The organism is Lysinibacillus sp. NPDC097214 (assembly GCF_050277945.1).
Taxonomy (GTDB): Bacteria; Bacillota; Bacilli; order Bacillales_A; family Planococcaceae; genus Lysinibacillus; species Lysinibacillus xylanilyticus_B.
Genome location: NZ_JBNNSS010000012.1, coordinates 1 through 57671 on the forward strand (window position 1 = coordinate 1; position 57671 = coordinate 57671).

Annotated in this window: 49 protein-coding genes (1 of these 49 running past the window's edge); 22 read left to right on the forward strand and 27 right to left on the reverse strand. The window is 38.0% G+C overall.

All coding sequences use genetic code 11. The annotated features are described in order from the left end of the window. Window positions 1-549: 549 nt before the first annotated feature. Window positions 550-2739: a DNA topoisomerase III gene (locus ACQKMI_RS21040; RefSeq protein ID WP_427492081.1), complete on the reverse strand. Its 2190-nt coding sequence runs from the start codon at window positions 2737-2739 to the stop codon at window positions 550-552. A gap of 514 nt (window positions 2740-3253) precedes the next feature. Then, window positions 3254-4327 carry a glycosyltransferase gene (locus ACQKMI_RS21045; protein WP_427492083.1) on the reverse strand — a complete coding sequence of 358 codons (1074 nt, stop codon included), beginning with the start codon at window positions 4325-4327 and terminating at the stop codon, window positions 3254-3256. A gap of 264 nt (window positions 4328-4591) precedes the next feature. On the opposite strand from ACQKMI_RS21045, the gene ACQKMI_RS21050 reads away from it, so the two are divergent. Next, complete coding sequence (locus tag ACQKMI_RS21050; protein WP_427492085.1) at window positions 4592-4816, forward strand: hypothetical protein; 225 nt, start codon at window positions 4592-4594, stop codon at window positions 4814-4816. Here the strand turns inward: ACQKMI_RS21050 and ACQKMI_RS21055 are convergent. The 4 genes from ACQKMI_RS21055 to ACQKMI_RS21070 all read right to left on the reverse strand — a co-directional run bounded on the left by ACQKMI_RS21055 (window position 4811) and on the right by ACQKMI_RS21070 (window position 11642). Next, complete coding sequence (locus ACQKMI_RS21055; protein ID WP_427492087.1) at window positions 4811-5569, reverse strand: hypothetical protein; 759 nt, start codon at window positions 5567-5569, stop codon at window positions 4811-4813. The genes ACQKMI_RS21050 and ACQKMI_RS21055 overlap by 6 nt on opposite strands. 1 nt (window position 5570) lies before the next feature. After that, on the reverse strand, window positions 5571-9353 hold the full coding sequence (locus ACQKMI_RS21060; protein ID WP_427492089.1) for a DEAD/DEAH box helicase: 3783 nt from the start codon (window positions 9351-9353) through the stop codon (window positions 5571-5573). Window positions 9354-9474: 121 nt separating this feature from the next. Then, window positions 9475-10029 (reverse strand): NADPH-dependent FMN reductase, encoded by a 555-nt coding sequence (locus tag ACQKMI_RS21065; protein WP_049667893.1) that lies wholly within the window; start codon window positions 10027-10029, stop codon window positions 9475-9477. Between the two features lie 767 nt (window positions 10030-10796). Further along, complete coding sequence (locus tag ACQKMI_RS21070; protein WP_427492091.1) at window positions 10797-11642, reverse strand: NAD(P)H-binding protein; 846 nt, start codon at window positions 11640-11642, stop codon at window positions 10797-10799. A gap of 271 nt (window positions 11643-11913) precedes the next feature. Between ACQKMI_RS21070 and ACQKMI_RS21075 the strand changes: the two genes are divergently transcribed. The 5 genes from ACQKMI_RS21075 (at window position 11914) to ACQKMI_RS21095 (ending at window position 16488) form a co-directional block, all read left to right on the forward strand. Then, window positions 11914-12960 (forward strand): PseG/SpsG family protein, encoded by a 1047-nt coding sequence (locus tag ACQKMI_RS21075; RefSeq protein WP_427492093.1) that lies wholly within the window; start codon window positions 11914-11916, stop codon window positions 12958-12960. 194 nt (window positions 12961-13154) lie between these two features. Next, window positions 13155-13340 (forward strand): SE1832 family protein, encoded by a 186-nt coding sequence (locus ACQKMI_RS21080; protein ID WP_285397488.1) that lies wholly within the window; start codon window positions 13155-13157, stop codon window positions 13338-13340. Window positions 13341-13380: 40 nt separating this feature from the next. Continuing rightward, complete coding sequence (locus ACQKMI_RS21085; protein ID WP_427492095.1) at window positions 13381-14946, forward strand: ABC-F family ATP-binding cassette domain-containing protein; 1566 nt, start codon at window positions 13381-13383, stop codon at window positions 14944-14946. Window positions 14947-15616: 670 nt separating this feature from the next. Next, a complete protein-coding gene (spx, locus tag ACQKMI_RS21090; RefSeq protein ID WP_427492096.1) occupies window positions 15617-16021 on the forward strand; it encodes a transcriptional regulator Spx in 405 nt (134 codons plus the stop codon). 23 nt (window positions 16022-16044) lie between these two features. Next, window positions 16045-16488 (forward strand): MarR family winged helix-turn-helix transcriptional regulator, encoded by a 444-nt coding sequence (locus tag ACQKMI_RS21095; protein ID WP_323650995.1) that lies wholly within the window; start codon window positions 16045-16047, stop codon window positions 16486-16488. A gap of 150 nt (window positions 16489-16638) precedes the next feature. On the opposite strand, the gene ACQKMI_RS21100 is transcribed toward ACQKMI_RS21095, so the two are convergent. Both ACQKMI_RS21100 and ACQKMI_RS21105 read right to left on the reverse strand, forming a co-directional pair. Then, a complete protein-coding gene (locus ACQKMI_RS21100) occupies window positions 16639-18045 on the reverse strand; it encodes an amidohydrolase (RefSeq protein ID WP_427492098.1) in 1407 nt (468 codons plus the stop codon). Continuing rightward, window positions 18042-19277: an MFS transporter gene (locus ACQKMI_RS21105; RefSeq protein ID WP_427492100.1), complete on the reverse strand. Its 1236-nt coding sequence runs from the start codon at window positions 19275-19277 to the stop codon at window positions 18042-18044. The genes ACQKMI_RS21100 and ACQKMI_RS21105 overlap by 4 nt, the downstream gene beginning before the upstream one ends. Window positions 19278-19409: 132 nt before the next feature. Here ACQKMI_RS21105 and ACQKMI_RS21110 point away from each other — a divergent pair, with 132 nt between their 5' ends. Then, the gene (locus ACQKMI_RS21110) at window positions 19410-21353 is read left to right on the forward strand and encodes a helix-turn-helix domain-containing protein (protein WP_427492102.1); all 1944 of its coding nucleotides are present in this window, start codon (window positions 19410-19412) and stop codon (window positions 21351-21353) included. A gap of 141 nt (window positions 21354-21494) precedes the next feature. Here the strand turns inward: ACQKMI_RS21110 and ACQKMI_RS21115 are convergent, their stop codons facing one another. After that, window positions 21495-22043, reverse strand: a complete 549-nt coding sequence (locus tag ACQKMI_RS21115; protein WP_427492104.1) for an RNA polymerase sigma factor — start codon at window positions 22041-22043, stop codon at window positions 21495-21497. Between the two features lie 411 nt (window positions 22044-22454). Here ACQKMI_RS21115 and ACQKMI_RS21120 point away from each other — a divergent pair, with 411 nt between their 5' ends. Next, window positions 22455-23642: a M24 family metallopeptidase gene (locus tag ACQKMI_RS21120; RefSeq protein WP_427492106.1), complete on the forward strand. Its 1188-nt coding sequence runs from the start codon at window positions 22455-22457 to the stop codon at window positions 23640-23642. Between the two features lie 101 nt (window positions 23643-23743). On the opposite strand, the gene ACQKMI_RS21125 is transcribed toward ACQKMI_RS21120, so the two are convergent. Beyond that, window positions 23744-23914, reverse strand: a complete 171-nt coding sequence (locus tag ACQKMI_RS21125; protein WP_427492108.1) for a LuxR C-terminal-related transcriptional regulator — start codon at window positions 23912-23914, stop codon at window positions 23744-23746. A 286-nt stretch (window positions 23915-24200) separates the two neighbouring features. Here ACQKMI_RS21125 and ACQKMI_RS21130 point away from each other — a divergent pair, with 286 nt between their 5' ends. From ACQKMI_RS21130 to ACQKMI_RS21140, 3 genes are all read left to right on the forward strand, one after another. Then, a complete protein-coding gene (locus ACQKMI_RS21130) occupies window positions 24201-25070 on the forward strand; it encodes a DMT family transporter (protein WP_427492110.1) in 870 nt (289 codons plus the stop codon). Window positions 25071-25267: 197 nt separating this feature from the next. Then, window positions 25268-26065, forward strand: coding sequence for a MerR family transcriptional regulator (locus ACQKMI_RS21135; RefSeq protein WP_427492111.1), 798 nt, complete (start codon window positions 25268-25270; stop codon window positions 26063-26065). A gap of 20 nt (window positions 26066-26085) precedes the next feature. Further along, window positions 26086-26730 carry a methyltransferase family protein gene (locus ACQKMI_RS21140; protein WP_427492113.1) on the forward strand — a complete coding sequence of 215 codons (645 nt, stop codon included), beginning with the start codon at window positions 26086-26088 and terminating at the stop codon, window positions 26728-26730. A 199-nt stretch (window positions 26731-26929) separates the two neighbouring features. Here the strand turns inward: ACQKMI_RS21140 and ACQKMI_RS21145 are convergent, their stop codons facing one another. From ACQKMI_RS21145 to ACQKMI_RS21155, 3 genes are all read right to left on the reverse strand, one after another. Continuing rightward, window positions 26930-27475 carry an NADPH-dependent FMN reductase gene (locus ACQKMI_RS21145; RefSeq protein WP_323650982.1) on the reverse strand — a complete coding sequence of 182 codons (546 nt, stop codon included), beginning with the start codon at window positions 27473-27475 and terminating at the stop codon, window positions 26930-26932. A 144-nt stretch (window positions 27476-27619) separates the two neighbouring features. Beyond that, window positions 27620-28477 carry a peptidoglycan DD-metalloendopeptidase family protein gene (locus ACQKMI_RS21150; RefSeq protein WP_427492115.1) on the reverse strand — a complete coding sequence of 286 codons (858 nt, stop codon included), beginning with the start codon at window positions 28475-28477 and terminating at the stop codon, window positions 27620-27622. 264 nt (window positions 28478-28741) lie between these two features. After that, entirely contained in the window at window positions 28742-29188 is a 447-nt protein-coding gene (locus ACQKMI_RS21155) for a MarR family winged helix-turn-helix transcriptional regulator (RefSeq protein ID WP_427492117.1), read from the reverse strand. Between the two features lie 151 nt (window positions 29189-29339). On the opposite strand from ACQKMI_RS21155, the gene ACQKMI_RS21160 reads away from it, so the two are divergent. Both ACQKMI_RS21160 and ACQKMI_RS21165 read left to right on the forward strand, forming a co-directional pair. Further along, window positions 29340-29744: an Ohr family peroxiredoxin gene (locus ACQKMI_RS21160; protein WP_427492119.1), complete on the forward strand. Its 405-nt coding sequence runs from the start codon at window positions 29340-29342 to the stop codon at window positions 29742-29744. Between the two features lie 28 nt (window positions 29745-29772). Beyond that, window positions 29773-30399 (forward strand): nitroreductase family protein, encoded by a 627-nt coding sequence (locus tag ACQKMI_RS21165; protein ID WP_427492121.1) that lies wholly within the window; start codon window positions 29773-29775, stop codon window positions 30397-30399. 154 nt (window positions 30400-30553) lie between these two features. Here the strand turns inward: ACQKMI_RS21165 and ACQKMI_RS21170 are convergent, their stop codons facing one another. Beyond that, window positions 30554-31030, reverse strand: coding sequence for a GNAT family N-acetyltransferase (locus ACQKMI_RS21170; protein ID WP_427492122.1), 477 nt, complete (start codon window positions 31028-31030; stop codon window positions 30554-30556). Between the two features lie 343 nt (window positions 31031-31373). Here ACQKMI_RS21170 and ACQKMI_RS21175 point away from each other — a divergent pair, with 343 nt between their 5' ends. Then, entirely contained in the window at window positions 31374-32756 is a 1383-nt protein-coding gene (locus ACQKMI_RS21175; protein WP_427492124.1) for a dipeptidase, read from the forward strand. Window positions 32757-32802: 46 nt separating this feature from the next. Here ACQKMI_RS21175 and ACQKMI_RS21180 read toward each other — a convergent pair whose 3' ends face one another. Continuing rightward, complete coding sequence (locus ACQKMI_RS21180) at window positions 32803-33375, reverse strand: nitroreductase family protein (RefSeq protein ID WP_427492126.1); 573 nt, start codon at window positions 33373-33375, stop codon at window positions 32803-32805. Window positions 33376-33664: 289 nt separating this feature from the next. Beyond that, complete coding sequence (locus tag ACQKMI_RS21185) at window positions 33665-34159, reverse strand: amidase domain-containing protein (RefSeq protein ID WP_427492128.1); 495 nt, start codon at window positions 34157-34159, stop codon at window positions 33665-33667. Window positions 34160-34342: 183 nt separating this feature from the next. Here ACQKMI_RS21185 and ACQKMI_RS21190 point away from each other — a divergent pair, with 183 nt between their 5' ends. The 6 genes from ACQKMI_RS21190 (at window position 34343) to ACQKMI_RS21215 (ending at window position 36607) form a co-directional block, all read left to right on the forward strand. Beyond that, on the forward strand, window positions 34343-35365 hold the full coding sequence (locus tag ACQKMI_RS21190; protein WP_323650974.1) for a DUF2804 domain-containing protein: 1023 nt from the start codon (window positions 34343-34345) through the stop codon (window positions 35363-35365). Window positions 35366-35480: 115 nt separating this feature from the next. Beyond that, window positions 35481-35900 (forward strand): hypothetical protein, encoded by a 420-nt coding sequence (locus ACQKMI_RS21195; RefSeq protein ID WP_427492130.1) that lies wholly within the window; start codon window positions 35481-35483, stop codon window positions 35898-35900. Continuing rightward, complete coding sequence (locus tag ACQKMI_RS21200) at window positions 35900-36043, forward strand: hypothetical protein (RefSeq protein WP_427492132.1); 144 nt, start codon at window positions 35900-35902, stop codon at window positions 36041-36043. The genes ACQKMI_RS21195 and ACQKMI_RS21200 overlap by 1 nt, the downstream gene beginning before the upstream one ends. Continuing rightward, window positions 36043-36165, forward strand: a complete 123-nt coding sequence (locus ACQKMI_RS21205) for a hypothetical protein (RefSeq protein ID WP_427492134.1) — start codon at window positions 36043-36045, stop codon at window positions 36163-36165. Before ACQKMI_RS21200 ends, ACQKMI_RS21205 begins: the two co-directional genes overlap by 1 nt. Further along, complete coding sequence (locus ACQKMI_RS21210) at window positions 36162-36350, forward strand: hypothetical protein (RefSeq protein ID WP_427492136.1); 189 nt, start codon at window positions 36162-36164, stop codon at window positions 36348-36350. The genes ACQKMI_RS21205 and ACQKMI_RS21210 overlap by 4 nt, the downstream gene beginning before the upstream one ends. Beyond that, the gene (locus ACQKMI_RS21215; RefSeq protein ID WP_427492138.1) at window positions 36347-36607 is read left to right on the forward strand and encodes a hypothetical protein; all 261 of its coding nucleotides are present in this window, start codon (window positions 36347-36349) and stop codon (window positions 36605-36607) included. Before ACQKMI_RS21210 ends, ACQKMI_RS21215 begins: the two co-directional genes overlap by 4 nt. Here the strand turns inward: ACQKMI_RS21215 and ACQKMI_RS21220 are convergent. Next, window positions 36564-37283 carry a glycerophosphodiester phosphodiesterase gene (locus tag ACQKMI_RS21220; protein WP_427492140.1) on the reverse strand — a complete coding sequence of 240 codons (720 nt, stop codon included), beginning with the start codon at window positions 37281-37283 and terminating at the stop codon, window positions 36564-36566. The two genes, ACQKMI_RS21215 and ACQKMI_RS21220, sit on opposite strands and share 44 nt — an antisense overlap. A 213-nt stretch (window positions 37284-37496) precedes the next feature. Between ACQKMI_RS21220 and helD the strand changes: the two genes are divergently transcribed. After that, complete coding sequence (helD, locus tag ACQKMI_RS21225; protein WP_427492142.1) at window positions 37497-39734, forward strand: RNA polymerase recycling motor HelD; 2238 nt, start codon at window positions 37497-37499, stop codon at window positions 39732-39734. A gap of 508 nt (window positions 39735-40242) precedes the next feature. Here helD and ACQKMI_RS21230 read toward each other — a convergent pair. Together ACQKMI_RS21230 and ACQKMI_RS21235 are read right to left on the reverse strand one after the other, a co-directional pair. Continuing rightward, window positions 40243-41217 (reverse strand): leucine-rich repeat domain-containing protein, encoded by a 975-nt coding sequence (locus ACQKMI_RS21230; protein ID WP_427492144.1) that lies wholly within the window; start codon window positions 41215-41217, stop codon window positions 40243-40245. A 562-nt stretch (window positions 41218-41779) separates the two neighbouring features. Continuing rightward, complete coding sequence (locus ACQKMI_RS21235) at window positions 41780-43249, reverse strand: MDR family MFS transporter (RefSeq protein ID WP_427492146.1); 1470 nt, start codon at window positions 43247-43249, stop codon at window positions 41780-41782. A gap of 145 nt (window positions 43250-43394) precedes the next feature. On the opposite strand from ACQKMI_RS21235, the gene ACQKMI_RS21240 reads away from it, so the two are divergent. Continuing rightward, on the forward strand, window positions 43395-43970 hold the full coding sequence (locus ACQKMI_RS21240) for a TetR/AcrR family transcriptional regulator (protein WP_427492148.1): 576 nt from the start codon (window positions 43395-43397) through the stop codon (window positions 43968-43970). Window positions 43971-44172: 202 nt separating this feature from the next. On the opposite strand, the gene ACQKMI_RS21245 is transcribed toward ACQKMI_RS21240, so the two are convergent. From ACQKMI_RS21245 to ACQKMI_RS21280, 8 genes are all read right to left on the reverse strand, one after another. Continuing rightward, window positions 44173-44373, reverse strand: coding sequence for an alpha/beta hydrolase family protein (locus ACQKMI_RS21245; protein WP_427492231.1), 201 nt, complete (start codon window positions 44371-44373; stop codon window positions 44173-44175). Window positions 44374-44626: 253 nt separating this feature from the next. Then, the gene (locus ACQKMI_RS21250) at window positions 44627-47611 is read right to left on the reverse strand and encodes a hypothetical protein (RefSeq protein ID WP_427492150.1); all 2985 of its coding nucleotides are present in this window, start codon (window positions 47609-47611) and stop codon (window positions 44627-44629) included. Between the two features lie 208 nt (window positions 47612-47819). Further along, window positions 47820-50879, reverse strand: a complete 3060-nt coding sequence (locus ACQKMI_RS21255) for a hypothetical protein (RefSeq protein ID WP_427492152.1) — start codon at window positions 50877-50879, stop codon at window positions 47820-47822. 326 nt (window positions 50880-51205) lie between these two features. Next, the gene (locus ACQKMI_RS21260; RefSeq protein WP_427492154.1) at window positions 51206-52237 is read right to left on the reverse strand and encodes a DUF916 and DUF3324 domain-containing protein; all 1032 of its coding nucleotides are present in this window, start codon (window positions 52235-52237) and stop codon (window positions 51206-51208) included. A gap of 283 nt (window positions 52238-52520) precedes the next feature. After that, a complete protein-coding gene (locus tag ACQKMI_RS21265; protein WP_427492156.1) occupies window positions 52521-53333 on the reverse strand; it encodes a WxL domain-containing protein in 813 nt (270 codons plus the stop codon). 19 nt (window positions 53334-53352) lie between these two features. Next, window positions 53353-54147 (reverse strand): WxL domain-containing protein, encoded by a 795-nt coding sequence (locus ACQKMI_RS21270; RefSeq protein ID WP_427492158.1) that lies wholly within the window; start codon window positions 54145-54147, stop codon window positions 53353-53355. Window positions 54148-55353: 1206 nt separating this feature from the next. Further along, window positions 55354-56223 carry a GNAT family N-acetyltransferase gene (locus ACQKMI_RS21275; RefSeq protein WP_427492160.1) on the reverse strand — a complete coding sequence of 290 codons (870 nt, stop codon included), beginning with the start codon at window positions 56221-56223 and terminating at the stop codon, window positions 55354-55356. Between the two features lie 468 nt (window positions 56224-56691). Next, on the reverse strand, window positions 56692-57671 hold the 3' portion of the coding sequence (locus ACQKMI_RS21280; RefSeq protein WP_427492162.1) for an ABC transporter ATP-binding protein. 853 nt of this gene lie beyond the right edge of the window; only the last 980 of its 1833 coding nucleotides appear in the window; the start codon falls outside the window, past its right edge — the gene reads right to left on this strand; it ends in the stop codon at window positions 56692-56694.

The window sequence follows — 57671 nt, forward strand, 5'->3', positions numbered from 1 at the left end:
TTTGATGTCCAAAATTTTGTTTCGTTCACCAACTCAAGGTTAGCTACTAAAAACTTTATTGATTACGTTTTGCTTGTTCAGTTTTCAAGGTTCATGTCGTTGCTGTTTTCTTCAGCAGCAACTCTTATATAATATCACGCTATAAACTTGATGTCAACAACTAATTTATTTAATTTAATTGTTTTTCAGAAGTTATCTTGGCGACTCGTATAATATTACTCTCTTAATTCAAAAAGGTCAACACTTTTTCTAAAAAAAATTAATACTTTTTCATTTCATCGAAAAACTTCCTATTTATATACTTACGAAAAAAATTATCATTAGACGCTTCATCTTAAGTTAATTTAACTTTTTTATTGCATCTAAAAATAGAATTTTTTATCATATCCTTAAATATTTATAGACTGACAAAGAGAAGCTGAGACACAACCATGCCCTTTCTCTTTATTAAAATTGATATGCTCAAATAGAAAGCCCAGAAAATTTTACTGTCAGTAAAATTTTCTGGGCTGCTTGTTATTTATTGAGGCTTTGTCTCAACTTCTTTTATTAATCGAACTTCATCCCTTTTAATAAATCCGCGAACGCATTGTTAATCGGTTCAGCTTCTTTGTCCTGCTGCTTCATGTACTTCTGCACACTGCGTTTATCTACTTTACCGCCGCCTTCTTTTTTACGACGGGCTTCAAATGCAGATAATTTTTCACGATAACCACATTTACATACGAAGATTTGGCCATCACCTTCACCACGAAGCTCTAGCTTTTTCTTACATTGCGGGCATCGTGCGTTTGTGACACGTGATACGTTTTTACGATGACCACATTCACGATCTTGGCAGACAAGCATTTTGCCTTTTTTACCGTTGACTTCAAGCATTGGCTTGCCACAATCCGGACAGGACTTTGTTGAGATATTGTCATGCTTGTATTTTTTATCGCTTCCTTTAATTTCAGCGACGATTTCTTGCGTGTGCTTTTTCATTTCATTGATGAATACATCTTTTTTCAACTTACCTTTTGAAATGAGCTCAAGCTTTTGCTCCCACTCGGCTGTTGTTACTGGAGAACGTAATTCTTCAGGCACTAAGTCAAGTAATTGACGACCTTTGGATGTAATGTAAATATCTTTGCCGCCACGTTTTTCGATTAAGAATGAATTAAATAGTTTTTCGATAATATCTGCACGTGTTGCGACTGTCCCTAATCCACCTGTTGATTTCAACGTATCTACAAGCTTCTTATCGTTCGTTTCCATATACTTCGTAGGATTTTCCATAGCCGATAGTAATGTTGCCTCTGTAAAACGTGCTGGTGGCTTTGTTTGACCAGATGTTTGGGCAATTAGCTTTGTTTTTAATAGTTGTCCTTGTTCTAAACGAGGAAGTAGTTGCTCTTTTACATCATCCGTTGATTCCTCATCATCAAAACGATTTTGATATACTTCTTTCCAGCCAGCATTTATAACCGTTTTCCCTCTGGCAATAAATTTCTCATTACCGATTTGAGCTTGTACGGTTAATTGTTCATATTCTTGTGCTGGGAATAACACAGCTAAAAATCGTTTTACTACTAGATCATAAATTTTACGCTCTTTATCATTGAATGCAGAAAAGTTCACATAGCCCTCAGTTGGAATAATGGCATGGTGATCGGATACTTTACTATCATCTACAAATGATTTATTCGCTTTGATCGGCTTTGTTAAAATTTTATTCGCGAATGTACGATATTCTCCGATACCACATGCTTTTAGACGCTCAGGTAATGTGCCGACAATATCAGATGATAAGTAGCGAGAATCTGTACGAGGGTATGTCAGCACTTTATGAGATTCATATAGCTTTTGCATAATATTTAATGTTTCTTTTGCAGAATAACCGAATAATTTATTGGCATCTCGCTGTAATTCTGTTAAATCATAAAGACCTGGGGCAAATGATTTTTTAGGCTTGCGATCAACTGAAGCAATTTTTGCATCTTGATTGCCTAGTGCTTTGACAATAGCGTCGGTTTTTTCTTTATTAAAGCTACGTGAATTCCCGTTTGCATCTTGCCATGTAAGCTTTAATGAATCTGTTTGTGCCTCAATACCGTAATACGTTTGTGGTTTGAAGTTTTTAATTTCATCTTCGCGTGCAGCAATAATCGCAACCGTTGGGGTTTGAACACGACCACAGTTTAGCTGTGCATTAAATCTTGTCGTTAATGCTCGTGTCGCGTTTAATCCGATATACCAATCCGCTTCAGAACGAGCGACAGCAGCAGCATATAGATTATCGTAGTTTTTACCCGGTTTTAAATTTGCAAATCCTTCTTTAATCGCTTTATCTGTGACAGATGAAATCCATAAACGTTTAATTGGCTTTTTCACATTTGCTTTATCGATAATCCATCGAGCAACTAATTCACCTTCACGCCCAGCATCAGTAGCGACAATGATTTCATTTACATCATTACGCGTTAACTGTGATTTGACCGCATTATATTGCTTACCCGTCTGCTTCATAACGACTAGCTTCATGCGCTCTGGCAACATTGGAAGGTCTTCTAAATTCCATGTTTTATATTTATTATCATAGGCTTCTGGATCAGCTAATGTTACTAAATGTCCTAATGCCCAAGTAACTATATATTTGTCACCTTCTAAAAATCCGTTCCCTTTTTTATTACATTTCAAGACATTTGCTATATCACGTGCAACTGAAGGTTTTTCAGCAATAACTACACTTTTAACCATATATTCGTACTCCTTTACTAACTATGTACTGTCTAATATACCATAAGATTGGGGCAGAAATTGTTTTAGAGCCATCTACTTATTGTCAATCATAGTCATTGTCAGAGAAATGATCAGGTTGGCCTGGGATCTGATCAGGTGCTGGGTAAAATGATCAGCTATACCCGTGATCTGATCCGGTTGCCAGGTAAAGTGATCAGGTAGTCCCTAGATCTGATCGGGTTGCCGAGTAAAGTGATCAGGTAAGACGATTAAAAAAAGCAAATTCACGCTAATTGTGAGTTTGCTTTTTTCTATGCTTCAAAAAATGTTGATGATGAACTGCATACTCAAACGCTCAAAACATATGTTGAGTTAACAGAATGTTCACAAAATAGAAAGGGGATGAATGAATGGATGCTCGAACTTTCAGACCTCGGAATGTGATTTTTATGACCATTGTTGTTTTTGTATCGGTGTTAATTGGTTATGGTATATATATTAATTTTATTGATGTTCCCTTTCCATGACGGCCTTATTTCTTTAACTGAGCCAACAAGTATTTTCGGTTGTCTAGTATGCGCTGATCATTTGGTTTAAATTTACGTGCTGCCTCATTATGCTGATGTGCATTTTCATAGAGACGCAAGCGATTGTATAACAAACTTAACTGCAAATGCGGAAGCCATGTGGAATAAGCATGTTTTTGAATACCCATTGTTTGTTCTATAGGCTGCTGTAACGCTTGTGAATACCAATAAATAGCCTCTTTATTTTTCAATTGCTCCATAAAAAAATGACCGATTCGGCAGCATGTTTCTGGTCTTGGTCGATCATATAATAGTGATTGTAGAATAGCTTGTGTTGCTTGTTTTGTATCATTTAGCTGTTGGTAGCAATCCGCTAAATTTAAGCAAGCTTCGATATGATCGTCAGTACTACCTTTTGTGGAATCTAGGAAACTATGATAGTGATTGATTGCTTCTAAAAATCGCTGGTGAATTTTGAGCTCATTTGCGTAATGAAATATTTCTCTAGCTGAAAATGGGTGCCCTTCTTTTTTTAAACGCTCATAAATAGTAATGTTGCGATGAATATCACTTTTTCTTGGCAAATGTGTAACGGCTATATCGCTATGAAAGAGCTGGCCTGTTACATCTAAATACTCATGGACGGCACCCTGCCACTGAAAATTACGTGCTCGTTTTACGAGACGAAATCTTTTTTCACTTGATTCCACACAGCCATCTGCATCAAGCGTTACATAATAAGCCATGGAAACAGCATCGACGTTAGGATAATATAGCGATTGCTTAAGTTGTAGAAGTTTTTGCTGATGCTCTGTTGTGATGACATCATCTGCATCGAGCCATAAAATAAAATCTTTCGTAGCTTGCTGAAAGGAAAAATTACGTGCTTTGGCAAAATCATCACACCAAGTATAGTCAAAAATTCGAGAGGTATAGTTTCGGACGATATCTTTTGTACGATCAGTTGAGCCTGTATCAATAATATTGATTTCATCCACTAAATGTTGAACGGAGTCTAAGCATCTTTCAATACTACATTCTTCGTTTTTGACAATCATACATAAACTAATCGTAAACATCGGTCCCCTCCTTTTTTGTAATAATATATGCGAGCTTAAAAATTTATCGAGGTCTTTTACCATTTTATCGCCTTACTTTTTGAATTTATCACCTAACTTTTTGTTTTTATCACCCAACTTTTCCGTTTTATCGACATACACCTAAAAAGTGTATGTCTTTTCGGCAAAACGAGGGGTTGATTTCCGTTCCGACTGGGCGCTTTGTTGCTGTCGCTACGTTAGCACTACGCTTTCGCACAGAGCAAAGCTTCCTGGGGGCGTCCGATGAGCCGCTTGGGCCAACACGATGTTGGTCACGAAGGCATTATCACAGGATGTGATGGTTTTAGCCTTCGTTCCTCTATTGCTGATCCCCAAGGAGTCGCCCAGTCTCCACTCCAATCACCCACTCTACATAGCGTGTATCTTTTGGACAACCTTGACCATTTTTTTCAACGCTATGAAAAACAAAATAACGAACGCTTTATACGTTCGTTTTTTGTCTTATAAGTATTTCTTACGCCACTCTAGTTGTTCTTTTTCTGTGAGTTGTTGTTCTAGGTGCGGATCCCATTGATTTAACAGCGCATTCCATACGCGAACGAACACAATATCTTGTTCTTTATCGTGGAGGACAAATTCAAGGCATGGGCTATCATTAATTTGTTTAGCGTCGGTTTGAACAATTTTTGCCACTATTTTTTGTGAAGCTCCAGCTCCAGCTTCTTCGCCATCCTCTTGCTGTAACGCTTCTATTAACATAGCTTCGTCGAATTCTTCCTGCTTCTCAGCCTCTTCATCTACATAGCGATAGAGTTCTGGTAGATCATCATATTCTTCGATATTGCCCTCATCGACAGCAAGAAATGCAAGATGGCATGGGCTATAGTAAAGGTTAGCCATTTCTACTTCTAGCTCTTCTTCGAAGATGCCACGTTCCAGTTGCTGCTGTCCTTTAGATGTTAATCGATAAAAGCCTTCCTCTTGCTCAATAAGACTTACTCGAGACATTTTCGATACTAAATCCTCAATAAATAACGGATCGACTAGTAATAACTCACTTAAATCCTGTGCATTTGCAAAATCCGCTTCCTGTATGCTGATTAACAGCATGGTCATCAAGACATCCATAGTGGAACGACGAACAGGCTCATAGGATGCTTCTACTGTTCGAATAGGGATGCACCATTCATCGGTTTTGACGATTTTAATATTTCGGTTTTGCTGAAGTTCACGCATTAAGCGCTGCTGCAATTTTGACAATCTACATCACCTGTCCTTCATGATTACGCAAGCCGTTATAGGATATCACTGTATCTAATAGATTGCTGTACATCTCTCGTGTATCTGGATGCTTCGCACGTTTGGTAAACATCTCAGCACTTCCCACAAGTAGTAATAGCTCACGGGCACGAGATAAGGCAACGTTTAAACGACGGTAATCTTTTGCAAAGCCAACGTCTCCCCCTTTAGGTGTATTACGTACCATACTCACTAATATGACGTCCATCTCCATACCTTGGAACTTATCGACTGTCCCGGTTCTAAATTGAAGATGCGGTAACTGTAATTCCTGTTGCAGAAGGCGATTAATTTTCTTTACTTGCTCCCCGTAGAAGCTAATAACCCCAACGCTCTTTTGTGCATCCTGAGGCATGCGTCCGGCTGCTTTCGCTTCGATAACAGCCTTATTCAAATCGGTTAAAATACGTCGAATAGTTTGTAATTCACCCTCATTATAACGACTCGTTCCGCCTTTTACCTGCTCCTCTAAATAAGGTTTTTCGGTCGGAATATCAACCCATAGCAAATGATCATCTCGGTTAACAAATTGTCCTTCTAAGCAATGGTCTCGCGCTGCATCTGAATCTGGTAAACCACATTGCAAGCCATTTTCCTCTTTCGCGTAAAACGGTGTAATACTGTGCATAATTTTCTCATGCATTCGGTACTGCAATGCCAGCATTTGCTTATGTGTTTGCGGTAAATTATTAAATAAACGTTCAAACAACGATTCACGCAACAGATTTTTTAATTCCTGCGCACCGTCAAAGTTTGGATTTTCATCGAGCATCGCCTTTAACGTTTCCTCCAACGTATCATCTCCAAGGAGTGGAGGTAGCTGATGATGATCGCCCACTAAAATAATTTTCTTACCCTTCAACATTGGCAATAATAGCTCTGGTGGTGTGGCCTTTGATACTTCATCAATAATGACAACATCAAATGTCGGGTAGTTCTCCATAAATTCTTTACTTGCTGAAGCCACACATGTTGTACCGATCACATTCGCATGACGCACATATAATTTTCGAATTTCATCTAAATCATATTCAGTAGCGTTCTGCAACTTATCACGCCATTGCTCTTGTAATTTTTTTCGAAGAGGCAGCTGCTTCTCCTTGCGCTGTAATTCCTCCATCGCTACTTTGGAGGATGCAATTGCTTCCTTTACCTCCTCGGAAGTGCGCTCCGGTGTTGATTGTAGGAGTTTGGTGCAAGCTGTGAGCTGCTTCTCTTTCTTTAACCCAGCTATATTAATTTCTTTTATATTTTCCTCTAATTGTGTGAGCTGTTGTTCAATCTCTTGTAAGCTAGTCTGCGCTGTTTGAAGCGCCGCTTTCTTTGGTAGGAGCTGTGTATTAGCCTGCTCGACTGCCTCCAGCTGTTGACGTGCTGTTTGAAGAGAAGATTTCGCTTGCGATACTAGTATTTTTAAATGCTCTACAGACTCTTCTGGCTCAGCATCCATTTGGAATGTCGCAACTAGCTGCTGAAGTCGTTCTGTATGCTGTAAATATGGTTGCAATTGTCGCTGTATGCTTTGAACGTCAAAGCTTGTAATCGCGCATTCTTGATGTATTAAGCCACCAATACCTTTACGTAAGGACTCAAATTCCTGATCTTTATGCTGTTGTTGTTGTTTCAGCGCTACACCTTTTTGCCAGACAAAATCACGACGCATATATAATCCGAGCAAGAAACTCTCAAGTTGCTCGGCAGAAGGTGTTTGATCATCTTGAAAGGCTGTATTGAGCTGGGCAAAAACCCCTGTTAGATTTTGCAACGAAAACGATTGAACAGGCTGTAATTTGCTTTTAGCAAGGGCACGTTCTTTTTCTTCATCCGATACCAACGCCTCAAGCTTTGCGATCGCTTTTTGTAGACGCGAATTGATGGTTGCCCATGCCTCTAAATCCTTAGCATCCTCTAAATGCTGTAAACGACTTATTTGCTGTGACAGCACATAAGATGGGCGAATTTGATAGTGCTGTAAAAATCGTTCGATTCGCTCATAGGACGTTAAATTACCGATATATTTTTCGGCTTCCTTCATTAATTGAAGACGATTATTTTCCTCTTCATATTTCAATTGGATATCTTTGAACTGCACTGCTAGATGCTGCTTTTGCTCTTGCAGCTCCTTATATTGAGCAGCCGCTTCCAATTGCTCCATCTTGTGAGTAGTTTCTTCTATAGTAAGCTTTAGCTGCTCGATAGACGGGCTTTCAGTAAGGGTCTGCTCAAGCGATTTTACAGCAGGCTCGATTTGCGCCAGCTGTTTTTCATAATGCTCTTTATGTGCCTCGTTCTCCTGCTGCTCGGCTTTTGCAGCCTTTAACTCTTTCTTTAACCCTTGTATTTCCTGCTGTAAAATGGGCTCGTCAATTGCGGCCTGCTCTTTTGCAGCTATTTCCTTTGTTAACTCCTCAAGCCATGCCTCAAGCTTTTCTAGCTCTTCTTCAGCCTTGCTAATACTTGATTTTAGTTCCTGTTCACGTTCTGTAGAGGCTGTGATCTCCTCTTCGATCGCTGCGAGAGTTTGCTCACGCCAATGAAGCGCAACATTTTCCTCAATAAATTTTTTACCTTCTTCTTCAATACTTTCCGTTCTACCATAGCGTAAAATTCGAATTTCTTGATTGGAAAGAAGTCTCCCTAAGGCATTATCCACGGCTAGATTTGATTGGGAAGCTACAAGTGTTTTTAAACCAGCTTTCACATTTTGCTGACAAATTTCAGAAATAACAGTTGTTTTCCCTGTGCCAGGAGGTCCTTGAATGACAAACAAATCTTCAACAGACAATGCGCCTAAAACAGCTCGTCGCTGATATTCGTTTAAATTATTGTGAAAAACAATATCTTCTCGTAGCTTGGATGTTCGAACTGAGGGACGCTTTTCAAATAGTATCGTCTCTAAATTAGGGTTAACGGCCTCGCCTTTTTCTAGCTTTGTAAAACCATTGCGTAATCGTCTAATTTGACTCAAAGTCGCAAAATTACTAAAGCTCGCTTGCTTTGAACGAAGGTTAAGCTGATCTTTACGTGCTAAATCCTGCACAAAAGGCTTTAAGTCAATTTCTATTGTCTGCTTCCCTGCATTAGCCTTTAATACTTGTCCAATTTCACCGCGTACTCCTTGAATGTTCACACTTAACCCTTCAAGCTTCTTCCATTCCTTCGATTTTATAAAAGGGCAGACAATTGTGAGCCTAGTAAAATCTTCATTAAAATAGCTTTGCTTAAATTCTGTATGAATGTCATCAATGGTCGCATCACGTTCTTGGATTTTTAAAAAGCCTTCCCAACTCGAGATACGCTTTTTCACATATTCTGTGCGCTCCTCGGCTATTGGTAGCTGTCTTATTTTTGTATGAAGATCAAGCGGAATCCCTGCTCCATTGTTAGGTCTTGTGACAAATTGTAATGCTGCTGGTAAGCGTCGATTGGTATTGATGGGGCCTCGCATATGTACAAAACGAAGATTTGTAGCTAGCAACCCTTCTACCTTTAGCACACAATCCATAATGGCTGTTTTCTCAGCAAGGACGTCCGTTAACTTTTCATTTTGCTCTGCATTAAAATAAATCGATAAAAACGTTTCACCAATTGTTTTGGCTTTGCGCTTTTCGATATAGACGGTAAATGCTTTTTGTAAGGCAAAAAAGGCATGCTCATTTGCTGAGCATTCCTCTACCGCTTCCTTCGCCTTATTCGTCAATATTAGATTACAGCGTTGTTTTTCTAGTACAGCGATGTCCTGCATGAGCAGCCCTCCCTTCCGATTCACTAAAGTTCTATTTTATCACATCGTAAATGGATACTTGAAAAGAAAAATCCCCTGCACAGTGATTTCCTTCCACTGCACAAGGGATAAAGATCTTATTTTAATGTTGATCGATCGGTTCTTTCGGCAATGTTTTGCTCATTTCACAATATTGCACAAAAACACGAGCCAATTCACGTAAGCGATTATGAACATCTTCGTCTACAATATTATTATCCGCATCAAAATGAGATGTGTGTGTATATACATAGTTCGGCGTCACAAGTGCACGGAAGTAGTCTAAAATTGGTTTTAACTGATTTTCTACTACTAAATGGTGTTGATATGTGCCACCATTTGCCACGATCGATACTGGCTTATAGCGCATTGTTTTTGGATGCAAGAAATCAAATGCATTTTTCAAAACGCCCGGAATCGATGCTTGGAAAATCGGTGTAGCGATAATATATGCATCCGCTTCCTCAAACTTTTGAATCATTTCCTTCATGTCATCATTTAACGGTGAACCATCTACAATTTGATGCTTATATTGACTAAAATGCATAATTTCTAATTCGAAACTAGCATCTAATTCTTTAATATATTGCTCCACTTGCTCTAAAATAGCACCAGTTTTGCGACCAAACATCGTGCCATCAACGAGTAAAATTTTCATTTTCTTTTTGCCTCCACATTCATCTTCTACAATAATATTGTAACAAATGAAAAGAGGCACGAAAAGAATTGTAGTAGTGAAAACCGTAATTTCAGTCTTTAGGCGGAACGTAGTCTACACAAGAAATATCGCTTCAGAAAAAAGACTTTGCTATGGCGATTACTTGTTATTAAAATAATATTTTCACAGATGAATTTGTTACCACTTTGAAGACGCTGATTTTCGCTACGGGCTACTCGCTTTCCTGCGGGCGAGCGTCGAGCCGCTTCCTCCGCTTCGCTTCGTGCAGGGTCTCGTCTGCCTCGCTTTCCCGCGGGAGTCGAGTAGCCCTCCGCTACAATCAGCGAAAAATGAATATATATAACGAAAATGTCAATAAAAAAATCTCTTTTCAGACAATTATAAACCTATATTTCCCTAATCAACGTGCCTGATATTTGCATTATTATTTGGTTCATCTCCAAAAGTTAAGGATGACATTTGTTAAAACATATGCCATATATATTAGTTGATCTTCGTTACGACTGGGCGACTCCTCGGGGATCAGCAATAGAGGAACGAAGGCTAAAACCATCACATCCTGTGATAACGCCTTCGTGACCAACATCGTGTTGGCCTGAGACCCTGGAGCGAGCAACGCGAGTGAAGCGGCTCATCGGACGCCCCCAGGAAGCTTTGCTCTGTGCGAAAGCGTAGTGCTAACGTAGCGACAGCAACAAAGCGCCCAGTCGGAACGGAAATCAACCCCACGCTATGGTGATGGACCTTTATTTATCCCGACGATGTTGGAATTTTACTTCTTTATCTACAACGGTTTCTTCTATTTTATATTTATCTCGATTAATCACAACTTCTTGATTTACTTTATCTCCTTTATCGCTAGAACCTGATAATTTGCGCTTATCCCAATTAAATAATTGCTCCCTTGAAACGTCCTCATCCTGCGTTTCAGGAAAATCTAACTGCGCCAATTCCTGAGATGGATAAATGATTACCGGTTGTTTATCGCCGTACAGTGCAATAACGATCATCGCCTTTGCAACTTGGGAAGCTTCTATAGCTCTTGAACGCTTTAATGGTCCAACTAATAGTGGCTTTGCTAACTTTAAAACTTTCTCTCCCGCCTTTTCACCTAAGCGAAATTCTTCTCTCTCCCCAACCAATAAAGATGGGCGAATAATAGAAAGTCTTTGTAAGCCTAGCTCCATCAGATCATGTTCAAGCTTTCCTTTTACTCGATTATAGTAAAATGGAGATTTTTCATTTGCCCCCATTGCTGTAATGACTAGCATATGCGGGATTCCTCGTTTTTTGGCTAACGAGGCAATCGTTAGCGGATATTCAAAATCAACTTTCTCAAATTCCTCACGAGATCCTGCCTTTTTAATCGTTGTTCCTAAACAACAATAAAGTTCATGTGCAAGTTCGATATCTTTTTCCTCTAAAGTATCTAAATTACGAATTTTTACTTCTAGCTTTGGATGCGTAAATGCTGGCGCTCTTCGTGCAATCACCGTAACTGAAACATATTCATCATTTTCACATAATTGTTCTACAAGAGAGGTACCTGTTAATCCAGTAGCCCCTACAACAATCGCTGCGCGCATTCCCATTGGTTCTACCCCCTTCTAAGCTCGTTTGCTCCAGAAGCCGCACTGCCGGAACAAGGCTTCTATTTTTGCTAAAAAAATCTAAAACAATCCTATATGTATCTTCCCGCAAACTCTACTTTATTTATCGGTCAAAAAGGGAGCTCTTACTCATTTAATTTGTAGAAGTTTGAAAAACTATTTAGAGCTATAATTTATCTAATCCTAATTTTTTACACATACTTGCCCATCCTTCACCATAGTTTAAATAGACGGATGAAAGGATGGGATACATTTGCAAAACGAAATTCAAGCAACAGAACTAAAAAAGACGATTGTTTTCATTATTGAAAGCTGTATCGATAAAGGGCTGTATCCTTTTGAACGGGTTGCAACGCTGGCAAAGCTACTTGCAAATGAACAAGTTTTCATATTTGTAAAGACCCCTTCAAATGATGGGATTCAAATTTTAATGAATGATAATCTCTCGCCAATCTTATTTGAACATTTTGATGAGCTACCTAAACAAATGAAAGGTCTTCAGCCTGATTTAATTGTAAGAGATGGCCGTAACTCTGAAAGCTGGCAAGTGCAAAATTTACGACCGTTCTGCAAATCAATCATTCATTTTGATGATTTAGGTGAGGGTGGCCAAGCCTGTGATTGTGTATTGCTAGCACTCTATCAAGAAGTTAAAGATTATTTACCTTCTCATTATATTGGTGGAAGCTTCAATTTCGCATTACCAGAAGCTTATCAGCATTTTGAGGATCGACCAGACATTAAACTACCCGAAAACCCACCTCATATCGTTGTTGCTTTTGAGGATGGGGACGAGCATAACTTAACCTACCGTACTCTTCGACACTTAACGCAGCTACAAATTCCACTACAAATTACAGTGATGATTGATGAAAGCTATCGACATGCAACAGATGATTTGCAAATGATGGTGCTTAGTCGTCGTAACACTGCCATTCTTCGTGATAAAAACGCACTCCTAAAACTATTACCAAAAGCAGATGTTATTATTTGTAATGCTAACTATACACCTTATAAAATCGCCTCTTATGGTGTACCTTGTATTACGCTTGCACAAACGGAGGCTGAGCTATTACATGCCTTCCCTCGCGAACATAATGGCTTTATTCACCTTGGACTTGGTCGCAAAATGAAACAATCACAAATTCAAAACGCTGTCATGGAATTTTTATTACATGAGGCTCGAAGCGAACGGGCTGTTAAAAAACAACGACAGCTCAATCTTGTAAGTAACAATGAAGCACTACAGTCATTACTTTTAGATTTCGCTTACGATAGACATAATATCGCTTCTACTTAGTGATTCTTTGAAGGTGGATATGATACAATATAGAAGAATTTTTCACTTTCACTTATCTTTAATTTACTAAGAAGTGAATTCAAGCAACATAGGTACCCGATTGATAGTAACTAATAAGCGGTGGGGGTAAAAAAACCTCCATCGCTTTTACACGCATTCGTTATACAAAATATACACAAAAAGGAGCAATCATCATGCCATCAAAAAGCGATATTGAATATCAAATTAAAGAGCTAAAAATGGATTACATGAATTTACAAGGCGACATTGAGAAGCTTGAATCTACAGGTCATAATGATCAAGTAGCAAAAGCAGAGCAACGCCTTGCAAATATGGAAGCTACGCTAGCAGAGTTAAATAAACAATTAGCAGAACTATAATATTTAGCGGTCATTAGCCGCTACCCTCGGAGGAACATATATGGCAATATTAACAGTTGAAAATTTAGGTCATTCATTCGGTGACCGCACGCTTTTTAAAGATGTCTCTTTTCGTCTAGTTGAAGGTGATCATATTGGTCTAGTAGGTGCAAACGGTGTTGGTAAGTCAACATTAATGAGCATCATTACGGGTCAAGCAATCCACGATACTGGTAAAGTTGAATGGCTTCCAGGAACGCATTACGGCTATTTAGATCAGCATACTGTATTGACAGCTGGCCGAACTATGCGTGATGCATTACGTGACGCTTTCCTTCCATTATATAAAAAAGAAGAAGAGCTCAATGAAATTACAGGAAAAATGGCTGAAGCAACACCTGAAGAATTGGAAGATTTACTAGAGCAAATGGCTGAAGTGCAAGATGCTTTGGATGCAGGTGATTTCTATTCTCTTGATATGAAAATTGATGAGGTTGCACGTGGTCTTGGTCTTGACGCAATCGGCTTAGACCGTGATGTCGCTGCTCTTTCCGGTGGTCAACGTACAAAGGTTTTACTAGCTAAGCTATTACTTGAAAAACCAAAAGTATTACTACTAGATGAGCCGACGAACTATCTTGATGAAGAGCATATTACATGGTTGAAAAACTATTTAAAGAACTATCCACATGCATTCTTATTAATTTCGCATGATACAGAGTTTATGAATGAAACAGTGGATGTTATCTTCCAACTAGAGTTTTCAAAATTAACTCGCTATACGGCGACATATGAAAAGTTTTTAGAGCTTGCTGAAATCAATAAACGTCAGCATATCGATGCCTATGAAAAACAACAGGAATTCATTAAAAAACAAGAAGATTTTATTGCGAAAAATAAAGCGCGCTATTCAACTACAGGTCGTGCAAAATCTCGCTCCAAGCAGCTTGACCGCTTAGAGCGTATCGACCGTCCTGAAACAGCTGTAAAGCCTGAATTTGGTTTTAAAGAGGCACGTTCTTCTGGTCGTTATGTAGTAGAGGCTGAAAACTTAGTCATTGGATACGACAAGGACAAGCCGTTACTTCCCCCTCTTACCTTTGAGATTGAACGCGGGGAAAAAATTGCCCTAGTCGGTATGAACGGTGTCGGTAAATCAACATTATTAAAAACGATGTTAGGCAAAATAAATCCGTTAGATGGAAAAGTGATTCGCGGTGACTATCTTTACCCATCTTACTTCGAACAAGAAGTAAAAGCTGAAAAAATCACACCTATCGATGATGTGTGGAATGCCTTCCCTTCTATGGAACAAGCACAAGTACGTGCAGCATTAGCACGCGCAGGACTAAAAACGGATCATATTACTCGTCCACTTAATTCTTTATCTGGTGGTGAGCAAGCAAAGGTACGTTTATGTAAGCTTATGATGGATGAAGCAAACTGGCTTTTATTTGACGAACCGACAAACCACTTGGATGTCGATGCAAAAGAAGAACTAAAGCGTGCCATGAAAGAATTTAAAGGCACAATCGTATTAGTAAGCCATGAACCTGATTTCTATGAAGGTTTAGCGACAAAGGTTTGGAATGTCCAAGACTGGTTTACTTCAGGACAACAAAACTAGAAATATTATTAATGAGGGTCGTTTCCGGTGTGATTTTTTTGATCATTCGGAGCTGCCCTCTTTTTTTGCTTGAAACTCTGGCGTGGGTAACGTTTGTCAGGAATTATTCTCGAGCGATTATTTTAAGCGGTTCTTCGGGATACCCAATTACTTTTCCGCTTACCCGATCACTTTTCCGGTCTACCCGATCAGTTTTTCCGCATACCCGATCACTTCTCCGGACTACCCGAGCACTTCTTTCACTTACTCGAGCAATATGTACGGTCCCCCCCTACTCCCTAACCTTTTGAACCGATTTAACAAAAAATTATTTATCTATGCATAAAAGCCTGCATTCAATCATATTAATAATGAGTGGTAAAACAATATATCTATTATCTTCAAATCAGACTATTTCTCTCTCTATTAGAATAGTTCTCTTTATTCTATGAGCATCTATTAGTAAGGTTTAACAAAACTTACATCATTGTAAGCTTAATTTGCGAAACTTTTTGCTCTTTTGTGCGTATATTTTAGTGTAATTAAAAAAATGTTATTTCTAGTTAAATTTTTAAAAATAAATATTGATTTATATATAGCTTACTAGTAAGATATATGTATAACCTATTTAACTTACTAATAAGATATATATATTAAATATAATCCTAAAAAAGAAAGCGGGGAATGAAGAATGACAGTTACTATTTATTCACAAGCGAGCTGTTCTTCATCCAGAAAAGCATTAAAATGGTTAAAAGATCACAACATTGAATATAAAGAAAAACGTATTACATCACATCCACTAACACTTGCTGAATTTAAAGAGATTTTAAGCATGACAGAAGATGGAACAGATGAAATTATTGCAACGAACTCAAATGATTTTAAAAATTTAAATATTGATATTGATCAGCTCTCTATTCAAGAGTTGTTTGCCATCATCCAGGCTCACCCAAGAATGTTACGAAGCCCTATCTTAATTGATGAAAAACGTATTCAAGTTGGGTACAATGAGATGGACATTCGTCGTTTTATTCCACGTAGAGTACGTGCTTATGAGTTAAACGCGATGACAAGATTAGCACAAGAAAGTTAAAACAGTTTTGGAGTTGACCTTATATGGATCAAGAAAAACAAATAGCCATTACCTCGTTGTTTGAAGTAGTATCTTCCATTGAGCGTAAGTGGGCAAACGAGTGGAATAATCATAATGTGCTCGGCTTTTCAAAATCCCATATTTTAATTTTAGACTACTTATCGCAGGAGGGACCCAAGCGCCCTTCTGCCATTGCCGATCGGTTAAAAGTGACGACAGGTGGTGTCACTGTTTTAACAAGTAAGCTCATTAATGCTGGCTTTATTGAAAAAACACAGCATGCAACAGATCGACGAGCATCCCAGTTGAAAATTACAGCTGATGGCGAAGATATTTTAGAGGAATCCCGTCAGCAAGTTAGCGAACTTATACAAAATATGTTTGGTATGCTATCGGCTGAGGAAGTCCAAACATTACGTACTATTTTTTCAAAATTACTCAACGCTGAACCTAATCGATATGAGTAAACGCTTCATTTTCACACCGTAAAAAGTTAGACAAGCGTCTAACTTTTTACGGTGTTTTTCTTTTGGTTCAATTTTTTCGGTAACCTCCCCTTCCCCTCAGTTTGTACATCATTAAAAGGGTGAAGAACTCTCCTCACCCTTAAGCTTTGTTTAAACTGGATTTGGCGCTTTCACTTCTTCTGGAATACCACATTCATACTGTTTCCCCGCTTTTAAATTCTCAAATTCCTCCTTCGCTTTTTTCATAACATCTGGATTTAGTAAGGAATCTAGCGCAGCTCCTGCCATTGCTTTTGCCGCATAATGCATTCCTTTTATGCCGAGTGAAGATCCAAAAGCAGCAGTTGCTTGCCAAGTATGCACTTGGACGCCATATGGAGCACAAGTTGTAAATACTTGACCAAGGGGCGCTATCCACGAAACGTCGCCTAAATCGCTAGAGCCTTGCATGGATTGGCGAAAAGTTTGTGGCATATGCAATACTTGCTCCACCAATACTTCCTTACTTATTTCATTTGGTACAAAAGATTGTTGGGCGGTACCTGCAAGAACAGACGGATCTAATGATGCCTGTAGCGATTTTGCAAAAGAAAGCTCGTCCTCTGTAAAGGATAATGGCGGTAGCTCGTTCCATTGCGCCAACATTTGCTCATTTAATGTGAGATTCGGTAATGTATCGTAACACCCTGCCTTCAGCTCCCAATGCACTTCTGTTTCTGTCATCATCGCTGCCCCTTTTGCCACTTTAATGAGTCTGCGTTCCAAATCTTTGACAGCATCACGATTTGCTCCGCGTAAGTAATAATAGACACTCGCTTTATCTGGAACAATATTCGGTGCTAAGCCACCATTTGTAATTTGATAATGCATACGAGAACCGTCTGGCACATGCTCGCGTAAGTAATTGGCTCCGACATTCGTCAATTCAACAGCATCAAGCGCACTTCTTCCTAAATGTGGCGCACCAGCAGCATGTGCCGTCCGACCTGAAAAATAAAATTCAATGGCCGTAAGTGCTTGCATAGAGAAGTTCGCTGTCACGTTAAACGTCCATGGATGCCACGTATAAACAACATCTAAATCATCAAACACACCGGCACGTGCCATATACGATTTTCCGGATAACAATTCCTCTGCTGGACAACCATAATAGCGGATCGTTCCTTGTATATTGTGAAGCGTCATCACTTCTTTTAAGGCAACTACAGCTTCTACCCCAGCCGTTCCTAATAAATTGTGACCGCAGCCATGTCCAGGTGCCCCCTCCTCCACTGGCGAATAGAGTGAACTGACTTGCTGTGACAATCCTGGAAGTGCATCAAACTCTCCTAAAAATCCGATTATCGGACTCCCTGAACCCCACTGTGCATAAAAAGCAGTTTGTACATCGCCAATCGGCGTAACAATTTCAAACCCTTCTTTTTTTAGAACATCTTGTTGCAATGAAGACGCAAATGTTTCTTCATACCCCAACTGAGGATTGTCCCAAATTTGCTTCGCCATCTGACTAAATATTTCTTCATGTTGTTGCATCCACTCAAATAATCGTTGTTTCATAATTCGTATGCCTCCTCCACAGATTGTATAGTTGTTTGTTGCTGGTGGTTAACTGGTAAAGTAACAGCGATGACAGCGGCAATGACACACATAATGGCTAAAAATATAAAGGATGATTCAAAAGAGCCACCTGATGCATTAATTAAATAACCCATAATTGTTGGCGAAATAATCCCTGCTGCTTGTCCACCAAAATTGACTACGCCAAAAGCTGTCCCAACATTTTGCTGATTGACTACACGGTGTGGCGTTGTAAATATGAAAGAGGCCATAAAAGCTACAAATATAAAGGCGATGGATTGATACGTAATAGCTATTGCTGCAGAACCGGCTGTAGCCATGAGATATAAACATACAGCAAGCACAGCTGATCCGAAAATTACGCCATATTTTGAACGCCCTCCTAGCTTTGAGATGATACGCCCACTTATAATCATGCCAACCATTCCAAAAATGGCTGGTATGGCCGCGATGAAGCCGACATTTTTTAAATCAAGACCATGCACTTTCATTAAATAGGTTGGCATCCAAGTATTTAACCCCCAGTTTGCAATATTAATAAAGAAGAAAATAAGAAGTACACGCATTAAATAAGTATTTTTTAATACTTTGCCAAAAGAGCCCTTCTCTTCTTTTTCCACTCGCTCCTCTGACGTAAATGTTTGTGCATGTTTAGTACTCCATAAAAGAGCGATCACAAAAATAAGTCCTAAACCAGAAATTAAGAAAAATACATTGCGCCAATCCATTGCCAATAATAGCGGTGCACAAATAATAGGAGCGACAGCACCACCGATCATATTGGAGGACATCATCGTCGTTTGAGCATTTGTACGTTTTTCTTTATGAAAATAAATAGAAATTGCTTTTGTACTTGCGGCAGGATATCCGCCTTCCCCAATACCAAATAAAAATCGAATGAAGAGCAATGAAGTGAGTGACCAAGCTAACCCTGTAAACGCTGTAAAAACGGACCAAAAAATAACGGCACCAATTAATAATTTCTTCATTCCATACTTATCCGTTAACCATCCCCCGGGAATTTGCATAGCAGCATAACCGAAGAAGAAGGCACTTAAAACAAATCCTAGTTCCGTGGCTGTTAAAGAAAGGTCATTTCCAATATTGATTAAAGCTAGGCTGATAGCAGTTCTGTCAATGTATGAAACCATCCATCCGAAGAATAAAACACCTAAAATTAATTGACTGCGGTTTTTTAGTTCGACATTCATAACCTCACCCCTCTTAATAAATTATCTAAATATTAAGAAAAATAGAGGACGAAATCATTAGAATATCTTACAATGTTTATAAAAGTTCATTAGAATAAATTCCGAAATTGAAGGAAAGGAGTCGAGATAACAATGTTTCTAAAGGAGCATAAAGAACTGATATTGAACGACGACAATTGTAGCTTTTATATTTACAGCGCAACAAAGGAGTGGTCTTTATTTTATGGCCGACCTTGTGAAATAAAACTTGATTTAAAAGGAATACATTGGGATAAACAACAGAAACGCTTCAGTGCAACGTTATACATACCGGAGCCAAATGAGTGTATTGTCCAAGGTATCATCTTTGGAGACTTTACCGATTATGATGAGCAATTTTTAGTTTGGCAGCTAGAAAAGACCTTTTATCAGAAAACCCTTATACGGCAACGTGAGCAAAAATTAGCCATTATACAACTTATGGGCGCTATGAACTCAACGTTGAAAATAAAAACGCTATTACAAACGATCATGGATTTTGCCATTTTAGCTATTCCAGTTATTGACCGTGGTTTTTTAATGTTATTCAATCCTGAAATGGAGCGTTTATATACAGTAGCTAGTGCGGGTGTAACAGAGCGTATTTTTGATTACGCTCCTCAATTGGGCGAGGGAATGGCAGGCTATACATTTCAAACAGGTGTATCAGGCATTTACAACTACCAAAAAACATTAGAGATTATGAGCAATGTCACAAAGCTTAATCTAGACGCATTAACGGAAGCTGCACATTTAGGAAGAATCGAGAATAATACATCGATGGCTGTTCCGATTACCTTTCATGAAAGAAAGCTTGGGATTATGATTGTCCATCAATATACGAATAAACGTGCTTTTCAGCAAAGTGATTTAAGACTCCTAGAAAGCTTCGCATCGCAGGCTGCAGTTGCTATAAGAAATGCGGAAGCTTATGAAGAAATAGAGCGGTTAAATGCTTACTTTATAAAGCAACATGACATTCATCAAATCTTTCTTAAACTTTCCTTGCAAAATGTGCAAGAAATGAAAATCATTCAAACGACGAAGGAATTATTACAATTAGACGTTCAATATGTAAATTTAGCAGATCGTAAAACGTTTTTACAGCTGGCGGAAATGGACAAGCTCTCAACCATTAAAAAGGATCAATTAATTGATATCGGCTATGTCTTCCCTATTGGAAATGACAAAGAAACATTTGGTTATTTAATTATTCAGCAATTGGAGGAATTAACGAGTCAACAACGTATGATTATTGAAAATGCGGCGATGAGCTTAACTTTAAAATCATTACAAATACAGGCAGCTGGACAAACGATTTTTAAAGAACGTTTTGAGCTTTTCCAACAACTTATTTCTGGACGCGCCCCACTCGTCGATTCTCGTTATGATGAATTAGGACTTGATATTAAGAAATCAACATTCGTCGTAAAATTTAAGCTAAAACAATTTTCCCATAAAAATAGTATGCAATTTATTCAACATGTACAGCAGTATTTTAAAGGACAACACTTTATATTCACAAAACGTGAAACGGTCGTTTGGATACTACAAGGAGATACAGCCTTTCGCAAAAAAATAAAACAACAATTAACGCAGGCCATCATTAGTTGGGTCCAGTTTTATCATCAACAGGTGGCAATAGGTATAGGAACCATACAAGATCACTTATTAGAGGTCGCTCAGAGTGCGGAAGAAAGTAAGCAAGCACTTCGACAAGCTCTGCGCCACGCACAAGAAGATGATGAAGTAACCATTTCGGATTATGAGGAGCTAGGTATTAATCGACTGTTCAGCAAACAAAGTGAAGAAGAGCTTGGACAAATTGTCCATGATATATTAGCTCCGCTATACAAGCAAAAAGATGAAACTTTACTAGCAACACTTCGTTGTTACATTCATCAAAACCGTTCCATTTCGAAAACTGCTTCCACCTTACACATTCACCAAAATACACTATACCATCGACTCGAAAAAATCGAACAATTGTTAAATCGAGATTTACACAATCCAGCACACTATTTAGAAATTCATTTAGCCTTGCATTTAAGTGAGTGACTGTAACTTCTTCCAGCGATCAAAATCCCCCATCAAAAAAAAGATGCATCGCAAAGTAATTTTGCAATGCATCTATTTACGGGATTGGCCGAACGAATACTTCCGTCTAAGTAATACTGCTAGTGCGACCAATGCATTTCATCACGCTGGCAGCACTGACTCTACTATAGCTACATCGGCCATTAGCATTTCTTTCAAACGAGCTTTTGCACGGAATAAACGAGATTTCACAGTACCAATTGAAACTTTCATAATCGTAGAGATTTCTGCAAGTGAATATTGGTCTATGTAGAAATACCATAATGTTTTACGATAAATTCCATCTAGTTGCCCCATTTTATCCTGTACTAATTGAGTAACAACATCTTTTTCAATTTTTTCTTCAGTTGAAATTTCATTATTGGGAACCAAATCTAAAATCGGTACGTCTAATGTTTCAGGTTGGTTCATCATGTATTTACTACGTCGTGTTTTTTTACGATAGCGATCTCTAAATGTATTCATTGTAATTGTTGTAAGCCAAGCTTTAATATGCTCCACCTCGGCAACGCTATCTTCATAACGTACAACCTTTACCCATACTTCTTGCATTAAATCTTCAGCTTCTACATTATTGCGAGTAAGTTTTAAACATAAGTGGTATATGTAACGATTGAATTCCTCATATACGCCTTCTAATTTTTCATTCATTGTGTTTTCCTCCGCTTCTTGTTCTTGCTTCTATACTCATTCTCGCAAAATAATGTATTACACTCTATCGTATTGGCTTTCAATTACATTACAATCGTGTAAGCTTAGATCCTTTCACTTGTAATATTCGTAAATAATGTTTTATTACTATACTTCTTTTGTGGAGGAAAGCTACACAATATGCCTTTCTCACTACTTTTTTATGTTAATTCCAATAGCATTCATTTGAAAATTCAGATTTCACAGGCTGTTTAACCACCAAAAGAAATCGCTGACCTCTCGTCTACCCCTTCTTTAATTTTCGTAATACCTTATAAGTATAAAAACAGGATGTTCTATGTATTTCTCATTGTGATCTAAATTATTTACAATCAAAAGAAATCGCTATTAGACTTTTAAGGAGGTATTTTTATGTTAGAAAAAGAATTAATGATGCGCATAAAATGTTTACAAAATGCAATGAAAAAACACTCTTTAGACGCCTACATTATCACAGCCGAGGAAGATATTTGGTATTTTACAAATGTTACGTTTAAGCCTGAAGAACGCCCATTTTTCATTATTATCTCATTAGATTGCAAGCCTGTTTTACTAGTCCCAAAACTAGAAGAGGCTCACGTTCATAAAGGTATTCTAGACTGTGACATTATTACGTATTGGGACTATCCATCTCCAAACGGTAGCAATTGGTTCGATATTTTACATCAGCTTCTAAAAAAATTTAATCATACAGGCATTGAGAATAATGTTAAAGCAGAGGTTTATTTGAAAATCCAGGCAAAAAATCTATTGGCTAGTCATCTTGTAGCAGACCAACGTCAATTGAAAAGCGCATATGAGCTAGAAAAAATTAGATTTAGTGCCAAGCAGTCTGATATGGCAATAGAAAAGATACTACAATCCTCATACAAAGGCGCTGGGGTTGTCGAATCCTTCTCAATTTCGAATGCTATACAAAAGCAATTGATTCGTTCACAGCAATTTGATCCGATTACAACATCTCTTACCACTATCGTATGGCCCGCTCCATTAAGTTCAATGCCGCATAGTATTCCATCTATTACGGACAAATTAGGTGAAGGTCCTCAAGTTTCGATGGCTTACTTTCGTATAAATGGCTATGCTTCAGAATGCGAACGTACTTTTTTTCTAGATAAACCTACAAAGGAAGAACAGGAGCTATTTCATCATATGTTACGAGCAAGAGACCAATCGTTAAAAATATTAAAACCAGGCGTTAGAGCTTCAGATGTAGACTGCGAAGCGCGAAATTATCTTGCTCAACACGGATTGATCAATAATACGCTCCATAGAACTGGCCATGGAATAGGATTAAGTAATCACGAAGGTCCATTTATTGCTGAAGGAAGCGATGATATTTTACAAGAAAATATGATTATTACCATTGAACCTGGCATTTATTTCGATGGTAAAGGAGGATTTAGACATTCTGATACAATTTTAATCACGAATGATGGATATGAATTGTTAACACACGCCCCTTTAGATTTGAATAGTTTAGTCATTGAAAAGATGAACATTCAGTCTAAACTTAAAGGAAGTGTAATTAGAAAATCTTTAAATTTGAATAAAAAATAGTCTGTCTTATAACGTAATTGATAACATATGGATCGCTTTACTTCCGCAAGGCTTCGCGCGGGTATCCTCCTACTCCGCGCGAACTATTAATCGGTCGTTACTCAGTTTAACAACCCCAATCGAAAGGCAGAAGCGACAACCTGTGTGCGATTCTTTGCTTTTAGCTTGGTCATTAAACTACTGACATAATCCCTTACTGTATGTTCACTTAAAAACAGTAAGCTACCTATTTTTTTATTGTCATACCCTTCTGCTAATAAACCCAAAATCATAGATTCCCTTTCCGTTAAGTGAAGCCCAGAGGCGTTCTCCACTTTTTCCCTTTTCTTGATAAAAATAAACATGAATTCAGTAATTGACTAATTAAGATCATTTTTTTCTCTCAAATTCAAAAAAATGTTATATGATAAAAGAAATATTATAAAAGAAGGAGCTGGCTAATGATGATCTTCTCACCACTATTTGAACATGATGTACCTGAAGTGATTCTCCCTTAACTGAGAATCTTTAGTTCTCCGTTAAGGACAAGTATTGTCTAGAGATAACGGAGGGGAAAACATGAAAAAAACCTTAGTAGGTTCCTTATATTTATCACTTGCTGCTAGCATTTGGGGCGGCATGTATGTAGTAGTTAAAGTAGTTGTCGATACTATACCACCATTAGAATTAGTATGGCTGCGCTATATGATTGCCATCATCGCTTTGTTCATCATAGGCGCTGTGACAAAACAATCATGGCGAATCGAAAAACGGGACTGGCTGTTAATCTTTATGATTGGGCTCATCGGAAATACCATTTCGATCGTTGCCCAAGAAATAGGTACGATGCTGTCTACTGCTCAAATGGGCGCCATCATTACAGCAACGACACCGGCATTTATGGTTGTATTTGCGAGATTCATTTTAAAAGAAAAAATCACGTTAAAAAAAGCTGTTTCTATTATTCTAGCGACATTCGGCGTCTATATGATCGTAGGTAGTGCACATATCGATTCCTCCCATCAATTAGGTGGGGTTGCTCTACTAATCGCTGCCCTCACCTGGTCGTTGATGTCCGTTCTTATTAAACGGGTACCAGAGCAGTATTCGCCAATCGTTGTCACAAGCTACGGAACACTTGTCGCTATCATTGTGTTAACACCTGTAGCCATACCACGACTACTAAAATTAGACTTCCACGCTATGGTAGAACCATCCATCTGGGGTGGTTTACTCTATTTAGGCGTTATCTCTACAGCGTGCGGCTTCTTACTGTGGAATCGTGGATTACAAATGCTTAATGCCGCAAGTGGCGGCTTATTTTTCTTCTTCCAGCCAATCGTCGGCACCTTCCTAGGATGGCTATTACTAGGCGAACAAATCGGCGTATCCTTTTGGGTTGGCACTGCATTAATCTTTAGTGGCGTACTATTAGTTATTCGCGAATAAGCATACTAAAAGGCTGAATGATATCTATCATTCAGCTTTATCTATTGCCCCAAGCAGCCCAGCAGACGCCCCCCGGAAACCCCATATTATGTACCCCTACTTCTACCAATACCTCGTATACCATAAAAAAAATTTAGCTACATTGATTGACCCTCCCCTTACAGGAAGCATTATAGTTAAAACAGGAGGTGATTGTTATGCTTACAATTGGTGAGTTTTCAAAAATATCGCATCTTACATTGAAGACTCTTCGCTACTATGATGAAATTGGACTTTTAAAACCTGCTTTCATCGACGCTAAAAACAACTATCGCTATTATAATACTTCTCAATTAGAAACAGCTCTATTGATCGCACGCTTAAAAAGCTATTTATTTTCATTGGAAGAAATTAAGGTTATGTTAGCTAATTGGGAGGATACCGAACTTCTTCACTCTGAAATGAAAGCCAAACAAGAAAATCTGACACAACAGATTACATTTTATTCTTCGTTGTCCAAAAAGTTAAAACATGATATTCAACTATTAGAGGAAGAGAAAAATATAATGGGTTATTTAGATCAGATTGAGATTAAACTTGTAGATCACTTAACCTATCCTATAGTATCTCAACGAAAACAAATAAATACCGCTAATTTTCTACTACACTTTAATGAGTTGTTTAGTAAAATTTTGTTTGAAAATTTATCACCTATTGCCAAGCCACTTGCTATTTTCCATAGTTCAGAATATGAACCTGAACATTATGATGTAGAAATTGCAATTCCCCTTGCAATGGCCACGAATAAAACAAAAGTGTTTAATCCCGGTCTATGCGCAATGGCTACGCTTATTGGCTCTTACGATGAATTACCTTCTATTCATACAAAGCTGCATGTTTGGATTGATGAACATAACTATCAACTGAACGGTGCTCCGTTTGAAGTTTATCAAACGGACCCCTATAGCACACCAGAGGAGAATCATATTACAGAAGTTTATTTTCCTATTAAATAAAAAATGAAGGAGTGTCTTAAATGTATGGCATTAACAAATCAACGATAAAAGAAAAAATCTTGATTTTAGTTGCTGAGATTATCTATTTAATCATTGCCTATTATTTACTCTTCATTACATATGACAAATCAGGAATTTCACTAGGGCTTTTTATTGCTTTAATTATTACAGCTTTACGATTAACAGCTATGATGTTTATATGGTTACCTAGGGGTATTGCATGGCAAGAAGCCATTATGAACAGTCTAGCTTTCGGGATTTATTATTTAGGCTTCCCCATCTTAATGATTACTAGTAATCAGGATCCAAACTTAACAGTACTTATCGTAGGTTGGCTATTATTTTTAGGGGGCAGTATGTTAAACACAGTTTCAGAGTTACTGAGAAAACCGTTTAAAGACAATCCTAAAAACAAAGGTAAACTATATACAGGCGGTTTATTTAAATATGCGATTCATATTAATTATCTTGGAGATTGCCTTTGGGTACTAGGCTTAGCGCTAATCTCTAACAATATGTATAGTTTGCTTATCCCTCTAGGTTTATTCTTAGTATTTATTTTTGGCTATATTCCAAAATCTGATGATTACCTACAAAACAAGTACGGAGAACAATTTACATTATATAAACAGACAACTAAAAAACTAATCCCTTTCATTTGGTAAATAGTAACAAGATCATCTATTTATAGGTGATCTTGTTTAACTTCTTTCAGCATCAGTAAATGCTTGTTGTTTCGGTGTCAATTTCTTATCCATAAAAGAAAAAGCCTTCCCCTGTTTAGGAGTAAGGCTTTTTTATTGTCTATAGCTCTTTTTAGAAACCTCAGTAGCTACACCTATCTATTGTGAATGATAACGTATATTATTTATTAATCTCGTACACTAAACTATTGATAAGGTCGATAAGTGATTGCTTGGTGCTTTCGTCTTTCACTGTAGCATTATCACTAAATTTAGTTCCAACAGCTGGAACTAGCAATGATCCATTTTCAACAATAATAGTATCAAGCATGCCTAGAGTAAGTAGTAAAGATTCATGTGCTTTGTCTCCTCCAGTAATTGATGGAGATGCTGTTATAACAGCTACTGGTTTTTTATAAAGTTCAGCAGATGAGACAAGCCACTCTAAAGCATTTTTCAAAACTCCTGGAACACTTTTTGCATATTCTGGCGTACAGATTATAAGCGCATGTGATTCAGCTAACGTTTTTCTAAAACTCTCGACAGCAGCTGGCGGTTCCGTTCCATCTATATCCGGGTTGAAATGCGGAAGGTCTTGTATTCCGTTATAGATAGAATAATCAATACCTTCAGGAATAAAAGCTGCTAAAGCCTTTAATATATTCGTATTGGAAGAACCTTCTCGAATGCTACCTGAAATAGCTATTATTTTTTTATGTTTCACCATTCTATCACCTCTTGAATAGAATACTTGCACAAATACATAAATATCAAAAATATTGAACTATCTTATTGAAAAGTAACTTAATCCCGCATTCATCATTGAGGTGAGAGCCTTCCATACCTGACACTTTGCTTTCACTTCGTATGTTTAAGATAACGTATCCCCTTGTATTGGCTCTTTACCATCTTTAAATAAAATACGAATGGACTTTCCATATACAAGATCAGGGGAATCCATTACCTGAAAATGAATATGAGCTTCTGATGAATTACCAGAGTTTCCGCATTTCCCAATAAGTTGCCCTTCTGTTACGGTGTCTCCTGATTTTACTAAAATCGAGTTCTTTTTAAAATGTGCAATCATACTAAATTCATTATTAGCATGTTCAATCACGACATAGTTCCCTGCTGCATTACGTTCATCCATTTCCCCAGGCACATTATCTTTTACTCCATCTACAACTTTTACGACTTTACCCTCTGCTGGCGCTATAATATCCTCGTCAAAAGCATAAAAATTTTCATTTTGAATTGGGCTATTTTGATAAGATTGTCCATCTTGAACTTTTACTAAATCGTAAGCGTATCGCTGATTTTCATATACATAATGATAATTTACAACCTCATTCGTACCACCCCAAAAAACAAACCACTCACTTTTAATTGGCATTATGTATTTATTTTTTGTATATTGTTGATCCGTTTTTGGATAAGCAATAAAAGGCTTTAAATAAAAACGCTGTATTTGATTGGATTCATCAAAGGAAGCTACGACTGCTTTCTCTCGTTTATCATCTGACCATAAGCAATGCGTTAAATTTTGTAATATCGTCTTTGTTTCTAATTGATAATTTTTTACACCCTTATTAAAAGATTTGCTTAGCTCAATGAATTGTTCTAAAGTGACAATTTCCTGAAAGTCTTTTGATGTAGCATTATAAACTTCTTCGTAACCTTCGCTTAACCAAATATCTATGACTTCTTCTGGACTACTGAGCTTCTTCATGATAACAACCCCCATTAATGTATAATTAAAACATTTAATTGTATTTACGAGATTTGATTATGAAAAGTTTCAGTAACTACTTTTTTTTGCAATTATGATCCCTCTCATTTAGATGCGCAAAAATACCTGATTATCCCTGTTTTAATATAAAACAAAAAAACTCCAACCTCATAGCTGGAGTTCCAAATAATACAATTTGATTATTTTGTAGCTGAATCCTGTGTGCATTGATCCATTAGTTCAGGGAGAGACTCATAAATTAGTTTATTTTCCTAGCTTTTCATCCTTAATTGGCAAGTCGCTTTGCAAAATATCTTGAAGGACGTTTTTTAGCTGCATATACTGCTGCTCTGAAATGTTCGTTTGCTTCATTACTTGACGTGACACTTCAGGTAGCTTTTGGCGTACTTCAATTCCTGCTTTTGTTAAATAGATATTCATTTGTCGCTCGTCTTCCTTGGAACGCTCACGACGGACGTAGCCTGTTACCTCTAACTTTTTTAGTACAGGTGTTAATGTACCAGAATCTAAAAATAAACGTTGCCCCAATTCCTTCACCGTAATTTGCTCATCGTCCTCTAGGGCTAGTATGGCGATATAGCCTGTATAAGTTAAATCGTATGGCTTTAATAGCATCGTATATTGTCGAATGATTTCCTTTGAAGTCGCATACAAAAGAAAGCATAGTTGATTATCTAAATGATTCGGCATAGGAATCCCCTCTTTAAGTACTTTTGATACTATTCATATTAAAAATAAAGTTTCTACTTGTCAAACACAATTAAATTGTGTACAATCAATCTCGCGCAATTAAATTGTGCACAATCTAATTAATTAGTACCGCAGAAAGGAGTCTTATCTTATGAAAGAATTATATACAACAACAATGATTAATGACGGTGGCCGTAATGGTAAATCGTATGCAGAGGATCAATCATTATCATTAAATATTGCACCACCTGGCTCGAAATTAGCGGATGTTACAAACCCCGAACAACTATTTGCAGCAGGTTATAGCGCTTGCTTTAATAGCGCTTTAGATTTAATTAAACGTCAAAAAAAAATTCAAGGGGCATCAACAATTAAAGTAACGGTTAAACTAATGGAGCAAGCTGCATTTGACTACGTGCTTGCTGTTGATATTGAAGGACATATTGAAGGCTTATCGACTGAAGAAGCACAACAATTATTAGAAATCACTCATACCGTTTGTCCATATTCAAAAGCGACAATGGGCAATATCAATGTAACAATTAAAGCGGTTTAATTTATATTTAGTAAAAGAGGGAAATAAAATGACAACAACTACACCAGTAAAACAAATTATGCATGAGCGTAAATCGGTTCGTAAATACAATGCTAACACAACGATTTCTCGTGAAACGATTATGCAACTGTTACAAGATGCAACTTCATCCCCATCTTCAAGTAATATGCAGCCATGGCGCTTTATCGTCATCGATGATAAAGAAATCCAAAAAAACATTAATATTTTTTCATTTAATCAAGAACAAATCGAAACAGCATCTGCCATTATCGCGGTCATTGGAGATACAGAAATGTATCTAAATGCAGAGGAAATTTATGGAGAAAATGTTGAGCTAGGCTATATGCCTGAAGAAATTGCAAGTAAGCTTGCCCAGGACTCTCTAGCAATGTATGGTGCGCTTCCAAAAGATGCGCTACTAAATATCATTCACTTTGACGCAGGCTTAATTTCAATGCAAATTATGCTATTAGCGAAGGAAATGGGCTATGATACAGTCGCAATGGGTGGCTTCGACAAATCAAAATTTGCTGAATATATGGAGTTACCAACTAACGAAGTACCTATTTTATTACTAGCGATTGGTGAAGCAGCTGGACCAGCTTATGGTTCTTCACGTCTTCCAATTGAGCGCCTTGTACGCTTCAATAAATAATTCATCGGTTGTACGATCGATTTTGGCAATGTCCCCAAATGCATTTGGGGGACATTGCTTTTTTATAATAGAAAAGAACAGCGATTTTTATAAAAAAGTGTTTGCATTTCTATGAGCCTTATTCCATAAACACGCCCGTTAGCACACAACAAAATCATGATTCTATTTTTTTTATCATTTTAAAATTAATCAATTTAACACCCTCACGTTCAACAATTTGTGAACAAATAGTATTGTAACCTCTATGTTCAAAAAATTGTTTAGCTGTAATACTTGCATCTGTATCGATTTTAAAAAGATTTAATTTTTTCGCTTCGTCTTCAAGCTTATCAACTAAAGTCGTAGCTATACCTTGACCTTGATAGTCTTTATGAATATATAGTCTATCTAGATGCCCACTATGCGTCATATCACTAAAGCCTACTACTTTATCATTAACTTTTGCGACAAAAGATATGTTCTGATCTAAAGAAATCTTCCAAGCATCTATCTTTGATTGTTTTTCTTCCTTTGGAGCCCAAGCATCTAATTCTATTTGTGAATAATCTTTTAAATTTACTGAATGGACCGTTTCGTAGAACAAAGAAACAATTTCTTCAATATCAGCTTCCTCAAATTTCGTAATATTCATTTCCCCATATCCCCTCTGCATTAAGATATGTATATTTTATCATCAAAATCCTTTATAACTGATGCAACTTGAAGTCTATTTAAAATATGGTCGCAAACTGCAAGGCTATTTATCAAAAGAAGATTGGCTAGTACTTTGTAAAACATCTCCCCCAAATCGGAATGTATATGGTCATGTTCTAGGCGCTAGAGGCTGAATCTGTATCACTCTTTAGCAAAACTTTACAGGCTGGTGGGGCTAATCATTAATATAAGCGTCAGAAACCATTGCTATAGCAAGATTCCCCAGCCACATTATGCTATACTATTTCTATTATCGAAATATTTGAAAAGAGGGATGCTAGATGACAAATGTACAGCAGTTAGATGCATATTTCACTGAACATCGCGAAGCACACTTAAATGAATTAAATGAATTTTTACGTATTCCAAGTATTAGTTCTTTATCTGAGCATAAGGGAGATATACAAAATGCTGCAGAGTGGCTAGCGAACGCTTTTAAAAAGCTAAATCTTGAGAACATCTCTATTACGCAAACTGCGGGTCACCCTGTTGTTTATGCTGATTGGTTACACGCCGAGGGTAAACCAACTATTCTATTTTATGGTCATTATGATGTACAGCCTGTTGACCCTTTAAATCTCTGGGAAACAGAGCCATTCAACCCTACAATCCGTGACAACAAATTGTTTGCTCGCGGTGCTAGTGATGATAAAGGGCAAGTGTTTATGCACTTGAAAATGATTGAAGCATTATTTGCGACAACTGGCACTTTACCAGTGAACGTGAAATTCATCTATGAAGGTGAAGAAGAGATTGGTAGCCCTAACCTTCCTGCCTATGTTGAAGAACATAAGGAGAAATTGGCTGCAGACTTAATTTTGATTTCTGATACAGGTTTATATGGTCCTGGTAAGCCTGCTGTATGCTATGGATTACGTGGCTTAACAGGGGTTCAAATTGATGTTCGTGGTGCAAAAGGTGACCTTCACTCTGGTCTTTACGGTGGCGGTGTACAAAACGCTATCCATGCATTAGCTGACATTTTAGCCTCTTTCCGTGATGAGCATGGCACAATTCAAGTGGAGGGCTTCTACGACAACGTTTTACCATTATCTGAAGAGGAACGCGAAGCTTACCGTGCACTTGGTTTTGATGAAGAATCTGTGAAGGAAGAAGTTGGCGTGAAGGAATTATTCGGTGAAGCTGGTTATTCCTATTTAGAACGTACTTGGGCGCGCCCAACATTAGAGGTCAATGGTGTGTTCGGCGGCTTCTCTGGCGAAGGCATTAAAACAGTACTTCCTGCTGAGGCTAGTGCAAAAATCACATGCCGTCTTGTGCCAAATCAAGAGCCCGACGAAATTGTAGCACAATTAAAAGCACATATTGAAAAGCATAAGCCAACTGGCGTTGAAGTGACGATCTCTGAATTTGATAAAGGACGTCCATTCTTAACACCATTTGATCATCCATTTATCCAAGCTGCTGGTCGCTCATACGAAAAAGTATATAATGTACCAACTGCTTACACACGTGGCGGAGGTTCAATCCCTATCGTCGCTGCCTTTGATGAAATTTTAGAATTGCCAGTAGTGCTAATGGGCTTCGGCTTATCGAGCGAAAACTTCCATGCACCAAATGAACACTTCCATTTAGAAAACTTCGATAAAGGATTACGTGTTTTAAGTGATTATTTATTTGAGGTTGCTGAATTTAAAAAATAAAGTAAACAAATCCCCTCGCCAATTTTGACGAGGGGATTTTGCTATACTATTCTCCAAAAATCGTAACGATATCTGCTGATTTTTTACGTTCTTTTCCTTTTGGTGCTTCATCAAAATAGCCAACTTGTAGCATCGCAATCACGCGCTCACCTTGCTGAACCTTTAGGGCTTCACGGAATTTCGGATTATCAAGGAAACCAGGCGTTTTCCAGCATGAGCCGATTCCTTTATCCCAAGCTAGCAATTGAATGTTTTGAATAAAAATACTTGCCGCTCCGTAATCTTCTAATCGCTCTTTTTGTCGTGCATCCTCTGGAACGATTACAAAAGCATAGCCACCCGGTAATGTAAATTTCGTCATTTGCTTCGCTAAATCTTCACTTGAAAGCTCCTGCCATTTCGGAATCGCTAAATCACGCAATAAATTATGAAGAGCAGATAACTCCTCACCACAAGCAACGACTAAACGCCAAGGCTCACGATTACCGTGATTCGGTGCCCATACCGCATCGTCAATAACGGCCATTAAATCTTCACGCTCTACCGGCTGGCCATTAAATTTTTTAATAGAACGACGCTCAATAATCGCATCTCTTACAGATAAAAATTGTTCGCTCATATACTCATATCTCCTTCTATAACACTGCTATATATTTATCACTTATGCCTCGGCATAATTGCGTCCGGAATCGGCTTTGTGCTTAGGCCTGCACGACGCAGGTCAGTTAGCCGTTATCGCATGGATGCGATGATTTTAGGCTAACATCCCCTAAGAACTCCTTTCCGATTCCGTGACATCCACCGGAGGCTTTAACTTCATTCAGCGGCTGTTTGCTGAATGAAGTTAAAATTTATATCTTCTATCCTTCACATTATCACAAATCGATGAGCTTTTAAACTCTATCACCTTAAGCAAAACTATCCTCTATATGAATGTAATGATACGTCATGCTTGGCGTATAGGCAGTTGAATCTTCATAAAAATATGGTCGATTAATACTATCTGACGTGTGCGCATTAACATAAGGAATACCATTTTGAATACTTGTCACAATGACAGAATGGTCAACTCTCCCATCCCCTTGAAAATCATAAAAAATAATATCCCCAAGCTCTAATTCTTCGGCAGATTTTACACGCCTTCCCTTTAACCCAGTCGTAGAGCCTTCCAAATACCATCTAAGGGAATGGGCAACAGACCAACTAAAGCTCCAATTTCCATGTTGAACCCACCAACCTTTCCCTCTGTTTGGAGCACCCCGCATAGGTGCTCCCCCTGCAAGTAAACATTGAGATATATAGTTCGTACAATCAACAGTAAAATTCGGAAATGCTGGATTACGCCTGTTCCACCACAAGTTCGCATACTGTACAGCGGCCTGTCTGTTATACATTTTTGCCACACTTCCCCTCCTTATGTTCAACATATGTATAAAGAGATATTTCTATTAGTTAGGTCCTTATTCATAAAAATGTCGAAAGTGGTCTTATTTGGGACTATCTTTGCCAATTGTAAGTTGATTTTTGCTACAATAAGGGTAAGGAATTATAGATTATTTATTTTATGATCAGAAGGGATGTTGAATGTGAAGCAGCATGCTGAGAAAGAAATTATACAACCAACTCTTTTATGCGATAAAAAAGGCAATTTAAATCCAGCTGCCATCGGATTTGCACGTAAACCTCTCATAAACAGCAATTTAAGTGGCCATATCATGCGCAAAAAGAAATGGAATTATTGGTGTGTCTACGGTGATGAGATCATCTTCTCAGCTACTATTAGTCATCTAGACTATGCAGCGGTCTGCTTCGTCTATTTCCTTGAATATGAAACACAGCGCTACTTTGAAAAAACAATTATAGTTCCATTGGGTGGAAAGTTAAAAATGCCTACACAGGTGCTAGATTCAGTAACCTTCAAAAATAGTGAAATGATGATCGATATGACATATGTACAAAACGAAACCCACCTATCCGTTTCGATTCCAGACTTTGATGGAGATACTTTATGTGCAAAACTTATCATTCAACATCCGCCTACAGATGAGTCATTGAATGTAGTCATCCCTTGGAACCGTAAAACATTCCAATTTACTGGGAAGCATCATACACTTCCTACTTCTGGTTTTGTGTCGATTGGTACTCGCCGTTTTACATTTACCCCTGAGGAAAACTTCGCTGTACTAGAATACAGTCGTGGCGTTTGGCCGCGTCAATCCACATGGACTTGGGGAATGGCCTCACAGCGAGTTCGAGGTAGACGAATCGGACTCAATTTAGGCGGTAAATGGACAGATGGAACTGGAATGACTGAAAATGCTGTTTTCGTTGAAGGTAAAATGACAAAAATACATGAAGATGTACTGTTCAATTATAATCAAGAGGATTTAATGCAACGCTGGAAAATTAAGACTAAATTCACGAACCAAGTTTCATTAACATTCTCCCCATTCTTCGAGCGTGTTGCCGTCACAAAAGCTGGCCTCATCAAATCTGAAGTACACCAACTTTTTGGCTACTACGATGGCTCCGTTTTACTAGACAATGGCGAAACACTCGTCATCAAGCAAATGCTCGGCAGTATCGAAGAAAACCGCGTGAAGTGGTAAGATCTAGGGGAATTTATTACTTGCTATATATTGGGATTTAACGCACCGATTCTTGCATCATCAGTGCGTTAAATCTGAAAAAAGGGTTCATGTGTAATGGCTTTTTGCGGGTTTTGTGGGGTGTATCCGTCGCTTTGGCGGTTTTATCCACGATTTTGGCGGGGCTATCCACGACTTTGTCGGTTCTATCCACGATTTTGATGGTTCTATCCACGACTTTGATGGTTCTATCCACGACTTTGATGGTTCTATCCACGACTTTGATGGTTCTATCCACGATTTTGATGGTTCTATCCACGATTTTGATGGTTCTATCCACGATTTTGATGGTTCTATCCACGATTTTGGCGGTTCTATCCGTATCTTTGGCTTCTCTATCCGTCGCTTTGACGATTCTTTCCGTCACTTTGGCTCTTCTTTCCGTCGCTTTGATGATTCTATCCGTCGCTTCGGCTCTTCTTTCCGTCGCTCTGATTTCTTTCCGTCACCTTGGCTCTTCTTTCCGTCGCTTCGACTCTTCTTTCCGTCGCTTTGATGATTCTATCCGTCGCTTCGGCTCTTCTTTCCGTCGCTTTGATTTCTTTCCGTCGCTTTGGCTCTTCTTTCCGTCGCTTTGATGATTCTATCCGTCGCTTTGATTTCTTTCCGTCGCTTTGGCTCTTCTTTCCGTCGCTTTGATGATTCTATCCGTCGCTTTGATTTCTTTCCGTCGCTTTGATGATTCTTTCCGTCGCTTCGACTCTTCTTTCCGTCGCTTTGACTTCTTTCCGTCACCTTGGCTCTTCTTTCCGTCGCTTTGATTTCTTTACGTCACTTCGGCTCTTCTTTCCGTCGCTTTGATGATTCTATCCGTCGCTTCGACTCTTCTTTCCGTCGCTTTGGCTCTTCTTTCCGTCGCTTTGGCTCTTCTTTCCGTCGCTTCGGCTCTTCTTTCCGTCGCTTTGATTTCTTTCCGTCACCTTGGCTCTTCTTTCCGTCGCTTTGACGATTCTTTCCGTCGCTTCGGCTCTTCTTTCCGTCGCTCTGATTTCTTTCCGTCACCTTGGCTCTTCTTTCCGTCACCTTGCCGGTTCTATCCACGATTTTGGCTTTTCTATCCACGACTTTAAAGGTTCTATCCACGATTTTGGCTTTTCTATCCACGATTTCGGCATCTCTATCCACGACTTTAACGATTCTATCCACCGCACCAGCCATTCTACCTTATCAATGCCGATACTATCTTCTCCGGGTCATCTGTAAATATCCCCTGTACGCCGAGCTGCTGTAATTGTTTTGCATTCTCGATATCATTAACTGTATATACACGTACAGTCGCTCCTTCATTAAGAGCTTCTTGAACCGATTTTCTAAACGCTGTAGGTAAGCTGACGTGGATAGCATTTGCTGGGATTAGAGCTGTGTAACCTGTAAAGTCAATTAAGATTTCTGCAAACAGCGCCGCTTTTTCGATATATGGCGCTCTTTGTGAGATGATCTGAATTGACTCATGATTGAAGGAGGAAATAATCACTCTTTCTGTCATTTGATAGGCAGCAACCTCTCTAATAACAAGGGCTTCTATCCCGTCATATGGAAATACATCGGTTTTGAGCTCGATATTAATACGATGATTTGTGCCTGCAAATAGCTCTAAAACGTCTCCTAGAGTTGGGATGCTTTCATCCTCAAATTTAGGAGAAAACCATGAACCATAATCATATGCACGAAGCTCTTGGAGCGTATAATCCTTTACGTGGCCTGAGCCGTTTGATGTGCGATCGATGGTTTCGTCATGAATAACGACTAACTCCCTATCTGCTGTTAAATGAACATCTAGTTCAATCCCTGTAATCGGAAGCTTTGATGCGACCTCAAAAGCAGCCATCGTATTTTCAGGGTAATGTGCCGAAACGCCTCTATGGGCAAAAATATCCAATCTAATAACCTCCTAGTTCGCTCACCCTTAGTTGGTGGAACGATTTTCTATCATTCAATTTCACTTGCTGGTAAATATTATATATAGTAGTATGAGAATCTACATTAATTATACCTAGGCATCATTGCGTCCGGATTCGGCTTGAGCTAGGGTCTACTTTTCTCTTCAAAAAGTTTTATTAAAACATCGTAAGTAATTAGGAGGTGCTAAAAAATGACTGCACAACATCCAGATTTTCAGGCTGAAGTGGAGCGGCTGGCTTACACTAAAAATTACATGCAGCAAATTTTACATGAATCGCAAAGAGGTTTGCAAACTGCTCAGGAAAATATTCGTAAGTCGATGGGGGATCTGGATTATTTAGATTCCAGTTTGGGCTACAATAATATTTTGGCGAATGCTCGTTTCTTTGAAATGGCTCGGAACCAAAAGGAAGGCCTAGAGGCTATTCAAAAAAAGCCCTATTTTGCCCGAATTCATTTTCAAAAGACTGGAGATCCTGAAGAATTTCTTTATATCGGAAAAACTTCTTTGTTTCATCGAGAAACTCATGAGCCAATTATCGTCGATTGGCGTTCACCGGTAGCGAATGTTTATTATGATGGTCGCCTTGGAGATATGGAATATGATGTTCGTGGAGAAGTCCATAAGGGACACCTATTTGCCAAGCGACAATATAAAATCAACGATGGTGAATTGCTTGATATTCGAGATATTGATTTAACGACAAACGATGAATTACTGCAAGAAGCGCTAGCTGGAAAAGCAGATGTGCGTTTGACAGAAATCGTCTCCACTATTCAAAAGGAACAAAATGAAATTATACGAGCACATCTTCGTCAGCCAATTATCGTACAAGGTGCTGCTGGTAGTGGAAAAACAACCATTGCCCTACACCGAATATCGTACTTCCTCTATACAATGGGCGAGGATTTTAACCCTGAGCAGCTCATGATTTTAGCACCGAATAAGTTGTTTATCGATTATATTGGTGATGTATTGCCAGAGCTTGGTGTCGATAAAATTTGCCAAACAACTTTTACCGATTACGTTCTAGCTGCGACTAAGCTAAAACTGAAACTCCAAAACCCTAATGAGCAGTTAGAATCGATTGTTGCCGGTAAACCCCAACTGGCAGCATCTTGGATATCCGAAATGAAGGGCTCTCTTTATTACCGTGATGTCATAGAGCGATACGTGCAAAAGATTGAGCAGGAAATTGCCAATCAATTTGAAGATGTGTACATTGAAAAATATTGCATTATGCGTGCCTCCCATTTAAAGAAGCTATTTTTATATGAATTTTCTTATATGCCGATTGAAAAACGACTGGCACATATTAAAAAAGTGCTAGCCAGCCATGCCCGTCAAAAGAAACAGGCTATTTTAATTACACTCCATAAAAAATATGATGAAGCACTTGGCAGAGCACTTGATGGATTTCGAGATGATGACAAACGTCGTCGGGTTGTCACGAAGTTTATTGATGAGCGTGATGAACGCATTCCCGCCATTGAAAAAGAGGCAAAGTCAACAGCAACTGTTTATATGCGACGCTTTTCTAAACATAACATCAAGACTCTCTATCGTACGCTTCTAACAAATGCTGAGCTTTTAGCAGAGCTTGCACCGGAATGGCATTATCTTGAGCAACAGCAATTTTTACAGGCACACGCTAAAGAACAATGGGCGCTTGAGGATTTAGCTGCCCTTTATTATTTACAAGCTCGTCTAAAGGGCATTCCAGAAGAATGGAAAATGCGAGTCGTCTTCATCGATGAAGTACAAGACTATAGTTTATTTCAGCTTGCTGCTTTAAAAACAGGATTGGAGACAGATATGTTTACGATGGTCGGTGATTTAGCACAAGGAATTCATAGCTATCGTTCCCTTACTGCCTGGGAACCTGTCCAAGACCTATTTCCTAGAGCAAGCTTTCGAACGCTTCAAAAAAGCTATCGAACGACCATTGAAATTATGGAGGTTGCGAACAAGATTTTAGCACAAATGGATGAACAGCTTCCATTAGTAGAGCCAGTAGTTCGTCATGGCAACATCCCTACCTATATAAAGGCTCCATCATTCGATGCCCTGCAAATAAAGGAAATTTTTGATGCTATTCGAGCCAATGGACATCATTCCATTGCTTTAATTTGTAAAACGACTGCAGAGGCGCTTACAATGCAGCGAGCATTAAAAGACAAGAAAATTGCTTCTCAGCTTTTAACTGAAAATGAGTCTATCAATCAGGAATTATTGCTCGTTGTTCCGAGTCATTTAGCAAAGGGCCTTGAATTTGATGCTGTCATCGTAGCTGCTTTCGATACCCCTTTCTACGATACAAAGGTTGATCGCAAGCTCCTGTATGTGGCACTCACTCGAGCGATGCATGAACTGTACTTAATTGGCCCCACAAAAAATACATTTCTATTAGAAAATGAACAAATGTAATAAAAAAAGTCGCTATGAAGGCGACTTTTTTTTTTGCATCGAACATTCAATGCCCATCTATCATTTCCGAGGCGGTATGCGGTAAAACCTTCCTCTGGATAAATACGCTTTCACAACTTTCCACCATGATCTTGGTGCTTCCCTTTGAGGAGACTTCTTTTTAGGTAGTGCCGGCATGCGCATCATAACGACTCCTTTCATAGGCTTGCTATTACTATATGAAGATAGTTACAAATTTATGATAAAAAGGTTTCCCAATAATAGCTTACACAATTAACTCTGGGACTTCTAGTATTATTTACCAATAAATAGCATATAAGCCGTTTTCTTCACACTAAAAGAGAGATGTATCAAGCATACGATACATCTCTCTTGAAATTAACATTTCCATCACCTAACACAATGTCATGATCTACTAGTGCGCGGAACGACATCTTTAAATGGGCTATTGCGCTAAGTCAACAGTAAGGACCTTCATTTGAGTAGTCGCGTGGCTTTTCGATACAACCTAAAATGATGTAGCTTCTGTTAGTTGTAATACACAATCAATCATAAACGCTAGCTGTTGACGTTGAAGGAACTCAAATACACCTTGAGAGGTTACAAAATCTAATGGGTTCAAATCAAACATACGCCCCCCTATTGTCGTCACGATTGAGAGCATTTCTATACTTGTTAATTGATTGGCAAACGCATGGCTTCCTATCGTTGTCTCACTTGAAGGTATTTCTATACTTGTTAATTGATTATCGGAAAATGCATAGCTTCCTATCGCTGTCACGCTTGAGGGTATATGTATACTTGTTAAGTGATTACTCCGAAATGCAGACAAGCCTATTGTTGTCACGCTTGAAGGTATTTCTACACTTGTTAATTGATTATCGGAAAATGCAAAGTTTCCTATTGTTTTCACAGTTGAGGGTATTACTATACTCCTTAATTGATTCGTTGAAAATACATACGATTCTATTGTTGTCACGCTTGAGGGTATTTCTACATTTGTTAATTGATTATTAGAAAATGCACCCATTTCTATTGTTGTCACACTTGGGGGTATTGCTATGCTTGTTAATTGATTGTTGGAAAATGCATGCCCTCCTATTGTTGTCACGCTTGACGGAATCGTTACACTTGTAAGCTGTTTGTCAGAAAATGCTTCATAGCCTATTTCTATAACTGGTTTACCATTGATCTCACTTGGAATAACTACATCCTTTGTTTGGTCATCCTCATATCCTATAATGATAACGCCATGGCCAATATTTCTAATGTCAAAATCATTGTCACTATTGTTCAGTGATCTACTATCCACCTCATCATCATTCAAAGAAATCTTTTCTTTGTCCAGATTCAAAAGTTTAGCTTCCGTGTTGGTATGACTCCCGCTTTCACTATCGCTTATCGCATGAACAGTTTGAAAGCTTAAAGATAATTGAGAAAAGGCTAAGATGAAGATTGTTAACAGTAAACTTATTTTTTTCATTTAGTAACTCCCTTTCTTTTCCTCAATAGTGGCTCCAATAAAATAGATACCCTTTATTGAGAAGTTTAAACGTTGTTAACATCTATCTTTACTTGTTATCGAGTAGTATTAATTTTTCGGTCAACCCGAGGTTATTCTTTAGACATCGTAAAACCTTTAATAGAGGGATGCAAATCAACTTTTGCATGCTTTTATGAAAATTTTGATAATCGTTAAATCGATGCGTTTTCAGCACATGCTCTGATAGCGAAAGCGTCATTTCCTAAAATAGCAACGCATTTCTCAATTTCAGCAATACTCTCCTTTGTCTTTCATTATTTCAAAATAAATAGATACCCATTAATTGGATACCTTTTTTTGAGCGTTATAAACTAGTAAAATCAACTTTTACTTGTTTTAGAACATTTATTGATAATAGGATTTACTGATTTCCCTACATAAATCCTAGTAAAATAGAAAAAGAGATGTATCAGATTAACGATACATCTCCTCTTTCAATACGGTCTACATTTTCACAAATTTTGGTCACTGGCCTGTTTGATCAGTAGCTCATACAAATCTTTTAATTTTCTAAAAGCTGAGTAGCTTTTACTTTCTTTTTCTGCCCTTTTAAGAAAAACGAGACAACGAGGGCAACAATTATAAAGACTAACCCAAGCGTAAATGCCCCTTGGAAACCAGATGTTAAACCATTTAACTTTTCAACTGGATCCATTGGATTTGCCGAGTTTTCCATATATTTAGTTGTGCCTGTCGTCATTTTAGATATAAATATAGCTGTTCCTATTGCGCCGGCTACTTGTGATAACGTATTAAAGATCGCTGTACCGTGTGGATAAAACTCTGGTGTCAATTGATTTAATCCATATGTTTGTACTGTCATGACAAACATGAGTCCAACCATTAATACGCTATGCATCAAAATAATTTGCGTTAATGTTGTTTCTGCGTTAATGCCACTGAACAACCAAATCGCAAAGGCTACTAACCCAACACCAGGGATAATAATAATCTTTGGACTTAATTTATCAAATAGTATACCTGCAACCGGTCCTATGATGCCGCTAATAATACTTCCTGGTAGCATGATGAGCCCTGATTTAAAGGCTGTAACAAGTAAAACCATTTGTAAGAACATCGGTAATAATGTCATCGTTGAGAACAAGGACATCATGACGATGAATATTAACCCAACGGATAAAGCAAACATTGGAAATTTAAAGGCGCGTAGTTCTAAAATTGGATGATCTATTTTTAATTGACGAACAACAAAAATGACTAACGCTATAACCCCAACCATTAAAGTGACATAAACTTTCGGATCTGACCATCCTAAATCACCTGAAGAACTGAAGCTATACACAATACCACCGAAACCTAGTGTTGATAAAAGAATGGATACATAATCCACTTTTGGTCGTGTTATCTCAGAGACATTTTGAAGATACTTCATTCCAATTAAAGTCGAAACGATGGCTATCGGTATAACAAGGTAGAATAACCAGCGCCAGCCAAGAGAATCAACGATGATTCCCGATAATGTCGGGCCAATTGCTGGAGCAGACATCATAACAAGTGCCATTAAGCCCATTGTGGCACCACGTTTTTCAGGTGGACAAATTATTAAAATTGTATTCATTAATAATGGCGAAATTAATCCTGTAGCGATTGCTTGGACAATACGACCGATTAATAAAACGCTAAATGTCGGTGCAACCCCGGCAATCAATGTACCGACTAAAAATGTAATCATAGCGGTTAAGAACATTTGTCTTGTTGTGAGCCATTGTTGAAGTAAAGCTGTGATCGGTACTAACACGCCCACAACTAACATGTAGGCTGTAGAAAGCCATTGAATGGTTGAAGCTGTTACATCAAACTCTCCCATTAGTACAGTTAAAGCATTACCGAGTAATGTTTCGTTTAAAAGCGCGACCATTGCACCTAACATTAATGCAATTATTATTGGCTTATGTCTAATAGTAGAAAGATCCACTTTGCTACTTGTAGAACTCGTAGTCGTCATATTCATTTATTAACTTTCCTCCTGCTGTCTTGACTATCAATACATGTGTATACAAAAGATCACATGTAATATACTATACATGTGTAGATTAAATAGGCAGAATCAATTTTCAATAGTTGTATAAATAAACTACAGTATAGGAGAAATGTAGATGAAAGGTAATGAGAGGCAGCTAGATTTACGTATTAGACGTACACATAAATTATTGTGGGAAGCTTTATTTGAATTAATGACCCAACCAAAACAGAAATATAGTGCCATTACTATTAACCAAATTTGTGAGCGCGCAATGGTACATCGAACAACATTTTATCAACATTTTGAGGATAAAAATGCATTATTGGAATTTGGTCTTAAACAAACTCAAGAAGATGCATTGACGGTACCACTTTTAGATCGATTAACGAAGCCATTTCAAGTAACTGAACAATTCTTACGTCATAAAGAGATTGGTAAAATAATAGAGTCGCAAATGGATGATGAACAATTTATTAACTTTATGACTCATCAAACTCGTGAAATGAAGAAACAAGAAAATGAAGAATTACAACGCCTTTGTAAAAATCATACGATACCATCTGAGTTGATTATTGAATTCCACTCAGGTGTCCTTACAACGTTAAGTGCGTGGTGGTTAAAAAATAGAAAAGAAGTATCAGCAAAAGATATGGATCAATACTTTCATGCAATGATCAATCAAGATATTTTTCAATTTGAAAAGGAATAAATCATAAGTGAGGAATGATAACAAATCACTCCTCCCCTTGCTCTATTAGCCTCTCGTCTTTTTACTAATTAAAAATAAAAAGGAGATGTATCAAACTACGATACATCCCCCTCAGCGGTATTACTTACTAACCCCTCAAATTAGTAGATTCCCCCAATAAAATATAAGATTCTTCCATTCATTCAACTAAAATCAATACTCATTAATTATATTTTTCAAGAAAGGCTTTGATTTTTTCAAAAGCAAACTGAGTACTTAAGTTACCTGATAATATATCAAACGCATGATCCGTTCCTGGAAGAAGATAAAGTTCATGTGGAACGTTATTTTCTTTAAGCTCCCTATCTAAAGCTTCAGTCTGTTCTTTCGGGATAATACGATCACTCGTTCCAGAAAACGTAATGGTAGGCGGAGATTTGTTGTTTTTGCTTCATTTTTCAAAGCCCCCCATTCTAAAAAATATATTCTGTTTCCGACGACAAATATCCTTCAAGAATTATTGCATAAGCTACTAAAAAAACATGAGATTTAACGTTCAATCTCATGTTTTCTTTGAATCATTTAGTTGTCAACCATGCTATGCGAAGTACTTTTCCAAAATACATAACACACTTCACATGACCGTTGCCTACTATATAGAAACCATCTTCATGATGTTATTCATTCGGCTGTACATCCTGAAGTACCCACTTTATCGTTCCTTCATAAATACCGGCTTTTGCGGTTCCTGCTTTCACCTCTAAATATAGCCCGTCCCCATCCGATTTCCATGTATCAGAAATATTGACTACTTCACGGTTTGTTGTGTCCTTTTTATAAATCTGTACGGAAGCATCTTTAGTAAGATGTGAAACATTTCTACCATAGTGATAATATAAGCCATCTAATGTAGAATCTGTCCCCTCCTTTGTTAGCGGCCGTTCCAGTTCTGCTGTCATTGTCCAAGATGGGTTTCTCGACAGTGGACGATTATCTTTTACTGTCAAAGGCGTATCAACCTTAATCAAAGGATACGTTTGATCTCTTGACGAAATCGTCAGTTTTTCTCCAAAGCCGATTACTTGAGGAGCAGAATTAAATTTCAACACGCCAATTATGACAACTTTCACTTCATTAGACGTTTGATTGACTGCATCACCCGTACTATATTTCACTGATACTGTCACTTGGCCTATAACGGATTCTCCTTCTGCCGCCTCTTCGTTCACTTTAGCATTATAAGTAACTTTTACTTTCGTGGAACGTGGCAAGTCAGTAGGGAGCTTTACTATAATCTCATTTGGAGAAGCAGTGTATGTTGCTGTTGCTTTATCAATTTCTTGACCATTTTCATCAATTACTTTAAGGTTTGTTGGCTCTTCTAAATGTGTATCATATTTTTGTGTAATCGTAATAACTTCACCATATGTGCCTGTATCATCAGAGATATAGCCAGCGTCTACTAAAATCTCATAGCGTAATGTTTCACCTGGCGGGATATCTTTTATTTCCGTGCCATCTTCATTAAATACTTGTTCTATAATAGTTAATGCTGGCCGGATATTAATCTCAATATCAGATTGTTGACCATCTTCGTCTATGATATAGACGGTTATATCGTGGTCTAAACCCTTTTCCACTTTATCAATCGGGATCGTATACGCCCACGATACATCTGTATTTAATTTTGTATTTTCATAATCTCCAATTTTCGTAAGCTCCCCACCGTCTACCTTATAATAAAGACTGACAGAATTACTGTCTTTATCTTTCCAGGTTCCCGTAACACGATAACCATTATCTGTATATTCACCGTCATTGTCTAAATGAATCTCTGGCGCAACATCGGGTTGGTTAGTTACCGCAATCTGAAGATTTTCTTCTCTAATTTCGCCTGCTCCTTGCTTTTTCGGCATCCACCTTAATGCCCAGCCTGGATGGTACATAAAGGCGGGGTACTCATTCCCCTCGCCAGGATCTTCACGAGTACCTGGCGAGTTCAATTTAGCATAATAGAAATTCGGATCGAATGGTTTACCTATCGGGTCATAACCTTTTCCTTTAAATTCAGCTGGTGAATTCTCATAACCATTACGGAAGAAAGAAAGTACATAATCTAAATTATCTTTCATTCCCTTCTCATAAAAATAAATTCCTTCATGATTTCCTAACGAAAACATCTTACTTTTATCATGCCGCCCAGCAATATCCATATGAACAGAATAGCCAATATTTGTATATGAATATTTACTACTTAATTTCAAATATTTCATATTCACATTAATACGACCTTTAATACCTTTCACCGGACTCATTTTAATTTTTACATATCCATCTAAGAGTTTAAACATACTATTTTGAGTAAGTACAGCTGCATAAGCGACCAGTTCATTTGTCTTTTCATTTTTATATAGTTTTAATAGTGGCATGTCTCCAGATTGAAACTCTGCTTTACCGTCTATACTATACCCTTGAGCAATTACAAGTCCATTACCTGGATAGTTAAAAGCTGTAGCTATCCCTTCTTTGTAAAAATATGTTACGACACCATTTTTGTCATTTGGATTTTGAGCTAGTGCTGTCACTATTCCAAAATTTTGCGCCTGAATATGCTCCTTATCCCCTAAACTGGAAAGTGTTGTATCCATTGTAGGCAACGGACGAGACCAGTCATCTTTAGGTTCACCTGGAACATCAGAAACATAAGAGCCCTCTTTTTCCAATGAGCTAACACTCCGCGAATTCCTAACATTCCCGAAATATAGGTAATTAGTTCTTTCGTTATCTTCTCTTGTGGAAAATTTAAGCCCTTTATTTGTTGTCATTTGCGTAAAACCATCTAATTCACCTGGAGTATCTAAACCTAATTCTAAAAAATCAATATCGCCGATTTTACCAACTTGATCTAGTGGTATTCCTATACTACGATTAGAAACATCCCTTTTACATTTAGGGGCTAAATTTTCTTGATCGTCTAATTCTGCCGATTCCTCACCACTAGTTGCTGGTTCTTCTTCTTCGTCTACTACCGTTAGTTCTTCGCCATCAGTTGTTGGTTCTTCTTCGCTGTCTATTTCTAGATGTTCATCACTTTCAATGACTACATTTCCCTCACTATCTAACGCTGGATATTTCTCACAGTCGATTTCTAACTCTTGTTCATTTTCTTCCTCACAATCAGGTGCTAACACTTCTTCGCTGTCTGCCTCTGTCGGTGCCATACATTCGGCTACTGGCTTCTCTTCAGTTTCGGGCTCTGGCTGTTCCTCACAATCCGCTGCTGGTTCTTCTTCGCCAGTTGACGTCATTCGTTCCTCACATTCAGCTGCCGGCTTTTCTTCAGTTTCCAACTCTGGGTGTCCTTCACCTTCAGTTGCTGGCACTTCTTCAGTTTCTGCTTCCGGCTGTCCTTCTCCCTCAGTTGCTACGTCTTCTTCTTTGTTAGACTCCTGTGCCTCATTTTCTGTTGTTGGTTCATCTTCACCTTCAGAATCTGATTGTTCCTCACAGTCAGCTGCTAGCTCGTCTTCACCGTCTGACTCTGTTTGTTCTTCACATTCAGTCACTGGATTTTGTGAATCAACAAACATCTCTGCCTCAGAGACCTTCAGCCCTGAAAAGATTAAAATGAAGGTTATCATCCAAACTACTATTCTCTTCATTTTCCCACCTACTTTGTATGCCGCTCTGAATTAGTTCGCTTAAACATGTTGGTCGACAGTTTTTAATCAATATATATATCAGAATGCCAGTTGACTAGAAATAATTTCTCTTCAACTGGCAGTTTCCATTTTGCACTTAACAAATTCGAATCCTACAATTAGAAATCATCTTCTTGACGTAGCCTGGCTTATCAAAATGCGACTAGATTTATTCATTCGGCTGTACATCATGTAGTGTCCAACTTATAATTCCTTCATATTCTACACCAACCTTAGCGGTTCCCGGCAGCACTTCTAAATAAAGCCCGTCCCCGTCTGGATTCCAAGTATTAGAAATGTTAACTACTTCACTATTTGTTGTTTTCTTATTATAAATTTGTACAGAAGCATTTGTACTAAGGAATGATACATTTTCACCAAAGCGGTAACGGAAGCCTTCTAATGTAGAGCCTGTCCCTTTCCCTGTTAGCGGCTGTATTAGTTTCGCTGTCATTGTCCAAGACGGGTTTCTCGATTGTGGACGACTATCTTTAACCGCTAAAGACTCATCAAGTGTGATCGGGATAGGATAATATGTTTTCGTTCGTGGTGAAATTGTCAGCTTATCTCCAAAGCTGATTGTTTGAGGTGCAGAAACAAATTTCAATACGCCAATAATCATGATTTTCACTTCATTTGATGTCTGATTGACTGCATCACCCGTACTGTATTTCCCTGATATTATCGCTTGACCCCTAACATATTCTTTTTCTGTAGCCTCTTCTTTCACTTTAGCCTTATAAGTGACTTTTACTTTCGTAGAGCGTCGCAAGTCAGCATTTGGTTTTGCTACAATCTCATTGTTTGAAGCATTGAACGTTACCGTACCGATTGTATTGTCATTTTCATCGGTTATTTTAAGGTCTGTTGGTGGTTGTTTTAAATGTGGATCGTATTTTTGTGTAATCGTGACCCCACCATATGTTCCTTTATCTTCCATACCATAGCCAGTATTCACCAAAATCTCATAGTTCAATGTTTCACCCGGTGCAACTTCTGTTGGCACATTACCATCTTCATTCAATACTTGTTCTGTAATAGCTAATGTCGGGCGGAGTTTTATCGTTTCAATATTAGACAGCCGATCATATTCGTCTATTGCATATATAGTAACATCGTGATCTAAGCCTTCGGCAATTGGAATCATGAATTCCCATGGAGTAGCTATATCTGGATTCACATTTTTGAAATCTTGTATTTTTTCCGGCTTACCTCCATCAATCGTATAATAAAGACTAATATACTCACTGTCCGGTGCTTTCCACGTTCCCCCAATGCGATAACCACCCTCTGTGTATTCGCCATCATTATCCAACTGAACCTCTGGCAAAACATCGTTTATTTTCGTTTCCGATACCGCAATCTCAATACTCGCTGACCTGACCTCGTTAAGCTTCTGGATTTTTGGATCCCATCTTAAAGCCCAACCTGGGTGATCTGTAAAGGGATACATAACATCTTTGCCAGGTTCATTAGTTTTAGGTGACGAATTTAAACGATTAAAAAAGTAATAGCTATTTTCGGGAATGCCAAATGGGCGTTTATTTACTGGATAATCAGTTCCTTCAAATTTAACTGGATGATTTTCATAACCATCTCGGAAAAAATAAAGAAGGTAATTTCTAGAATCGATCATAGGCTGGTTAAAATAGAACCCTTTTTCATTTCCTAACGAATACATCCTACTTTCTTGATGCTTCATAGCAATATCCATATGGACGGAATAACCAAAATTTGTATACTCATATTCATCGCTTAATTTCAAATATTTCATGCTTACATTAATACGTCCTTTACTACTCATAGGACGCATATTAATTTTTACATAGCCATCTAAGTAGAGACCTGTGTAGTGATCATTAATGACAGCTGCATATGCAATTAATTCTTTCGTCCTTTCATTTTTATATAGCTTTAAAATGGGCAGATCTACAGATTGAAATTGTGCAACATCACTTTGATATCCTCCTTGAGCAATCACTAACCCATTCCCTTTTTTATCACTCTTAGCTCGCCCTTCGCTGTAAAAGTACGTCGCGACACCATGTTCAGACGACTTATCTAACCCCAGTGTTATCATCACTTGGAAAGTTTGTGCGTTTATATAATCTTTTCCGCTTACTAAACTTTCAAGTGTTGTTTCCATATCAGGTAATGGACGACCCCAGTCATCCCTAATTTCCGGATCTTTATAAGAATTCTTAACTTCCAACGATTCTATGCTCCGACCATTATAAACGTCTCCGAAATACATATAATGCTTTCTTTCTTTCTCTCCTTGTACCTTGAATTCAACTCCCCTGTTTTCTGTCATTTGAGTGAATCCATCTAATTCATTTTCAGAATCATCCAATTTCGAAAAATCAATATCACCAATTTTATCAACATCACGTAGTCGTATTCCTTTACCAAGCTTAGAGATAGCTCTTTTACATTGAGGCGCTTGCTGTTTCTCACCTTCAATGGCTGGCTCTTCTTCATCGTTAGGTTCTAGCTGCTCCTCACCTTCAACTGCTGGCTCTTCTTCATCGTTAGGTTCTAGCTGCTCCTCACCTTCAACCGCTAGCTCTTCTTCATTGTTAGACTCTAGCTGTTCCTCACCTTCAACTGCTGGCTCTTCTTCAATGTAAAACCCTTCCTCACATTCAATTTCCGGCTTTTCTTCACCGGCAGGCTCTTCCTCACAATCAACTTCCGGATCTTTTTCACTGTCAGTCTCTGGCTGCTGCTCCTCACCTTCAGTTGCCGGATTTTCTTCACCGTCAGTCTCTAGCTGATTCTCACATGCATTTGCAAGATTTTCTTCAGTTTCTGATTCTGTCTGTTCCTCTTCTTCCGTTGATGGATTTTCTCCATTTTCGGGCTCTTGCTCTTTCTCCCCTTCCGTTGTAAGATCTTCCCCATTTTCTGGCTCTGGCTGTTCCTTACCTTCAGTTGTTGGATCTTCGCCACTTTCAGACTCTGGTTGTTCCTTACCTTCAGTTGTTGGATCTTCGCCGCTATTTTCAGTCTCTGGCTGTCCCTCTCCTTCAGTTGTTGGATCTTCACCATTTTCTTTCTCAGGTTCCTTACATTCAGTAGCTATATTTTCAACGTCGTCCGTCTCTAGCTGTTCCTCACATTCGATTTCCGGCTCTGTAGGATCATTCACAATTGTTTCTGCTACAAATACATTCAGCTCGGAAAAGACTAGAACAAAAACCAATATCGATATGACTAATTTCCGCATTTCTTCTTCTCACCGACCTTCTTATATGTTAAACAGCTTCATAACGAAACAATGAAGCTAATCGTATACCAATCCCTTTGCATCCTTCTCATTTCTTCAAATTAACTTTTTCTTTTTAATTTTTAACAAGTGATTCATTTGATTTTCATTGATTCACTTGTTAAAAAAACCAATCGCTATAAAAAGCTTGTCGTAATCAGCGTTAGCCGATACTTGCCTCCATCCTGCATCTCAGAAACATAAATTGGTGCGTAATTTCCCAAAACGAAAAGTTTGCAAAGTAACCGGTACAGCTACTTCCAGAACGAAGGCGTATTGTTGACCCATTAATTATTTATTTCTTGTTGTTTCTTCTGCTTCTTTTTGCTATAAAATATATAGAATAGTAATCCTGCTACTAGAAGAATTAGCAATCCTACCAAATACGCTAGATAATTTGGACCTTCAATCGATACATCTGCTGCATTGAATTGCTGCGCTTCTTCTCCTTTAATAGTAAAGTCTTTCTCGAATTCCCAAGATTCTTTACTAGACTTCGCTTTTAAATGTAACGTATATGTTCCAGTTTGAAATTTTTCCCCATTCAATTCAATCGGATAAGCAAAGTTAGAATTCGGGGCCATTTGCATGTCTTGTTTTTTCGATTCGTAAAGCACTTCTGTTTGCCCTTTTTTCGTCACTTCCGCTTCCACTTCAAAACGGTTTAAATACGTTGCCGTTGGATTTTGAAGCGTAGCATTAATGACATTGCGTGCATTCAGTTGTCCCGCTTTCACATCATGTAATAGTAAATCCTGTGTCACTACTTCAACCGTCTCTTGTAGGGTAATTCCTACTACATAAGCATATTTATTCTCAATACTTAAACCTTTAGTCGTTTCTTGCGTATTTGTTGACGAAGTTTCTTTCTCTTCTAACGTAATACCACCCGCTAAAATACCATCAAATTCCTCTTCAGGCATCGTTACATGTAAAGAAAGATCTTTACTCCCTTTAGCTGGAACGGTAATCTCTTTATCTGTTGTAATTAAATCCCCTAACTCATACGGCAATGTAGAATCACGTTCGGCACTTGTAGGGCCGTACTCTACAACTCCATTCAGGTTCGTTGTAGCTGAATGAATTTTAGGCTCAATAACGACATCCTCTTCCGTATCATTTTTTAATTCAATCGTTAATGTCTGCTCTTGGCTCGGCTTCATCATTAAATTAAAATAAGATTTTTGTTTATCAATTTGATTATCTGGAATAACGGTATACACACCAAAATTAAATTCTGATGCAGAAGCAAATGGTGTAAACCATACTAAGCTGATGAATAATATTCCGATTAAGGTCCATAACGTATTTTTTCTCATAATTTCTACCATCCTTACATTAAAGAGACTTTCTAAAAAATCTTCTAAGTTATTAATTGTGGTAAAGACCCACTATATGTTCCTCTAGCAATGGAGCAACAGGATGTCACGAAGACGTAGTACTCCTGTTGCTTTATTGCCAATAGAATTAGTAGGAGTTTACACGGGTTTTCACCTGTATATCAACATATTTCAATGAAATGATAGGTTCCTATTTTGCTTTTATGATAGTTCCCCATCATGACTATGTTTATTATTGTTGTGGCTCTTGTTCTGGTTCTGTTCATGCATCTTTTCCAGGTATGTCTGTTAGTTTCCAAGTTAATGATGTAGAATATTTTTTGGCATATTTTGTAGATGTACCTGGGACTTCAAGTTGAATACTTTTTGCTGCTGTACTGTTATCACCAAATACTAAAACGTAAGTACCAGCACCTGCTCCTACTTTAGCAGACATAACCGTTTCAGTAACAGATGTTCCGTCTTCATTAAATTTCAAATCAAATGATGTAGGACTAGTTGCGGGATTTGATTGAGCATTTGAATTCACCCAAACATCATTAAAAATAATTCTAGCCCCCTTTAGTTCTTCACCATCTCCTAGTTCTTCACCCTTTGCAGTTTTGAATTGACCATTTTGCTGCACTTGCAGGGTCCAACCTGCTCCGTTCCCTCGGTTATCGGTAACTTGGACATAGTTCGGACCTTCCTTTGGGGTACGGTTTTTAAATGTTTGTGGCTTTACATCGTATTTTTGAGTGGTAGAGGTAATTTTTGGACTACCAAAGCTTAAGCTAGAAGCATAGTCAATACTTAATGGACCATTTGTTCCTGAGCCTGGATCACCACCACCTGGCAGTTCTGGTTCTGGGTTAATTTCGTTACCTGGGTCAGTTGGATCTACTGGCGGTGTTATGGAGTTTTCGCCATCAAATGGTTGAAATTCGATCACTGTACTAGAGTTATAACTTCTGTTATATCCTTCTTCTGTGCCGCCTCCTCCTTCTGCAAACGCAGTTGCGCTTCCTCCTACTACGAAACCTGTTAACATTGTTGCTGCAACACCTAGTGCTTTTAAATTAGTATTAATTTTCATTTTCCATCATCCTTTAGTTTTATTTACCAGTTGGAACATCCGATAATTTCCATGTTAATTTTGTACTGTATTGAACAGCATCTTTTGGCGTTTTCCCTGGAATAGTAAGGGTAATCGCCTTGTTTTTTTGAATTTTCTTACCTTCCCCATCCGTCATTTCTTCTGCTGTTCCCCAAAGGTTCACCCAAAGGCCAGCCCCTGCATTTGGGCTTGCTGACATGACAAGTGACTCAGCTCCCTTTGGATCTAATGTAATTACTTCAGCAGCTGTTGGCGGTGTCACTTGAGTTTTACTTGTGACAGTTGGATTTTTAAATTCGATTACCGCGCCTTCTAATACTTTATTTAGTGTGGTAGCAACATCATTAGAAAACTGACCTTCTTGTTTAACAGTTAATCTCCATCCGGCATTCGTTCCGCGATTATCTGAGATTTGGACATAGTTTGGTACATATTTACTAACCCCTTCAACACGTAACTCCTGTGCATTCGCATAGTAAGTAATATCTTTGTTCGCGATTTCATTAACACCAAAATCGAGACTTGATACATAATCAATACCTAGAGGTCCGCCAGTTCCCGGCCCTGGATCTGGTACTGGAGTTACTGGCTTCCCTGGATCTGGATCAGTTGGATCCACAGGACCTGATGGATCTGTATTCGGAATAAATTTCACTACTCCATTTGTTTGATAAGTTTTTACTTTCTCTTCTTTTTCTTCCTCTGTTCCATTTGCTAAAGCAAATAATGGCGAAATGGCCATACTACTTAGTACAGTAGCGATTGCTGCAACGTGCATTGTCTTTTTCTTCAATGGTTAGCTCTCCTTTCACTTTTTTATTTTTTATATTTACGTATCAGTTCAAATGCTGATCCGGTAAATAACAACTATTATTTCTAAATAAGGTTCATCCACCGTTTTGTGGATTACTTAACAACAGTTAGAAAACCATTTTATTCATTTTATGTAATATAATTACAATTAGTGGGTAGAAAAGGACCTTTCAAGGTTCAATCACCCTCTCATTTCATTAGTTTTGTATTTTATCTATACTTATGTTCGAATAAAATCCGATATGGTAACTAATACTCCTGAAATGATGATCTTTCATAACTCCCATCTGTGGGCTTTCTCTAGACTCTTAGATTTTTGGTATCTCTTATTTTCGAATTATAACTGCCTAAAAACCTAACTTCCTGTTGATTTGATCATTTTGCAATTTAGAATTATAGATGAAAATGAATACTTAGAAACTCCTTTACTATTAACATAAATACAAGATTATTTACCTTTTACACTTAACATATACCTCATTCTGAACTTCTTTAAACATCTTTTTTCTCTTTTTATGTTTATTTTTATTTTTCAATCCTTTACAGTTACCAACTGTAACGCATTTTGCCAAAAAATAAAAATCAACTTTTGTTGCTTTTCTAACATAATTTGATAATCGCGAATTTGGAATGAATGAGTCCTGCATGAGGGCCAATACGATGTCGGCCACTCAGGCGTTTTCACAGGATGTGCAGTTCTTAGCCAGAGTCCCTCTATTTCAACGGGTGTTTGGACATCCACTGAAAGAAGTTAAACGAGTATTGTTGACTACATTGAATCTTGTATAATGACATAACATCAAGCTCGAGATAACCATTATTATTATTTGTTACAAAATTATTACATCGCAAAACAAAAAAAGGACATCCTTTTATCTTTAATGATCTGGCTTATTAAGCCTAAAACCTTCCGGAAAAGAATGCAAATCAACTTTTGTTCACTTTTGAACAAAAATTGATAAACGGTTTATTTGCATATCACGCGTATTCTTTTCAACTTTTTATCCCAAAATCGAATGTTATTTTCTTGGCATTTCCTTTGAAAGAAAGACTTATCGATCCTTTTATGTAGTTCGTTTATCTCCATCTGAAAATTCTCCGCTTCCTTATCTTCATAATTTGGATTTGTTGCTGGACACAAAAAAAGTGAGGAGCGATGCATAAAGCACCACTCCTCACTTTTCACCTACTGTTTTACAAAATAGTCTATTTGCTGAGCCTTCATAAAGCCTGCCTTCTCATAAACAGAAAGCGCCTTTCGATTGTCAATCTCTACATCTAGCATAACGAATTTCGCACCAATTTTGCTCGCATAATCTTTGGAAAATGAAAGCATTGCCGTACCTATCCCTTGCCCCTCACAAGTTGGATACACTGCCAATGCTGTTACCCATTGTATTTCATTTTCCTGGGCAGTTGTCACGGTTCCCACAACTTTCCCGTCTTTACGTGCTACCCATAGTTTTCTTCCAGTCGTTGACGTATTAAAAGCGATTAGCTCCTCAGACTCTTCAGGTAGATCTCCAAACGCTGCACTATAAATAGCAATCAGCTCTGCCTGTTCATCTGTATATGGAATAATTTCGATATTATCCTTTAATTCAACTGACTCTGCTTTTGTTTCTAAAGTGGCTTCAGAAAAGCTATATGTAAAGCCCTTCTTTTCAATAAACGTGTGTCCAAAAGGTGACCCATCTATCACTACCGCCAATTGACCCTCTGCCCCACGCTCTTTGAGGCCTGCCTGTAAAACTTCTACTAAAGCAGTTCCAATTCCTTTTTGACGGTACATAGGTGTTACAACTAAAGACCATTCATATGTATGAAGTCCCATTAAATCTATTGCACTCGCTGCACCCACTAAGACATCTTTGTCATCTTCATAAGCAAGTACCATAAAGCCCTTCGATTCAAAGGAACTCGCCATAGGCAAACCCATAGCTGTTTCATAGACACGATAGTCATGTGTAGTCGCTTCTTCACACAATAATTTTAATTCATTTACTGTTTCCCCATCTAACGGAAAAGACACTGTCATCACTGAAATATTCATCATTTACTCCGTTCTTGTATCAAACTATTGCCCTATTGTAGCAAGAAAGAAAATAAGCTGGCAACAAAATAAATTCAACACTTCTAATTATTAACAATTTTACTTCAAATATAGTGAAATTAAAAGTTTTATATGATTATTGACGGTTATAATGACTGAAAGTTACTAGAATTAGGTGTGTATTTTTATACACGCCCATTTATTTGAAGATCCCATTTCTACTGCGAATGAACGTCTAGTTGCTCCCCACCTAGGTAATATATCATCTATAAATCTTCTATCGGCCAATAATAAACCTCTATTTTTCATTTTGTTATCATCCACAATTATACTGTTTTAACAGATAAATTACATTTAAAATTTGAAATGATAGACATTATTTCATCTAAAAAAGAGCAATCCCAAAAATTTCAGAATTACTCTTTCTTATGTTTGAGAAATGAAATTTATACCTACATCATTTCGTTCATCCTACTCATCAAGATGATAGGATGAAGATTGTAGCATCTGCGCATAAATGCCTCCAGACTCCATTAACGCTTGTTGAGAGCCCGCTTCGACTAACTCACCTTTGTGCATTACAAGCACCATATCGGCATTGTGTACTGTATTTAAACGGTGAGCAATCACAAAGCTTGTGCGTCCGTGCATTAACAGATCAAGAGCCTCTTGAATCGCAAGCTCCGTAACGGTATCAATACTACTTGTCGCCTCATCCAATAATAAAACTTTCGGGTCGGCAATCAATGCTCGTGCAATGGACAATAACTGTTTTTGACCTTGCGAAATGCCACTACCATCTGCCGCAAGTACTGTGTCATAGCCATCCTTTAGCGACATGATAAAGTCATGTGCATTTGCACGCTTTGCCGCTTCCTCTATCTCTTCATCACTAGCATCTAATCGACCATATCGAATATTTTCACGTACAGTTGCTTCAAACAAAAACGGATCCTGTAACACAAAGGCCATTTGTGAGCGCAATGCCTGTCGTTCTATTTGTTGAACGTTGACACCATCAAATAAAACCTCACCCTTTGATACTTCATAAAATCTTGCAATCAGCTGCAAAATCGTTGTTTTGCCTGCTCCGGTTGCTCCTACAAGAGCTACCGTTTGCCCAGGCTCCACGTTAAAATGAATGTCCTTCAACGTGTAAGCTTCTTCTTTTTGCTCATATTTAAAGTACACATGTTGAAAACTTACCTGTCCTACTAGCTTATGCTTTTGCGCTGAAGCAGCTTCCTTTTCAGGTTGTTCATCCAGTAGCGCAAATACACGCTCAGCACCAGCAATTGCTGACAGTACGGTATTAAATTGATTGGCCAAATCATTTAACGGTCGTGTAAATTGTCTTGCGTATTCTGTAAAAATAACAATGACTCCGATGGACACATGCCCATAAAGAGCAAGTACACCACCAATACCCGCCACAATTGTAAAGCTCATAT

Excerpts from the sequence above, each read along its gene's own strand:
- ACQKMI_RS21040 (WP_427492081.1), bottom strand. The coding sequence starts at position 2,739 with ATGGTTAAAAGTGTAGTTATTGCTGAAAAACCTTCAGTTGCACGTGAT.
- ACQKMI_RS21045 (WP_427492083.1), bottom strand. The coding sequence starts at position 4,327 with ATGTTTACGATTAGTTTATGTATGATTGTCAAAAACGAAGAATGTAGT.
- ACQKMI_RS21050 (WP_427492085.1), top strand. The coding sequence starts at position 4,592 with ATGAGCCGCTTGGGCCAACACGATGTTGGTCACGAAGGCATTATCACA.
- ACQKMI_RS21060 (WP_427492089.1), bottom strand. The coding sequence starts at position 9,353 with ATGCAGGACATCGCTGTACTAGAAAAACAACGCTGTAATCTAATATTG.
- ACQKMI_RS21065 (WP_049667893.1), bottom strand. The coding sequence starts at position 10,029 with ATGAAAATTTTACTCGTTGATGGCACGATGTTTGGTCGCAAAACTGGT.
- ACQKMI_RS21070 (WP_427492091.1), bottom strand. The coding sequence starts at position 11,642 with ATGGGAATGCGCGCAGCGATTGTTGTAGGGGCTACTGGATTAACAGGT.
- ACQKMI_RS21080 (WP_285397488.1), top strand. The coding sequence starts at position 13,155 with ATGCCATCAAAAAGCGATATTGAATATCAAATTAAAGAGCTAAAAATG.
- ACQKMI_RS21085 (WP_427492095.1), top strand. The coding sequence starts at position 13,381 with ATGGCAATATTAACAGTTGAAAATTTAGGTCATTCATTCGGTGACCGC.
- spx (WP_427492096.1), top strand. The coding sequence starts at position 15,617 with ATGACAGTTACTATTTATTCACAAGCGAGCTGTTCTTCATCCAGAAAA.
- ACQKMI_RS21095 (WP_323650995.1), top strand. The coding sequence starts at position 16,045 with ATGGATCAAGAAAAACAAATAGCCATTACCTCGTTGTTTGAAGTAGTA.
- ACQKMI_RS21100 (WP_427492098.1), bottom strand. The coding sequence starts at position 18,045 with ATGAAACAACGATTATTTGAGTGGATGCAACAACATGAAGAAATATTT.
- ACQKMI_RS21105 (WP_427492100.1), bottom strand. The coding sequence starts at position 19,277 with ATGAATGTCGAACTAAAAAACCGCAGTCAATTAATTTTAGGTGTTTTA.
- ACQKMI_RS21110 (WP_427492102.1), top strand. The coding sequence starts at position 19,410 with ATGTTTCTAAAGGAGCATAAAGAACTGATATTGAACGACGACAATTGT.
- ACQKMI_RS21115 (WP_427492104.1), bottom strand. The coding sequence starts at position 22,043 with ATGAATGAAAAATTAGAAGGCGTATATGAGGAATTCAATCGTTACATA.
- ACQKMI_RS21120 (WP_427492106.1), top strand. The coding sequence starts at position 22,455 with ATGTTAGAAAAAGAATTAATGATGCGCATAAAATGTTTACAAAATGCA.
- ACQKMI_RS21125 (WP_427492108.1), bottom strand. The coding sequence starts at position 23,914 with ATGATTTTGGGTTTATTAGCAGAAGGGTATGACAATAAAAAAATAGGT.
- ACQKMI_RS21130 (WP_427492110.1), top strand. The coding sequence starts at position 24,201 with ATGAAAAAAACCTTAGTAGGTTCCTTATATTTATCACTTGCTGCTAGC.
- ACQKMI_RS21135 (WP_427492111.1), top strand. The coding sequence starts at position 25,268 with ATGCTTACAATTGGTGAGTTTTCAAAAATATCGCATCTTACATTGAAG.
- ACQKMI_RS21140 (WP_427492113.1), top strand. The coding sequence starts at position 26,086 with ATGTATGGCATTAACAAATCAACGATAAAAGAAAAAATCTTGATTTTA.
- ACQKMI_RS21145 (WP_323650982.1), bottom strand. The coding sequence starts at position 27,475 with ATGGTGAAACATAAAAAAATAATAGCTATTTCAGGTAGCATTCGAGAA.
- ACQKMI_RS21150 (WP_427492115.1), bottom strand. The coding sequence starts at position 28,477 with ATGAAGAAGCTCAGTAGTCCAGAAGAAGTCATAGATATTTGGTTAAGC.
- ACQKMI_RS21155 (WP_427492117.1), bottom strand. The coding sequence starts at position 29,188 with ATGCCGAATCATTTAGATAATCAACTATGCTTTCTTTTGTATGCGACT.
- ACQKMI_RS21160 (WP_427492119.1), top strand. The coding sequence starts at position 29,340 with ATGAAAGAATTATATACAACAACAATGATTAATGACGGTGGCCGTAAT.
- ACQKMI_RS21165 (WP_427492121.1), top strand. The coding sequence starts at position 29,773 with ATGACAACAACTACACCAGTAAAACAAATTATGCATGAGCGTAAATCG.
- ACQKMI_RS21170 (WP_427492122.1), bottom strand. The coding sequence starts at position 31,030 with ATGAATATTACGAAATTTGAGGAAGCTGATATTGAAGAAATTGTTTCT.
- ACQKMI_RS21175 (WP_427492124.1), top strand. The coding sequence starts at position 31,374 with ATGACAAATGTACAGCAGTTAGATGCATATTTCACTGAACATCGCGAA.
- ACQKMI_RS21180 (WP_427492126.1), bottom strand. The coding sequence starts at position 33,375 with ATGAGCGAACAATTTTTATCTGTAAGAGATGCGATTATTGAGCGTCGT.
- ACQKMI_RS21200 (WP_427492132.1), top strand. The coding sequence starts at position 35,900 with ATGATTCTATCCGTCGCTTCGGCTCTTCTTTCCGTCGCTTTGATTTCT.
- ACQKMI_RS21205 (WP_427492134.1), top strand. The coding sequence starts at position 36,043 with ATGATTCTATCCGTCGCTTTGATTTCTTTCCGTCGCTTTGATGATTCT.
- helD (WP_427492142.1), top strand. The coding sequence starts at position 37,497 with ATGACTGCACAACATCCAGATTTTCAGGCTGAAGTGGAGCGGCTGGCT.
- ACQKMI_RS21230 (WP_427492144.1), bottom strand. The coding sequence starts at position 41,217 with ATGAAAAAAATAAGTTTACTGTTAACAATCTTCATCTTAGCCTTTTCT.
- ACQKMI_RS21235 (WP_427492146.1), bottom strand. The coding sequence starts at position 43,249 with ATGAATATGACGACTACGAGTTCTACAAGTAGCAAAGTGGATCTTTCT.
- ACQKMI_RS21240 (WP_427492148.1), top strand. The coding sequence starts at position 43,395 with ATGAAAGGTAATGAGAGGCAGCTAGATTTACGTATTAGACGTACACAT.
- ACQKMI_RS21250 (WP_427492150.1), bottom strand. The coding sequence starts at position 47,611 with ATGAAGAGAATAGTAGTTTGGATGATAACCTTCATTTTAATCTTTTCA.
- ACQKMI_RS21255 (WP_427492152.1), bottom strand. The coding sequence starts at position 50,879 with ATGCGGAAATTAGTCATATCGATATTGGTTTTTGTTCTAGTCTTTTCC.
- ACQKMI_RS21260 (WP_427492154.1), bottom strand. The coding sequence starts at position 52,237 with ATGAGAAAAAATACGTTATGGACCTTAATCGGAATATTATTCATCAGC.
- ACQKMI_RS21265 (WP_427492156.1), bottom strand. The coding sequence starts at position 53,333 with ATGAAAATTAATACTAATTTAAAAGCACTAGGTGTTGCAGCAACAATG.
- ACQKMI_RS21275 (WP_427492160.1), bottom strand. The coding sequence starts at position 56,223 with ATGATGAATATTTCAGTGATGACAGTGTCTTTTCCGTTAGATGGGGAA.